Annotated in this window: 54 protein-coding genes, 1 tRNA gene, 1 other RNA gene, 2 pseudogenes and 1 riboswitch (1 of these 59 only partly in view); of the genes and pseudogenes, 18 read left to right on the top strand and 40 right to left on the bottom strand. The window is 53.1% G+C overall.

Translation table 11 applies throughout. The features are described from left to right. Window positions 1-76: 76 nt before the first annotated feature. The 3 genes from lpdA to VFT64_06165 form a co-directional block, all read right to left on the bottom strand. Window positions 77-1,480 (bottom strand): dihydrolipoyl dehydrogenase, encoded by a 1,404-nt coding sequence (lpdA, locus tag VFT64_06155; GenBank protein ID HEU5047413.1) that lies wholly within the window; start codon window positions 1,478-1,480, stop codon window positions 77-79. A gap of 199 nt (window positions 1,481-1,679) precedes the next feature. Then, the gene (locus tag VFT64_06160; protein ID HEU5047414.1) at window positions 1,680-2,111 is read right to left on the bottom strand and encodes a gamma-glutamylcyclotransferase family protein; all 432 of its coding nucleotides are present in this window, start codon (window positions 2,109-2,111) and stop codon (window positions 1,680-1,682) included. Between the two features lie 88 nt (window positions 2,112-2,199). Next, window positions 2,200-3,468, bottom strand: coding sequence for a hypothetical protein (locus tag VFT64_06165; GenBank protein ID HEU5047415.1), 1,269 nt, complete (start codon window positions 3,466-3,468; stop codon window positions 2,200-2,202). A 333-nt stretch (window positions 3,469-3,801) separates the two neighbouring features. Here VFT64_06165 and tolB point away from each other — a divergent pair, with 333 nt between their 5' ends. Then, entirely contained in the window at window positions 3,802-5,118 is a 1,317-nt protein-coding gene (gene tolB, locus VFT64_06170; protein HEU5047416.1) for a Tol-Pal system beta propeller repeat protein TolB, read from the top strand. A 218-nt stretch (window positions 5,119-5,336) separates the two neighbouring features. On the opposite strand, the gene VFT64_06175 is transcribed toward tolB, so the two are convergent. The 3 genes from VFT64_06175 to clpB form a co-directional block, all read right to left on the bottom strand. Then, complete coding sequence (locus VFT64_06175) at window positions 5,337-5,639, bottom strand: hypothetical protein (GenBank protein HEU5047417.1); 303 nt, start codon at window positions 5,637-5,639, stop codon at window positions 5,337-5,339. A gap of 219 nt (window positions 5,640-5,858) precedes the next feature. Beyond that, complete coding sequence (locus VFT64_06180) at window positions 5,859-6,272, bottom strand: hypothetical protein (protein HEU5047418.1); 414 nt, start codon at window positions 6,270-6,272, stop codon at window positions 5,859-5,861. A 227-nt stretch (window positions 6,273-6,499) separates the two neighbouring features. Next, window positions 6,500-9,097, bottom strand: coding sequence for an ATP-dependent chaperone ClpB (clpB, locus tag VFT64_06185; protein HEU5047419.1), 2,598 nt, complete (start codon window positions 9,095-9,097; stop codon window positions 6,500-6,502). A gap of 257 nt (window positions 9,098-9,354) precedes the next feature. Between clpB and VFT64_06190 the strand changes: the two genes are divergently transcribed. The 4 genes from VFT64_06190 to VFT64_06205 all read left to right on the top strand — a co-directional run bounded on the left by VFT64_06190 (window position 9,355) and on the right by VFT64_06205 (window position 14,575). After that, on the top strand, window positions 9,355-10,389 hold the full coding sequence (locus VFT64_06190) for an HlyD family secretion protein (GenBank protein ID HEU5047420.1): 1,035 nt from the start codon (window positions 9,355-9,357) through the stop codon (window positions 10,387-10,389). After that, the gene (locus VFT64_06195) at window positions 10,386-11,954 is read left to right on the top strand and encodes a DHA2 family efflux MFS transporter permease subunit (protein ID HEU5047421.1); all 1,569 of its coding nucleotides are present in this window, start codon (window positions 10,386-10,388) and stop codon (window positions 11,952-11,954) included. The genes VFT64_06190 and VFT64_06195 overlap by 4 nt, the downstream gene beginning before the upstream one ends. A gap of 14 nt (window positions 11,955-11,968) precedes the next feature. Beyond that, window positions 11,969-13,525, top strand: a complete 1,557-nt coding sequence (locus tag VFT64_06200) for an efflux transporter outer membrane subunit (protein ID HEU5047422.1) — start codon at window positions 11,969-11,971, stop codon at window positions 13,523-13,525. 84 nt (window positions 13,526-13,609) lie between these two features. Beyond that, entirely contained in the window at window positions 13,610-14,575 is a 966-nt protein-coding gene (locus VFT64_06205) for a hypothetical protein (protein ID HEU5047423.1), read from the top strand. Here the strand turns inward: VFT64_06205 and hflX are convergent. The 3 genes and pseudogenes from hflX to VFT64_06220 all read right to left on the bottom strand — a co-directional run bounded on the left by hflX (window position 14,572) and on the right by VFT64_06220 (window position 18,466). Beyond that, on the bottom strand, window positions 14,572-15,804 hold the full coding sequence (gene hflX, locus VFT64_06210) for a GTPase HflX (GenBank protein ID HEU5047424.1): 1,233 nt from the start codon (window positions 15,802-15,804) through the stop codon (window positions 14,572-14,574). The genes VFT64_06205 and hflX overlap by 4 nt on opposite strands. A gap of 147 nt (window positions 15,805-15,951) precedes the next feature. Continuing rightward, window positions 15,952-16,215 (bottom strand): annotated as a pseudogene (locus tag VFT64_06215) (hypothetical protein). A gap of 190 nt (window positions 16,216-16,405) precedes the next feature. Then, the gene (locus tag VFT64_06220) at window positions 16,406-18,466 is read right to left on the bottom strand and encodes a ComEC/Rec2 family competence protein (GenBank protein HEU5047425.1); all 2,061 of its coding nucleotides are present in this window, start codon (window positions 18,464-18,466) and stop codon (window positions 16,406-16,408) included. A 95-nt stretch (window positions 18,467-18,561) separates the two neighbouring features. Between VFT64_06220 and VFT64_06225 the strand changes: the two genes are divergently transcribed. Further along, the gene (locus VFT64_06225) at window positions 18,562-19,296 is read left to right on the top strand and encodes a DUF3298 and DUF4163 domain-containing protein (GenBank protein HEU5047426.1); all 735 of its coding nucleotides are present in this window, start codon (window positions 18,562-18,564) and stop codon (window positions 19,294-19,296) included. 6 nt (window positions 19,297-19,302) lie between these two features. On the opposite strand, the gene ruvA is transcribed toward VFT64_06225, so the two are convergent. After that, window positions 19,303-19,935, bottom strand: coding sequence for a Holliday junction branch migration protein RuvA (gene ruvA / locus VFT64_06230; protein ID HEU5047427.1), 633 nt, complete (start codon window positions 19,933-19,935; stop codon window positions 19,303-19,305). Window positions 19,936-20,013: 78 nt separating this feature from the next. Between ruvA and VFT64_06235 the strand changes: the two genes are divergently transcribed. The 4 genes from VFT64_06235 to VFT64_06250 all read left to right on the top strand — a co-directional run bounded on the left by VFT64_06235 (window position 20,014) and on the right by VFT64_06250 (window position 21,844). Then, on the top strand, window positions 20,014-20,472 hold the full coding sequence (locus tag VFT64_06235; protein ID HEU5047428.1) for a hypothetical protein: 459 nt from the start codon (window positions 20,014-20,016) through the stop codon (window positions 20,470-20,472). 54 nt (window positions 20,473-20,526) lie between these two features. Beyond that, window positions 20,527-20,686: non-coding RNA, 6S RNA (ssrS, locus tag VFT64_06240), on the top strand. Window positions 20,687-20,813: 127 nt separating this feature from the next. After that, window positions 20,814-21,362 carry a 5-formyltetrahydrofolate cyclo-ligase gene (locus tag VFT64_06245; protein HEU5047429.1) on the top strand — a complete coding sequence of 183 codons (549 nt, stop codon included), beginning with the start codon at window positions 20,814-20,816 and terminating at the stop codon, window positions 21,360-21,362. Next, window positions 21,359-21,844, top strand: coding sequence for a (deoxy)nucleoside triphosphate pyrophosphohydrolase (locus tag VFT64_06250; protein HEU5047430.1), 486 nt, complete (start codon window positions 21,359-21,361; stop codon window positions 21,842-21,844). The genes VFT64_06245 and VFT64_06250 overlap by 4 nt, the downstream gene beginning before the upstream one ends. On the opposite strand, the gene VFT64_06255 is transcribed toward VFT64_06250, so the two are convergent. Next, window positions 21,839-22,612, bottom strand: a complete 774-nt coding sequence (locus VFT64_06255; protein HEU5047431.1) for a helix-turn-helix transcriptional regulator — start codon at window positions 22,610-22,612, stop codon at window positions 21,839-21,841. The two genes, VFT64_06250 and VFT64_06255, sit on opposite strands and share 6 nt — an antisense overlap. A gap of 101 nt (window positions 22,613-22,713) precedes the next feature. Here VFT64_06255 and VFT64_06260 point away from each other — a divergent pair, with 101 nt between their 5' ends. Continuing rightward, a complete protein-coding gene (locus tag VFT64_06260) occupies window positions 22,714-23,484 on the top strand; it encodes a class I SAM-dependent methyltransferase (protein HEU5047432.1) in 771 nt (256 codons plus the stop codon). 3 nt (window positions 23,485-23,487) lie between these two features. Here VFT64_06260 and VFT64_06265 read toward each other — a convergent pair whose 3' ends face one another. The 14 genes from VFT64_06265 to VFT64_06330 form a co-directional block, all read right to left on the bottom strand. After that, on the bottom strand, window positions 23,488-25,074 hold the full coding sequence (locus tag VFT64_06265; protein ID HEU5047433.1) for an FAD-dependent oxidoreductase: 1,587 nt from the start codon (window positions 25,072-25,074) through the stop codon (window positions 23,488-23,490). Between the two features lie 88 nt (window positions 25,075-25,162). Then, window positions 25,163-26,263, bottom strand: a complete 1,101-nt coding sequence (locus tag VFT64_06270) for an Mrp/NBP35 family ATP-binding protein (protein ID HEU5047434.1) — start codon at window positions 26,261-26,263, stop codon at window positions 25,163-25,165. Between the two features lie 96 nt (window positions 26,264-26,359). After that, window positions 26,360-28,930 (bottom strand): TrbC/VirB2 family protein, encoded by a 2,571-nt coding sequence (locus VFT64_06275; protein ID HEU5047435.1) that lies wholly within the window; start codon window positions 28,928-28,930, stop codon window positions 26,360-26,362. Window positions 28,931-28,937: 7 nt separating this feature from the next. Beyond that, window positions 28,938-31,370 carry an ATP-binding protein gene (locus tag VFT64_06280; protein HEU5047436.1) on the bottom strand — a complete coding sequence of 811 codons (2,433 nt, stop codon included), beginning with the start codon at window positions 31,368-31,370 and terminating at the stop codon, window positions 28,938-28,940. Window positions 31,371-31,478: 108 nt separating this feature from the next. Further along, the gene (locus VFT64_06285) at window positions 31,479-31,841 is read right to left on the bottom strand and encodes a TrbC/VirB2 family protein (GenBank protein HEU5047437.1); all 363 of its coding nucleotides are present in this window, start codon (window positions 31,839-31,841) and stop codon (window positions 31,479-31,481) included. A gap of 391 nt (window positions 31,842-32,232) precedes the next feature. After that, window positions 32,233-32,802: a TraX family protein gene (locus VFT64_06290; protein HEU5047438.1), complete on the bottom strand. Its 570-nt coding sequence runs from the start codon at window positions 32,800-32,802 to the stop codon at window positions 32,233-32,235. An 11-nt stretch (window positions 32,803-32,813) separates the two neighbouring features. Next, window positions 32,814-34,415, bottom strand: coding sequence for a hypothetical protein (locus VFT64_06295; protein HEU5047439.1), 1,602 nt, complete (start codon window positions 34,413-34,415; stop codon window positions 32,814-32,816). Between the two features lie 14 nt (window positions 34,416-34,429). After that, window positions 34,430-34,861 (bottom strand): protoporphyrinogen oxidase HemJ, encoded by a 432-nt coding sequence (gene hemJ, locus VFT64_06300; GenBank protein HEU5047440.1) that lies wholly within the window; start codon window positions 34,859-34,861, stop codon window positions 34,430-34,432. A 17-nt stretch (window positions 34,862-34,878) separates the two neighbouring features. Further along, window positions 34,879-34,953: transfer RNA gene (locus tag VFT64_06305), tRNA-Thr, on the bottom strand. A gap of 75 nt (window positions 34,954-35,028) precedes the next feature. After that, on the bottom strand, window positions 35,029-36,009 hold the full coding sequence (gene virB11, locus VFT64_06310; GenBank protein ID HEU5047441.1) for a P-type DNA transfer ATPase VirB11: 981 nt from the start codon (window positions 36,007-36,009) through the stop codon (window positions 35,029-35,031). Next, entirely contained in the window at window positions 36,006-37,217 is a 1,212-nt protein-coding gene (locus tag VFT64_06315) for a TrbI/VirB10 family protein (GenBank protein ID HEU5047442.1), read from the bottom strand. The genes virB11 and VFT64_06315 overlap by 4 nt, the downstream gene beginning before the upstream one ends. Before the next feature lie 38 nt (window positions 37,218-37,255). Further along, entirely contained in the window at window positions 37,256-38,077 is an 822-nt protein-coding gene (locus VFT64_06320; GenBank protein HEU5047443.1) for a TrbG/VirB9 family P-type conjugative transfer protein, read from the bottom strand. 178 nt (window positions 38,078-38,255) lie between these two features. Then, window positions 38,256-38,963 carry a type IV secretion system protein gene (locus VFT64_06325; GenBank protein ID HEU5047444.1) on the bottom strand — a complete coding sequence of 236 codons (708 nt, stop codon included), beginning with the start codon at window positions 38,961-38,963 and terminating at the stop codon, window positions 38,256-38,258. Between the two features lie 81 nt (window positions 38,964-39,044). Next, window positions 39,045-39,383, bottom strand: coding sequence for a hypothetical protein (locus VFT64_06330; GenBank protein ID HEU5047445.1), 339 nt, complete (start codon window positions 39,381-39,383; stop codon window positions 39,045-39,047). A 214-nt stretch (window positions 39,384-39,597) separates the two neighbouring features. Between VFT64_06330 and VFT64_06335 the strand changes: the two genes are divergently transcribed. After that, on the top strand, window positions 39,598-39,795 hold the full coding sequence (locus tag VFT64_06335) for a hypothetical protein (protein ID HEU5047446.1): 198 nt from the start codon (window positions 39,598-39,600) through the stop codon (window positions 39,793-39,795). Window positions 39,796-39,802: 7 nt separating this feature from the next. On the opposite strand, the gene VFT64_06340 is transcribed toward VFT64_06335, so the two are convergent. Beyond that, window positions 39,803-40,303 carry a CinA family protein gene (locus tag VFT64_06340; GenBank protein HEU5047447.1) on the bottom strand — a complete coding sequence of 167 codons (501 nt, stop codon included), beginning with the start codon at window positions 40,301-40,303 and terminating at the stop codon, window positions 39,803-39,805. Window positions 40,304-40,342: 39 nt separating this feature from the next. Continuing rightward, the gene (locus tag VFT64_06345) at window positions 40,343-40,621 is read right to left on the bottom strand and encodes a DUF2671 domain-containing protein (GenBank protein ID HEU5047448.1); all 279 of its coding nucleotides are present in this window, start codon (window positions 40,619-40,621) and stop codon (window positions 40,343-40,345) included. On the opposite strand from VFT64_06345, the gene VFT64_06350 reads away from it, so the two are divergent. Further along, window positions 40,620-41,036 carry a hypothetical protein gene (locus VFT64_06350; GenBank protein ID HEU5047449.1) on the top strand — a complete coding sequence of 139 codons (417 nt, stop codon included), beginning with the start codon at window positions 40,620-40,622 and terminating at the stop codon, window positions 41,034-41,036. The two genes, VFT64_06345 and VFT64_06350, sit on opposite strands and share 2 nt — an antisense overlap. A 46-nt stretch (window positions 41,037-41,082) precedes the next feature. Here the strand turns inward: VFT64_06350 and VFT64_06355 are convergent, their stop codons facing one another. From VFT64_06355 to ubiG, 3 genes are read right to left on the bottom strand one after another with little or no spacing between them, the layout of a single operon-like run. After that, on the bottom strand, window positions 41,083-41,586 hold the full coding sequence (locus VFT64_06355; protein ID HEU5047450.1) for a gamma carbonic anhydrase family protein: 504 nt from the start codon (window positions 41,584-41,586) through the stop codon (window positions 41,083-41,085). A 16-nt stretch (window positions 41,587-41,602) separates the two neighbouring features. Further along, window positions 41,603-42,640, bottom strand: a complete 1,038-nt coding sequence (gene argC, locus VFT64_06360) for an N-acetyl-gamma-glutamyl-phosphate reductase (protein HEU5047451.1) — start codon at window positions 42,638-42,640, stop codon at window positions 41,603-41,605. A gap of 26 nt (window positions 42,641-42,666) precedes the next feature. Beyond that, on the bottom strand, window positions 42,667-43,407 hold the full coding sequence (ubiG, locus tag VFT64_06365) for a bifunctional 2-polyprenyl-6-hydroxyphenol methylase/3-demethylubiquinol 3-O-methyltransferase UbiG (GenBank protein HEU5047452.1): 741 nt from the start codon (window positions 43,405-43,407) through the stop codon (window positions 42,667-42,669). 48 nt (window positions 43,408-43,455) lie between these two features. Between ubiG and rimI the strand changes: the two genes are divergently transcribed. Beyond that, complete coding sequence (gene rimI / locus VFT64_06370) at window positions 43,456-43,905, top strand: ribosomal protein S18-alanine N-acetyltransferase (protein ID HEU5047453.1); 450 nt, start codon at window positions 43,456-43,458, stop codon at window positions 43,903-43,905. Between the two features lie 191 nt (window positions 43,906-44,096). Here the strand turns inward: rimI and VFT64_06375 are convergent, their stop codons facing one another. The 5 genes and pseudogenes from VFT64_06375 to VFT64_06395 all read right to left on the bottom strand — a co-directional run bounded on the left by VFT64_06375 (window position 44,097) and on the right by VFT64_06395 (window position 49,777). After that, complete coding sequence (locus VFT64_06375; protein HEU5047454.1) at window positions 44,097-44,600, bottom strand: Hsp20/alpha crystallin family protein; 504 nt, start codon at window positions 44,598-44,600, stop codon at window positions 44,097-44,099. Window positions 44,601-44,775: 175 nt separating this feature from the next. Further along, complete coding sequence (locus VFT64_06380) at window positions 44,776-45,246, bottom strand: ATP-binding protein (protein HEU5047455.1); 471 nt, start codon at window positions 45,244-45,246, stop codon at window positions 44,776-44,778. Between the two features lie 217 nt (window positions 45,247-45,463). Next, window positions 45,464-47,290: pseudogene (ftsH, locus tag VFT64_06385) on the bottom strand (ATP-dependent zinc metalloprotease FtsH). A gap of 85 nt (window positions 47,291-47,375) precedes the next feature. Continuing rightward, entirely contained in the window at window positions 47,376-48,938 is a 1,563-nt protein-coding gene (locus VFT64_06390) for an ATPase, T2SS/T4P/T4SS family (GenBank protein HEU5047456.1), read from the bottom strand. 143 nt (window positions 48,939-49,081) lie between these two features. Then, window positions 49,082-49,777: a YafY family protein gene (locus VFT64_06395; protein HEU5047457.1), complete on the bottom strand. Its 696-nt coding sequence runs from the start codon at window positions 49,775-49,777 to the stop codon at window positions 49,082-49,084. A gap of 129 nt (window positions 49,778-49,906) precedes the next feature. Here VFT64_06395 and VFT64_06400 point away from each other — a divergent pair, with 129 nt between their 5' ends. Next, window positions 49,907-50,359, top strand: coding sequence for a VOC family protein (locus tag VFT64_06400; GenBank protein HEU5047458.1), 453 nt, complete (start codon window positions 49,907-49,909; stop codon window positions 50,357-50,359). A gap of 42 nt (window positions 50,360-50,401) precedes the next feature. Here VFT64_06400 and gluQRS read toward each other — a convergent pair whose 3' ends face one another. Then, window positions 50,402-51,250, bottom strand: a complete 849-nt coding sequence (gene gluQRS, locus VFT64_06405) for a tRNA glutamyl-Q(34) synthetase GluQRS (GenBank protein ID HEU5047459.1) — start codon at window positions 51,248-51,250, stop codon at window positions 50,402-50,404. A 148-nt stretch (window positions 51,251-51,398) separates the two neighbouring features. Between gluQRS and VFT64_06410 the strand changes: the two genes are divergently transcribed. Together VFT64_06410 and VFT64_06415 are read left to right on the top strand one after the other, a co-directional pair. Beyond that, entirely contained in the window at window positions 51,399-52,616 is a 1,218-nt protein-coding gene (locus VFT64_06410; protein HEU5047460.1) for a PQQ-dependent sugar dehydrogenase, read from the top strand. Window positions 52,617-52,655: 39 nt separating this feature from the next. Then, the gene (locus tag VFT64_06415) at window positions 52,656-52,952 is read left to right on the top strand and encodes a hypothetical protein (protein HEU5047461.1); all 297 of its coding nucleotides are present in this window, start codon (window positions 52,656-52,658) and stop codon (window positions 52,950-52,952) included. A 22-nt stretch (window positions 52,953-52,974) separates the two neighbouring features. Here VFT64_06415 and VFT64_06420 read toward each other — a convergent pair whose 3' ends face one another. The 4 genes from VFT64_06420 to VFT64_06435 form a co-directional block, all read right to left on the bottom strand. Beyond that, a complete protein-coding gene (locus VFT64_06420) occupies window positions 52,975-53,544 on the bottom strand; it encodes a TMEM165/GDT1 family protein (protein HEU5047462.1) in 570 nt (189 codons plus the stop codon). 17 nt (window positions 53,545-53,561) lie between these two features. Continuing rightward, a riboswitch (yybP-ykoY riboswitch) is annotated at window positions 53,562-53,715 on the bottom strand. A 45-nt stretch (window positions 53,716-53,760) separates the two neighbouring features. Continuing rightward, a complete protein-coding gene (locus VFT64_06425; GenBank protein ID HEU5047463.1) occupies window positions 53,761-54,384 on the bottom strand; it encodes a hypothetical protein in 624 nt (207 codons plus the stop codon). Continuing rightward, window positions 54,374-56,182: a DUF6356 family protein gene (locus tag VFT64_06430; GenBank protein ID HEU5047464.1), complete on the bottom strand. Its 1,809-nt coding sequence runs from the start codon at window positions 56,180-56,182 to the stop codon at window positions 54,374-54,376. Before VFT64_06430 ends, VFT64_06425 begins: the two co-directional genes overlap by 11 nt. Before the next feature lie 38 nt (window positions 56,183-56,220). Beyond that, on the bottom strand, window positions 56,221-56,676 hold the full coding sequence (locus tag VFT64_06435) for an Rrf2 family transcriptional regulator (protein ID HEU5047465.1): 456 nt from the start codon (window positions 56,674-56,676) through the stop codon (window positions 56,221-56,223). Between the two features lie 230 nt (window positions 56,677-56,906). Here VFT64_06435 and VFT64_06440 point away from each other — a divergent pair, with 230 nt between their 5' ends. After that, a protein-coding gene (locus tag VFT64_06440) for an SLC13 family permease (protein HEU5047466.1) crosses the window boundary here: on the top strand, window positions 56,907-57,671 show its 5' portion. Its footprint extends 1,080 nt past the window's final position; the window shows 765 of its 1,845 coding nt (coding positions 1-765); the start codon lies at window positions 56,907-56,909; its stop codon lies beyond the right edge, outside the window.

Below are 57,671 nucleotides of genomic sequence, written 5' to 3' on the forward strand. Positions count from 1 at the left end.
CTGTGAATCAGATTCTACAATCCTAAACCTCCGCTGCGGCAGAGTGTAAAAACTCATGCCGCAGCGGGGACCGTAATTAGATATGGATCGCGCGCCCAAGCACGGCAAGCGCCGCTTCTTTCACGGCTTCGTTCAAATCCGGATGCGAATGGCAGGTGCGGGCGATATCTTCGGAGGAAGCACGGAATTCCATCGCAATCGCCGCTTCGGCAATGATGGTGCCAGCCTGCGGGCCGATGATATGCACGCCGTACACTTCATCCGTCTTGGCATCGGCCAGGATCTTCACAAACCCATCCGTATTGCCCACAGCGCGTGCGCGTGAGTTAGCGAGGAACGGGAACTTGCCGACCTTGTAATTCACGCCCGAGGCCTTGAGCTGTTCTTCGGTCTTGCCGACGCTCGCCACTTCCGGCATCGTGTAGATAACCGCCGGAACGAGATCGTAATTCACATGACCCTTCTGCCCCGCCATGCTTTCCACAGCCGCAACACCGTCTTCTTCCGCCTTATGCGCAAGCATCGGTCCGGCAATCGCATCGCCGATTGCGTAGATACCAGCAACGTTGGTCTGGAAATGACCGTCCACTTTCACGCGGCCGCGTTCATCCATCGCCACGCCGAGTTCAGTGAGGCCCAGCCCTTGCGTGTAAGCTCTGCGGCCGATGGAGACCAACACATAATCCGCGCTGATTTCTTCCGCCTTGCCACCTGCAACCGGCTCCGCCGTCACAACGGCTTTCTTCGCATCCGATTTCACGCCCGTAACCTTTGTGGCGAGTTTGAATGCAATGCCCTGCTTCTCGAGAATCTTCTGGAACTGCTTGCCCACTTCTGCATCAAGCCCCGGCGTAATACGGTCGAGGAATTCGACCACCGTAACTTCCGCACCGAGCCTGCGCCAGACCGAGCCCAACTCAAGCCCAATCACGCCCGCACCGATCACCACAAGCTTCTTCGGCACTTCCGGGAACGACAGCGCACCCGTGGAAGAAACCACGCGCTTTTCGTCAATCGTCACGCCCGGCAGCGGGGTGGTTTCAGAACCCGTCGCAATCAGGATGCGCTTGGTGTTCAGCAGCAGGGATTTCGCGTCCGGCGTGGTCACGCCGACCTTGCCTACGCCCGCGATCATGCCGGAACCGATAATGTAATCGACCTTATTTTTCTTGAACAACCCTTCAATGCCCTTGGTCAGGTTCTCGACCACGTCGTCCTTGCGGGCGAGCATCGCTTTCAGGTCGAGGCTGATCTTGCCGACGATACCGTGCTTAGCGCCATGAACGGCTTCTTCGAACAATTCGGAGGAATGCAGCAGCGCCTTGGAGGGAATACAGCCGACATTGAGGCAGGTGCCGCCGAGCTTGCCACGCTTTTCGACGCACGCCACTTTCATGCCGAGTTGCGCCGCACGAATGGCAGCCACATAGCCGCCCGGTCCACCGCCGATAACTACGAGATCGTATGTCGTTTCCGTCATGATAATATTCCTTAAGCGTTAAAGATTTGGGCCATTTATTATCGAAAATCGGCGCACGGCGCAATTATTAATTTTAAGGGTATAATATGGGGGGCACGCTGCCCCCATCCGAACTCTGTTCGGACTCCCCCGCGAGGTCGTCGGCTTCGCCTCCTCCGCGTCCCTTGCAACTACGGCGAAAAAGCCGCTCAAATACTGCTTAGGACACGGGTTTAGAAGTTTTCTTCTTTACCAGCACGATATCGTGGCTCTTGCCGTAAAAGCCCTTATAGGCATTCTTGGCCACGTCGAACTCGTATTTGCCTTTTTCCGTGACAGGAATCTTTTCGCAAGTGTGCTTAACATCAAACGCCGGATAATAAGTCATAAACTGCGATTTCAGCAGCTTTTTCAGCACATAACCCTCTTCGTACTTATCCAGCTTGCCCTTCAGCTTCTTATTGATTTTCCACAACTCGCCGACCACGACATCCTTCTTCTTGCCCGTAAAATACAGCAGCGGATAGGTCTCGTCCGGCGCAAGATACAGCACATAGCCCGTAATCGACTTTTTCTTGATGAACTTGGCGCCTTCCATGTGCTTATGCAGGATGCCGCCTTTTTTGAGCGTGCCGTAGACGAATATCTTCATGATCAACCTCTTGAAAGCCTTATATTGAGCCACTTACAGGCCGCAACCATAGCACGGAAGCCTTAAAAAGGGAATTGCTAAGTTGAAATTAATGGCCAAGAGCCGGACCGCTTCCGGTCTGGGCAGCAAAATCCTGCGGCGTTCTTGCTGTCTCAGGAATATGGCTCTGGGGTTGCTGCACACGATCCGTAAAGCGCATGGGAGCCTGTTCAGGCTGTGGCTGCTGTTCCATCGTCACAGTGCGTGCATTGCCCTGCGCATCCAGCACTACGCCATGTTCTGCAAAGGTGGCAATGGGGTCAGCCCCTTTCGCAATCGCAGCCGCGACCTGCTTGACTTCTTCCACCCCTTTCCCCTTACCGGCCAATTCTACGTAGGCCATGTTTTCAGGGAATTTATCCATCAACCCGTTGCCCAGGAGGAACAATACCTTACCCACAGTGAGATCCACATTTTCTTCCCGGGGTGTGTTACCGTAAGTCTGGTTCATCCGGTCCGCAATGAATGCCGCCACCCGTTGATTGTCATGCGCTGCCTGTGTCGCAGGAGCAGGCGGCTGGTAGGATTTATCCTGCCCGCGTCGGTAAATCAGCAACATGCTGCTGATATCCGAGGTCTGGATAATGTCGTACGGATTATTCGTATTATGCTGGATCTTGTCATCCACCAGATTCTGCAGCAGCTCGAACAGCGATTCCTTACGCGTGAAAGCATCCATAAACAGGTAAGACGCGATAACGCCAGTCCCCATGCGCGAGTTAGCCTGATAAGCATCCGCATCGCGTATTTTAGTGCCCGGTTCAGTAGGATGGCTCAGAACATGCCAGGGCAGGAACAAAGTGGCGTCCGCCGCAAACCGCATTGCCGTGCGGCGCGTAAGCGCTTTCATGGTTGTCTTCAGCAACGGATTCGTGCTTTGACGCATATCGTTAAAGGTAATTTCATTAGGCGCTTTATTAAGCTCGTAACCGGCCGCCTCGGCGAAGACGGTCTTAATATCCTGGTAGGTTTTCCGAGTGTAATAGCCGGTCACTGCCGTAGCGAGCGCACCCCATCCGAGCGCGAAGAAATTCTTCTGCCAGTACGCCTGCTGAGCCGGCTGGCCCTTTTTCAGCATGTTAAGTGGATTCAGTCTCTCCACACCTTCCACGAGGTAACGCGCAGTCAGCAGAGGCAATATCAGGCGTAAATAAGGTGCAATATAATTGGAGAACCGCCCCTGAATCGGCAGCGCCTGCTTCCCGGCATTAGCCGCATTCGTGGCGTCAGCATCCCCTGCCGTCTGTGGCGACGGTGTTTGCTGCCCCGTTTGCGCGGCAGGGGGAGCCATCGGTCGGTTCTGCGTTTCTACTGCCATAGGTTACTGTCGGATATACCTTTCCTTATGATATATTGCCCTTTTCAGCCAGTATATTACAGGAAAACTTTATGAAGTTTTTGTTACATATTGCGAAAAAAAGGCGGATTTCCGCCAACCGGCTGAGAAACTGGCGTTTTATAACCGGCTCATTCCTGCCTCTGCCTATGCGTTAACCAGCGTTGTTGCGTTAAAAATCATTAGTCCCGGAGCCGCCCCACTCTGAAACATGTTTTTATACATTGTTTATAGAATAAGGCTTTATTCCATGCTTGACCTGTTTAGCCGATGTACTAATACTGGCGCATGCAACAGACTTTTTCAGGGGTAATTATGAAAGCAAGACTTGCAGGTTTCCTGCTCACTATTTCCGCAATGCTGCTGGGTGCCGCACCGGTACAGGCCGCATTGCATATCGATATTACCAGCGGCAATATTCAGCCTGTTCCGATTGCCATTAACGATCTGATCGCCGCTGATCCGAGCGCAGCGCAGGTTGGCCGTGAGATTTCGGATGTGGTCGCCGCAGATCTTGAACGTTCCGGCTTGTTCCGCCCTATCGACAAGGGTGCCTTCATTGAACGCATCTCCTCCGGCAACGCGATTCCGCACTTCCCGGACTGGCGCCAGATCAACGCGCAGGGTCTCGTAACCGGCACGATCACCATGACATCGGACGGCAGGATGCGCGTCGGATTCCGCCTGTGGGACGTACTGGGCGAAACCCAGATCGCAGGCAAGGAATTCAACAGCGTTTCCACCAACTGGCGTCGCATCGCCCATCTGGTGGCAGACGAAATCTATAAGCGCATCACCGGCGAACAGGGTTATTTCGATTCCCGCATCGTTTATGTTGCGGAAAGCGGCTCGTTCCGTCGTCGCGTCAAACGCCTGGCGATCATGGATCAGGATAGCGCAAACCATAAATTCCTGACCGACGGCAGCCAGCTCGTGCTGACGCCGCGCTTCTCGCCCAATACGCAGGAAATCCTGTATATGTCCTATGCAGGAAGGCAGCCGCGCGTTTACCTGCGTGACCTGCAGACCGGGCAGGAAGAATCGCTCGGCCATTTCGAAGGTATGTCCTTCGCACCGCAGTTCGCCAATGACGGCCACCACGTGATCATGTCGATTGCACATGGCGGCAGCACGCAGATCTACACCATGGACCTGCGCAACCGTCATCTGCACAAGCTGACGGATACGGGTAACGCGATCAACACCTCGCCGTCCTATTCACCCGACGGCAGCAAGATCGTCTTCAACTCCGACCGCGGCGGCTCTCAACAGCTGTATACGATGAATGCTGACGGCAGCAACGTCACCCGCATCAGCTTCGGCGACGGTCGCTACGGCACACCGGTCTGGTCTCCGCGCGGTGACAAGATCGCCTTCACCAAGATGGCGGGCGGCGAGTTTTACATCGGCGTGATGAACGTGGATGGCAGCGGCGAAAGAGAGCTTGATCACAGCTACTTCGAGGAAGGCCCCACCTGGTCGCCCAACGGCCGCGTGATCATGTTCTACCGCCAGAGCCGCGGACATCACACGAGACTCTATTCGGTCGACCTGACCGGCCGCAACGTACGCGAAGTGCCCACACCGCTGGACGCTTCCGACCCGGCATGGTCGCCCAGACTCAGCAAGTAATTGCTGGAGTGCTGAACAAAGAAGGGGGCGAGCTTCTCGCTCCCTTTTTTATTGCCAGCTTTCACGCAATAGCAATCCCCCCACCGCAATAACTTACAGTGGCTTTGCTTGGAATAATATATACTGAAGAATCAAAAAGAGGGCGGCGGTCGCTCGTGGCACTCCGAAGAGCACAAAAGAAGGGATTTTATTTCCTCCTTCACGAACGACCACCCACGTCAAACGCTGATGGCAACGAGAACAAGCCATGCGCCGGAGCTCAGGCAGAGCGCCATCCAGCAGCCCCTTTCGAAGCGGTCACTTTGCAGATAACGCTTCCGCAAGTATGCCGCATAGGGCGTATGGATGACGGGAATGCCCAGCATCGCCAGAACGATGTAGACATTGCCCAAGGCCAACGCCGAGTTGATGCCACAAAAGAGCACCTTCACCCTGAACATAACGGCAAGGATATCTACCGCTATGACTCCCTCAACGATGCTCACCAAGACAATCTGGGTCTTGAGTGACACATACCGCACAAGGGAGGTGCTGGGCTTTCTGATGCCCTTTATACGCCGCCATACAAACGGAGCGGCGATGCTGGCACCTTGAAGAACGGTAAGGCACCATAGTCTCCAGGACAGCCGAACCACTTTACCCTTCTGTTTCCGGGTAGCCATAGCTACAGGGACAGGGGCGTGGCGGCCACCCGTGCTGCTCCGAACGAGCAAGAACACGGACGGCCGCCACCGGAATCCTCAGAACCAGCCGAGGAACCAAGCCAGAACGTAGCAGACCAGCGAGCTCACATAGGCACTGATCTCGCAGAAGCGACCGAACCGGTCATTCTGCAAGTAGCGCTGACGGAGCGCGCGCGTTGCCAGTCCCTTCCTGACGATCTCGAAATCTGCAAGCAGGCCGTAGATCACCAAACCTGCCATGACTGTGATAACGAAATCACGACTCCCCTGAGAAGCCAAAGTGGCCGCCACAGCAAACATGACAAAGCCCACCATGAGCTGGACGAGGGTCGTCTGCTGCTCTCGCGTCAACACCGAAGCGGCCACCTTCTGGGGGACCTTCTTCAGACGTCGACGTACGTCGGGAGCAAGGGCACAAGACCACCCAAAAACTCCGACGAACCAGAACGCATACAGCAATGCGTTCTCCACGTATACCACCTCTATGCCAAGCTAGGCCGAACTAGTATGAAGGGATCAGGTAAAACCCTACCCTCAGGGACGCAAACAATCGCTTGTCGCGCCGCAGGGTGAACCAGATGGCCACAAAACGCATGGTCATACAAGTCACACCAGATCGTTTTTATTTTAGCACAGGCACATAACCGCCACTAATGACAGTTATGTGACACCTGCAATCCAGCTGATTCAACAGGTTATCAAGCCGCTTCCTTCTTGCCGGTCTCCGTACGGATATCGAGGTCGCCATCCTTTTCCGAAACTACCAGCATGCTGCCCTCCGGCACTTTGCCTGCCAGCACGAGATTCGCGAGCGGGTTTTCCAGATGGCGCTGGATGATGCGTTTCAGCGGACGCGCGCCGTAAATCTGGTCGTAGCCGGTTTCAGCCAGCCAGTTGCGGGCGCTGTCTTCCAGACGCAGGCCGATATCGCGCTCGGCAAGGCGTTTGGCAAGCCGTCCGATCTGGATATCCACGATCGCATGCATATGCTTTTTGCCCAGCCGGTTGAAGATCAGGATCTCATCCAAACGGTTCAGGAATTCGGGACGGAAGGCCTTGCGCACGGCTCCCATCACCTGGTCGCGTGTATGGCCGGTGAGCTCTTCGTCGTCCTTATGCGCAATGAGGAATTCCGAACCGAGATTCGACGTGAGCACAATCAGCGTATTGCGGAAATCGACCGTGCGGCCCTGCCCGTCCGTGAGACGACCTTCATCCAGCACCTGCAGCAATACGTTGAATACATCCGGATGCGCCTTCTCAACTTCGTCGAACAGTATCACCTGATACGGGCGACGACGCACAGCTTCCGTGATCACACCGCCTTCATCGTAACCGACATAGCCCGGAGGTGCCCCGATCAGACGCGCGACCGCATGCTTCTCCATATATTCCGACATATCGACACGCAGCATTGCCGTGTCGTCATCGAACAGGAATCCGGCCAACGCCTTCGTAAGCTCCGTCTTGCCCACGCCCGTGGGGCCAAGGAAGAGGAACGAACCGATAGGACGCGCCGCATCGCCAAGCCCGGCTCGCGCGCGGCGTACAGCATTGGAAACCGCAACCACCGCCTCGTCCTGACCGACAACGCGTTTCTCCAGCGACGACTCCATATGCAGTAGTTTCTCGCGTTCGCCTTCGAGCATCTTGTCCACCGGAATACCGGTCCAGCGCGATACGACCGACGCAATATCCTCCTGCGATACCGTCTCAGCGAGCATCGCATTCTTGCTGACACCTTCCGCATCCTTCAATTGCTGCATGAGTTTGGGCAGCACGCCGTAAACGATCTCACCCGCTTTCGCCAGATCGCCCTGACGCTGCGCAATATCACGCTGGCGCTGTGCCTCTTCAATCTGCTCCTTCAGCTTCTGGACATTCTGCATCTGCACTTTTTCCGACTGCCATTTCGAGGTCAGATCGGCACTCTCTTTTTCCAGCTCGCCAAGCTCCGTCTGCAATCTCGTGAGACGCGCCTGCGACGCCGGATCGTTTTCCTTCTTCAGCGCCTCACGCTCGATCTTGAGCTGGATAATCTTACGGTCGAGTTCGTCGATCTCTTCCGGTTTGCTGTCCACTTCCATACGCAGACGGCTTGCGGCTTCATCCACAAGATCGATCGCCTTGTCCGGCAGGAAGCGATCCGTAATATAGCGATTGGCAAGTGTGGCCGCCGCCACAATCGCGTTATCCGTAATCCGCACACCGTGATGCAATTCGTACTTTTCTTTCAAGCCGCGTAAAATGGAAACCGTATCTTCCACGGTCGGTTCTGACACGAACACGGACTGGAAACGCCGTGCAAGCGCTGCGTCTTTTTCAATATACTTGCGGTATTCATCAAGCGTCGTCGCGCCTACGCAATGCAGTTCACCGCGTGCCAGCGCAGGCTTGAGCAGATTGGAGGCATCCATCGCGCCTTCCGTACGCCCCGCACCGATCAGCACATGCAGCTCGTCAATGAACAGAATAATTTCACCGCCCGCATGTCCGATTTCTGACAATACCGCTTTCAAACGTTCCTCGAATTCACCGCGATATTTCGCACCGGCAATGAGCGAGCCCATATCGAGCGACATGAGTCTTTTATGCTTGAGACTCTCCGGCACATCGCCCGCGATAATGCGCGAAGCCAGCCCTTCCACAATAGCGGTCTTACCCACACCCGGCTCGCCGATCAGTACAGGATTATTCTTCGTGCGCCGCGAGAGCACCTGCATCGTGCGGCGAATTTCTTCATCGCGCCCGATTACCGGATCGAGCTTGCCGTTCTTTGCAAGTTCCGTAAGGTCTTTCGTATATTTCTTGAGTGCGTCAAATCCTTCTTCCGCATTGGCCGAAGTAGCGGCACGCCCTTTACGCATATCTTCAATCGCTTTGTTGATCACCTGCGGATTCGCGCCCGCTTCGGACAGAATTTTGGCGGACGCCGAACTGCCCATGCTGATAGCCTGCAGCAGACGTTCCTGCGTGACGAATTCGTCCTTCGCCTTCTTTGCCAGCTGCTCTGCATTTTCAAAAATCTGCGCTGTTTCGGGAACCAGGCTCAGATGCCCTGCCCCGCTGCCCGCCACTTTAGGCAGCTTCGCCAATTCTTCACTCACGCGCGATGTAATTTGCCCCACATTGCCGCCTGCTGCCTGCAGGAGACGTAAAGCCACCCCGTCACGATCCTCCAGCATCGCCTGCAATATATGCTCAGGCATAAAACGCTGATGGCCGCGCGCGACGGCAAAGGTTTGCGCGCTCTGCAGCGTGGCACGGGCTTTATCGGTAAACTGTTCGAAATTCATGATGCTTCCTCCCGGTGTAACATACTATTTTATAAATATGGGGTTGATTATTTTGTTATACAAGGCTGCAAAGCTGCGCTCATTGATTTTCATCAAACCCGGTCAAAACCCAACCAAAGGGTTGAACGCTAATTATACCGGTCAGTCTGCAATAAATTACTGTAAAAAATCAATATATAGAATCGTGTTAAAAAAAATCGCTGCCTTGGCAATTAATTTATTTGCAAATGGGTTGGGAATGGATATAGAATCGCGTCATGGCAATTACTTCGAAACAAAGCAAGCTCCTGCTCATTGTAGCCGTCGTGCTGATTGCATTTGGCGGCTACCTTTTTCTGCATGCCGGTGAAGAATCTACCGACGATGCGACAATCGATGCCCATGTCGTTGCCATCAGCCCGAAAGTGGCGGGTTACGTTGTCAAATCATACCTCGAAGACAATAAAGTCGTAAAAGCAGGCGACCTGCTGCTGGAAATCGATCCACGTGACTATGTCATCAGACGTGACAGCGCCCGCGCCAAGCTAGGGGCTGCAGAATCGGCTTATGCCGCATCCGGCCATAACCTTGAGACAACGCGCGTCTCCGCACCTTCTAATCTGGAAGCGGCGCAGGCGCAGGTAGATGCCGCGCAGGCTACCTGGCAGAAAGCAAAAAATGATCTGCAACGCATGAAAAAGCTCAGCAACGAAGCACGCTCGCGCGAACAGCTGGATGCCGCCGTCGCTGCCGAAAAAACGTCGCGTTCCAATTACGAAGATGCAAAAGCAAGATTGCGCTCCGCCCAGACCGCACCTAAAGTTATTCTATCCGCGGAAGCCGGCCGTGCACAATTAGCCGCGCAGGTCACACAGGCCAAGGCGGATCTTGAGCAGGCCGAGAAAGACCTTGCGGACACCAAAATATACGCAGCGCAGGACGGCAGGATCACCCGCCGCGCTGTGGAGGAAGGCGATTACGTGCAGCAGGCTCAGCAGCTTGGTTTTATCGTAGGAAAACAGATGTGGGTTGTCGCCAACTTCAAGGAAACCCAGTTGAAGAATATGCATCCGGGCCAGCCTGCTTCCATTCATGTGGATGCATTCCCTTCGCTTGAAATAAAGGGCAAGGTAGACAGTATCCAGGCCGGAACGGGAGCGCGTTTCTCCGCTTTCCCGCCAGAAAATGCAACGGGGAATTTCGTCAAGATCGTCCAGCGCGTGCCGGTCAAGATCCTGTTTGATGCGCCGCCTTCTTCCGATATTTCGCTTGGCGTCGGCATGTCCGTCGAACCGACCGTATACACAAAATGACAGAAACATCCGAAGAGAATACATACAATCCATGGTTGATCGCCGTGGTGGTGAGTCTGGCCGCGTTCATGGAAGTGCTCGATACGACCATCACGAACGTGTCGCTGTCGCACATCGCCGGAACGCTGGGGGCAAGCCAGGATGAAAGTACTTGGGTCCTGACTTCATACCTCGTTGCAAACGGCATCGTATTGCCTTTGTCGGGCTGGCTTGCGGGTGTGATCGGGCGCAAACGGTTCTTCGTATTATGCATCGCCGCCTTCACAGCCACATCTTTTGCCTGCGGCATGTCCACATCGCTTGGCATGCTGATCTTCTTCCGCCTGCTCCAAGGCCTTTCCGGCGGCGGATTGCAGCCGATCCAGCAGGCGATCATCCTCGATGCATTCCCGCCGGAAAAACGCGGCGCAGCTTTCGGTATCACCGGCATCACCATGGTCGTGGCTCCTATTCTCGGTCCGACACTCGGCGGCTATATCACCGACAATTTTAGTTGGCAGTGGATCTTCTTCGCTAACGTGCCGGTCGGCATTATCGCTGTGCTGCTCGTGCAGCGCATGGTCCAGGATCCGCCGCACGCACGCGCCAACGGCCAGCGCACCATCGACTATATCGGCCTGGGCCTTGTCGCACTGGGACTCGGCGCATTGCAGGTCGTGCTCGATAAAGGCCAGCAGGACGACTGGTTCGCAAGCGACTTCATCATCACTTTCGCCTGCATCAGCTTTGTCTGCCTTGCAGCTTCCGTGTTCTGGCTGCTGAAGCAGAAAGATGCTGTCGTGGATATTCGTCTGTTTGCAAATCCAAGCTTCGGCATGGCTTCCCTGATGATGTTCTTCGTCGGGGCAAGTCTCTATGGCGGCAGCACGTTGCTTCCCCTGCTCGTCCAGTCCGAATATGGATATGATGCCACACTCGCAGGGTTGATTCTCTCTCCGGGCGGCATGTTCGTGATCTTTTTGATGCCGGTAGCTGGCAAGCTTGTGAGCAAGTTTCCGTCACGTTACCTTGTCGCAATCGGCATGGCATTATGCGGCACAGGTATGTTGCTTACAATGGGCATGTCGCCGCAAACCGACTATCCGCATTTTGTGATGATGCGTATCATGCAGGTATCCGGACTGCCATTCTTGTTCATTCCGCTGAGCACGCTGGCCTTCTCGCATATTCCAAAGGAAAAAAGCAACAAGGCTTCCGCCATTTTCGCCATGGCGCGCAATCTTGGCGGCAGCGTAGGCATTGCTGCGCTGACAAGCTTCGTTGCACGCACAGGCCAACGGCACCAGACCTTTCTCGCGAGCCATCTCTCACCTGCAGAACCCGGTTACAATATCGCCCTGCATCGCTTCACGCAGAACGCCATCGCGCATGGCTATTCCGCGACATCCGCGGCCAGCCAGGCCACCGGAAAAATCTATCAGCAGCTGCTGCATCAGTCGAATATCCTGTCCTTCAGTGAAGCATTCGGAGTGGTAGGGCTTGTCATGGGAGCACTAGCGCTGATAGCATTATTCATGCCTTATAACGACCCACACCATAAAGCCGCTCCCGGCGCAGCGCATTAATGGAGAACCGCAACATGCAACATCCGATTCGCAAAAAACGCTCTCTCTCGTTGCTGGCAACCAGCGCGCTCGCGCTCTGCCTGGCGCTTCCCGGCTGCAAGGTCGGCCCGGATTATCATAAACCCAATGACCCGCTGCCCATCGGTTGGAAACAACAGCTGGGCGACAGCAAGCCTGCAGCTGAACACAAGCAGGAACCGACACTGGACAAGCAGGCACTTGCACAGCTGCAATGGTGGAAGAAGTTCAATGACCCCGTGCTGGACGGCCTGATCGAAAAAGGGCTGCAGCAGAATCTGGATCTTCAAATCGCTAAAGCACGTATACAGGAAGCACGTGCCGCGCTGCGTTCCGCCAAGTCGGACCTCTTGCCCTCGGTGGATGCGATGGCAAGCGGCATGCGCGAAGGCAACCAGATCGCTTTCGGCAAAACCTCTTTCCCCAAACCGTTCAACATATTCCAGACCGGGTTTGACGCAAGCTGGGAGCTGGATCTGTTCGGCAAGAGCCGCCGCGCTATTGAATCCGCTTTTGCATTGTTCGGCGCCGAACATGCTTACAATGACGAAGTGCGCGTGAGCACACTGGCCGAGATTGCACGCACCTATATGGATATACGCCGTTATCAGGCGCAGGTTGCCATCGCTCAGCAGAGCGTGAAGGCACAGGAAGAAACGCTAAAAATCCAGAAAGACCTGTATGCAGCAGGCAGCATTCCGGAAACCGGCGTTATCCCGGCGCAGGCACGCCTGATGCAGCAACAATTCCAAGTGCTGTATTATCAGAACCTGCTGACCACGAGCGAATACGCGATGGACCTGTTGCTTGCTGAACAGCCCGGCACCGCGCATGGATTGGTAGCAGAAGTAAAACCGATTCCTGTGGCTGATAAAAACATCGTGCTGGCCGCACCAGCGGAAGTGATCGCCAACCGCCCTGACGTGCGCGAGGCAGAACGCAAATTCGCTTCCAGCGTCGCAGAAATCGGCGTAGCAAAGGCTCAGCTCTTTCCGAATATATCCATCTCGGGTTTCTTCGGTTTCTTAAGCACGACAACGGATAAACTTGTAAGTGCTCCCAACAAATCCTGGAATGTAGGTGGCAATCTCTTATGGCCGGTATTCAATTACGGCCATGTCGTCACCGGTATTGAAACCGCTAAGGCACAGAAGAACGAAGCGCTCGCAACCTATAAAAAATCCGTCATCGCCGCGCTGGTGGATGTGGAAAGCACGCTCTCGGCCTACACTAAGCAGGAAGCTAGCCGCGAGTATATGGACGGGATTGTGAAGCAGGATGCTCATGCGGCCGATATTGCGCAGGCAAAATACAAAGACGGCGTGACCTCCATGGCCGAGCCGCTGGAAGCGCAGCAGACCCTCTACAGTGCACAAAGCCAGCTCGCAGACGCAACGGCCAATAGCGCGCAGGATTTTATCGCTGTGTATAAGAGCCTGGGCGGCGGCTGGCAGGAACCGCCGAAAGAGCCTGCCAAACCGCAGGAATCTACTCAAAAACAGGAAAAACAGCCTGAAACTCTAAAAACGCCGGCTCCAGCACCGAAAAAATGACTTTTCGCCCGCAATATTCATAAAACTGTAACAAATCCATGTTATAGTTTTTGAAAAGAATCGAGTATTCCGCGGAGAATAGTTATGGCTTCTGCCCCTACCCAGACACCGCCTACAGTCAGCAGTGAAGAGCTTCAGAAAATGGTAGGCTTTTCCGATGAGGAAATGCAAGGGTTGTCATTCGACCAGAAATTGAAGCTACACGAAGTAAAAATGCAGCTGGAAGCCAAACTGCAGGCAGATGCCATGCAGCAGAAGCAGGCCGATGCTGAAGTCGCTAAAAAGATTCAGGATGAATTGAAAGCGCAAGAAGAAAAAGCCAAAACAGAAGCGGACAGGAAAGTTGCCGAGGAAAACAAAGCCAGAACAGATGGTTTAGTCCAGACAATCACAGACCTCAATCCGCAGCAAATTAAAAAGATTGCAGATCCCAATGTAAGAAGGGGTATCGTTGAGTTGCAGACAGCGCTTAAAGCCGGAAAGAGCGAGGCCAAGGATTTTGTAGCTGCTTTCGTGGAACATCCACAATACAAAAGCAGCGTAGAGGCCTTAAAATGGGATGAAGCAGCTATTACAAAAACATTTGTTGCCGATGATGCATTCGAGAAGGCACTGAATGTAATAGGTGAAAAAACAACATCACGTATGTTCTCAAACAAACCGCGCGGCCAGGCCATCGGGGAAACAATGACTGCTATTGAAGACATAGCAAGGGTTTCAGGCAATATGAACTCCCCTCTCTTCAAGCTGGCAGCCCATTACCGCAATACGAGCCGGATCGCCAAAACCATTGGCGCCATCAGCGGCAGAAATCTGGATATTGACGACATGATCGCACAGGTCTTAAGTCCTGCAACTCACGGACAAATTGGAGAGGCTCTCTCCAAAAAAGGTGAGGAATTGAAAACCATGCTGGGAGCGCTTCATCCTAAGCTTTCCGAAGGCTTAGATACGGTCACAAAGGTACTTGAACCCATACAGAAGCAACTGATGGATAAAGGGCAGCAGGTTATGAACGCTGTAAAACCAGGTGGCCCCTCCAGAGGTTAACTTCCCAGATTCTGCCATCTTGCCGCATTCTCATGCGTCATACGCGCAGTAATATGCATTATGCCATCCTGCTCCTCATGCGCCAATACCGTGGCATGGCGGTAAAGCCAGGCGAGTTTCTCCCCTTCCGCAGCCGGAATATCCAGCGTCAGCACCGTCATAAACAACGCGCTCAGCCGCTCATCCAACCGCTCCAGTAATTGGTCTACGCCTGCCCCTGTCAGCGCAGAAACAGCAATTCCAGCACCTTCAGGCGGTGTTTCCAGCAGGTCGATCTTATTCCAGACCTCCACCATATTGGAAGCCAGCGTTTCCTCATCCAGCAAACCACCCAGCACCTGCATGACGTCATCTTTTTGCTCGGTGCTGTCCGGATGCGAAATATCGCGCACATGCAGCAGAAGATCGGCCTCCCGCACCTCTTCCAGCGTCGCGCGGAATGCCGCCACCAGCTCATGCGGCAGGTCGGAAACGAACCCCACCGTATCTGAAAGCATGACTTCCAGCCCTGAAGGCAGCTTGATTTTACGCAAAGTGGGATCGAGCGTGGCAAACAGCTTGTTCATCGCCATCACATCCGCCCCCGTCAGCCGGTTAAACAGCGTGGACTTTCCGGCATTCGTATAGCCGACAATCGCCACCAGCGGATACGGCACATCGCGGCGGCGCTTGCGGTGAAGCTCGCGTGTCCGCACCACGCTTTCCAGCTCACGTTTGATCCTGGCAATGCGGTCACGGATCAAACGGCGGTCAATTTCGATCTGCGACTCACCCGGTCCGCCAAGGAAGCCGAAACCGCCGCGCTGGCGTTCAAGATGGGTCCAGGAACGCACAAGGCGGCTTTTCTGGTAATTAAGCGCCGCCAGCTCCACCTGCAACTTCCCCTCATGCGTACGGGCGCGAGCGCCGAAAATTTCAAGAATGAGTGCAGTGCGGTCGATTACCTTGCACTTCCATGCCTTCTCCAGGTTTCGCTGCTGTACGGGGCTTAATGCGCAATCCAGCACGGCAAGGCCGATCTCTTTCTCTTCAATGAGTGCCGCCAGTTCATCAATCTTCCCCTGCCCGAGATAACTCGCAGGCCGTATCGTCGCAAGCGTCACCAGTACGGCATCGACCACTTCCAGTGCAATCGCCTGTGTGAGGTTGACAGCCTCCTCCAGCCGCGCCTGCGGAAGGCGCGGAGTCGTGACACGTTTAAGAATAGGCGAAAGAACAAGCGTACGCATAGAGATATAAATTTGAATCAAACTGTAGCTAGCTGTGTACAGACAGCACTGAGGAAAGTAAATCCTGTTTACATAAACGTCTGAATTTCAGACATAAAAAAAGAGGGCAAGCAATAGCTTACCCTCTTCTCATAGTATTAAATACTATTACTTACGTACGGTCGGAACCTTACGAGCGGTAGCAGCTTTAGCTACAACGCTGATCGACGGCTTAGCCGACTTTTTGGTTACGAGTTTCTTGGTTGCGGATTTCTTCGCAACTACTTTCTTAGCTGCCGGTTTCTTAGCAGCGGTTTTCTTAGCAGCCGGCTTCTTAGCGGCTACTTTTTTAACTGCCGGCTTTTTAGCGGCGGTCTTTTTTGCAGCCGGTTTCTTGGCTGCTGCTTTTTTTACCATAGTCATGTTGTGAGTCTCCTTTTTGGTTAAACAACATTCCTATTAATACAGAAAAAAAGTTAAATTTCTATTAACATCAGCATGTTTTTCTACCGGACGTATTATTTGTGTTCATTATAGATATTTTTGCAACAGACGAACACCGCGCTCACACTCAGTTTCAGGCATAATAGCATACATCATCATCGCAAAAAACAACGCGCGATCAAAAAAGTGACCACGGCCGAACACCTTGCTGGCTGCGGCTTTCAGCGATTCTGATTTTTCCATTCTCAAAAAACACTGCGATGTTTCCGCTTCTCTCGAGCAGTGTTTTATCGACGATGAGTGAAGCACGGCATGTTGCATGATCAACGGCTGTTGCGATGATGATCACATCACTTTCTGCGCAATCATCTGCAAGGGCATCTGTATTTTTTAACACTGAAACCGTATGTCCGCGCATATGCAGAACACATCCTGCACGATCGCAGCGCACAGGCGCATCATCCTTCTCAACATACTCATGCTCAAGCGCCGCACGCGCCCAGGAAGCCGCGTTAAAGCCTGTATCTCTTCCGCGTACCATCACCATCTTTCCGCCGTCAAGTTTCGCCGCCACATGCTTTCCGTCACTGCTGATAAATAAATCAGGCGGCACATAGGCAAACGAAGTAGACATCCCCGTAATAACGGCAATCAGCCCGATCCAGCGCATCCGCGTCTTCCAGAAATACACCCAGATGCCGCCGAGCATCGCCAGTGCGAAACCTGCATCGGAAGGATTCGGAACAATGCACATCGCATGCGGCAGATGCGCCGTCCAATCTGCAATGCGCAGCAGCAAATCAATACCGTATTGCATAGGGGCAAATGCAATCCACGCCGCACCGAACGGCAAAAGCAGCACGCCCGCAATAACAAGTGGCATCAGAATAAACGACACAAGCGGATCAGCTACCGTATTGGCCAGCAAACTGTAACTCGAAAATTGATTGAAGTGATAAATGATGAGCGGCTCCGTGCCGAGCCATGCAACAAGTGATGTCATCATGACAGCAGCGAAATAAAATATGATGCGCCACAGGCTGAATCCCGCTTCCCTTCCGCGCTGTGCGAACCGCTCCACACCCCATTCATAAGAAGCAACCAAAGCTGCCGTCGCGCTGAAGGAAAGCTGGAAGCTTGCGCTCAGCACGGCTTCGGGTTCATACAGCATGATGCAGAACGCAGCGATGGCAATGGAACGCATCGGCATCGGATCGCGATCGAGCAGTATGGCGATAAAAATAAATGCGACCATGAAGAATGCACGCTCGGCTGAAACAGGCGCACCTGCCACGCGCAGATACAGATAGCTTGCAATCAGCGCCAGCAGCGCTGCCCACTTCTTGATAGGATAACGCAGCGCCAATGCAGGAATGCTGGCGAATAACAGGCGCAGCGAAAAGAACGCAAGTCCCGCCACCACGGAAAGATTCATGCCCGAAACCGCAAGCAGGTGATAGAGCCCTGCCGTTCGCATATCGTCATTGACGCTTTCAGGAATCTCACGCGTCTCGCCCGTAATGAATGCGGCCGCAACGGAACCGGCAGGCTCGCGGAAGTAGCTGCGGATAGATTCGGTAAGGCGATGACGAAACTCCGCAAACCAGATATCGAATCCGCTCGCACCAGATTCTTTCAGCGGCACCGCCTCCAACGGCGCGATGCCGTAACCGACTGCGCCGATCTCGCGAAAATAAAAATACCTGCTGAAATCGAACCCACCCGGAACATCCGGCTCAGGCGGTGGAAACAGCCCCGCACGTAAGTGCACAATTTGCCCCGTCACAAGATGCGGATCATAAATATGCAACGTGACACTTATATAATGCGGTGTGTGCTCAGCATCGATGCCTGTAATCGTGACATCTTTCAAAATTAGTTTGCTGCCCTTTGGCGTCGGTGCGATCTCGGCGATCTTGCCGCTCACCGGCACAGGTGGAAGCGTCGCCGTCAGATGCGGGGAATGAATATGATACGTGCGCCACTGCGCAAGCGTAACTCCGAATGCAGCAAATAAAATAGCGATACATATATAATAGAGTATCGCAGCACGTCTACGCGCAGCATACGCAATGAGTGCGGCAGCTATCATGCAGACACTGCCAAGCCAGAGCGGCGGCTCAGAGCGTAAATGAAAATACCATGCGATGCCGAATCCCATACAGACAGGAATCCAGAGAGCAAAACGTTCCTGTTCGGATTCAAGAGATGCGGCAAGCTTTCGGTATAACGCTTTCATGTATGCGAATCACGTTCTGAATAACTGGTTGTCTGCCACAAACGATAGTAGTAATTGTCAATATATAAAGAGTGTAAAACCATCGGGGTAGCAAAATGAACATCGTACTGAAATCATTATTATGCTTCACCCTGCTATGCGCGGCCGGGGCCGTACAGGCAGATGTCACCGTAAACAGCCAGGTCATGCAGAAAGGAATATTCTCTCCTCCCAAATGCGACGGCACTGGCGGTTGCCTCTGTGAATCCGACATCATCTACCCTTCGATCAGCGGCATGCGCAATGCCGACAAGCAAGCCGCCATCAACGATACGATCATGAAATCGGCAGAGCAGTTGAAATGCCAGGGCACGGCAGTTGACGCTAAAAGCAGCGCCGACAATTTTTCTGTCACGCATAATTATGAGGTAACCTTCAACTCACCGCATTTTCTGGGCTTACGCTTCACCGATTGGGCTTACGAAGGCGGCGCGCACGGTAACGGCACGGTGGAAGGAATGATAATCGACCTCGATTCCGGCAAAGTGCTTTCCCCGGCCGATATATTCGACAACAAGAGAATCGCCGACGTCAATAGGGTTATCTATAATGCGCTCGCGCCGAAAGCAGACGGCATATTCCGCGACGAAATCGAGAGCCGCAAAGATGCATTCATCAAAGATGGGAAATGCCAGGGCTGCACGCTGGTGCTGGATAAGAACGGGGTGGAAGTGGTTTTTCAGGCCTATGAAGTAGCCCCATTCGCAGATGGCAACCCTACTGTCACCATCCCTGCAAAAGATATTTCCTATCCTGCTCTCGCAGCATCCATTGGCACTAAGAAAAAGTAAATAGAACTACCGCACCAATGCGCGCAGACTTTCTTTGATCAGCACATCTACAGAGTGATCGCCCTGCCCGAGCTTTGAAACCGACATCGCTACGGCATTGTATGCATCCGAGCGGCTATAACCCAGATTCACGAGCGCCGAGATCGTATCTTCGCTGGCGCTCATGGGAGGCAGCGGCAATCCATTTCCTGCTCCGCCGGACTTAGCGGCAGTCGGTGTAAACGCGCCCGACGGCAATTTCGCAATCTTGTTTTTCAGCTCCGTCGTAAGACGCTCAGCCAGTTTCGGCCCCACACCGCTCACGCGGGTCAGCGACTTCGTATCCTTAGCGGCAATCGCCTGGGCAAGCTGCGCAGGCGTAAATACACCGAGAATAGCGAGCGCCATCTTTACCCCAACCCCCTGGACGCCAGTCAATGTGCGGAACCACTCACGTTCATACATGTCGGGGAAACCGAGCAGATGGATATGTTCCTCGCGCACATGGGTTTCAATCACAAGTTCCGCAGCTTCTCCCCGGCCCGGAAGCGCCGCCAGCGTCCGCGAAGAGCAGAAAACATGGTATCCGACCCCGCCAACATCAATGATTACCGAGTCTTCATCCGTATCGTCCACCCGGCCTTTAAGCTTTCCTATCATATTTTTCTCTACAACCTGTAATTGATCTTAAGCTTTTCTTAACCTCTCTAGGTTAGTATATCGTCATGGAGATCATATATGGCTAACAAATTATCTTACGTATCAACCACCTATACACCACCCTCACGGGCGTTGTCAGGGGAAAACAGCATTTTTGCCAAAGTTTTGTCTGTGCTCGCAGCCGTGGCGGATAGCAGGGTTGGAATCGGTGAGGTCATCCATGACTATGCCGTGCAGACGGGTGAACAGATCAAAACCCTGGCAAAAGCCCAGGAAAGCGTCGAAAAAGGTGTTGCAACCACTCAGGATAAGGAAACGCTTGAACAGGCCGGGGAGATCATAAAACGGCTGGAAAAACTGCTGGAGATCCTCCCTGGTGCCATGCGCAGGAATAATACTGAGACAATCGGTCGCAAGGAACGGATTACATTGCGGCAGATCGAAAGACTGGCAAACGATTTCGCCCGCTCACCCGAAGCGCATTATTTTCTCACACACTACCCGCAAACCGCGCTTTTGGAAGCTTCTGCCGTATAAAATCCGGCATACCCCATTGTGTAATCCCTTCAAATCCTATATAGTGGCTGCGATGGGGTTCTGCTGAGTGCGTCAGGATCTTAGTTCCTTGGGCCGATAATTTCGCATAGGGAGCTGTCCCTGATCTTAAAACAGAGTTTTTTGATTACATGGCACCCACCTTAACGTAAGGGCCGCATGCGACAAGTTATCCAACGGCTTGGGTGGTTCCCCATCACTTTGTTTCTTTCCATGCTCCCGCTACGGCCTACGCGGCCTGCGCGATGAGCCTGACGCCTTCGGCGACTGAAGACGCAGCCTGCTGCCTGCGTAGTCAGTCAGAATAACAGAAATCACCTCCCATGAACTCCATCCTCAAAGCCGCTATCCGCAAAGAGAAACTTGCCCAGCGGCAGGCGATGGCCCCGCACCTGCATGAAGCGCTCTCGCAGCGTATTGCAGAGCGTCTGGAACCCTATCTGGACGGGGGCATCATCGGCGCCTATTCCCCTGTTCGGGGTGAAGTGGACATTTCCCATATCATCAGGCGCAGCAATGCATCCCTCCCCCTTATGACGCCGGATTCGCTTGCCATGACATTTCACCGCTGCCACCACGGACTGGAGCTGAAAAAAAACCGCTATGGCATTCTTGAGCCCTCGCAGGATATGGAAGAATGCGAACCCGACATACTGATCGTGCCTGTGGTAGCATTCGACCGTCAGGGCTACCGCATCGGCTATGGCGGCGGCTATTATGACGTGACCCTCAAACATTTACGCGACCTGAAGCCTATCCAGGCCATCGGCGTGGCGTTCGCGTCGCAGGAAGTGACCAATGTTCCCCACGAAATATTTGACGCAAAGCTCGATAGGGTGATAACCGAGAAAGAAACTCTGGAATTTATATGAAGACCGTTCTCGTCGCCGCCGTTGCCCTGATTGATTCCGACAATCGCATTCTGTTAGCCCAGCGCCCGCAAGACAAAGCCATGGGCGGCATGTGGGAGTTTCCCGGCGGCAAGATCGAACAGGGTGAATTACCGGAAGCCGCTCTGATCCGCGAATTGGAAGAAGAACTTGGCATCACCGTCTGCGCTTCCTGTTTAAGCGCCGGTACCTTTGTTTCCTACAGCTATCTGAACGAGCCAAGACCCGACGAGCCCGGCTGCGGCTGTCCAGTGGATAACGCTCACTTCATTCCCGCGCATGCAATGGGCCTGAAAAGCGAATTCCACCTGCTTATGATGCTCTATATCTGCCGCAAATGGAAAGGCACGCCCACCCCACGCGAAGGACAGACACTTGCATGGCGCACATTGAGAGAGATGCACGCAATGCCTATGCCCCCTGCAGACCGCCCGCTCATTGAAGCACTAATGAATATTTTATAAGGGCACCAAGGCAATTAGTTTTAGTTCTGGAAAAGCAGCCGGCCGCAGCGTGAACTGCTCATAACGCAACGTGCCGCGCTTAGGGTGATTGAACTGCCGTATTCCACCTTCTCTTGCCAATACGAGCTGCGATTTCCATGCTTCCGCAAAAGCCGCGCTCTGTTCGCTGAGTTCCTCCACCATGGCACGGCGCACAGGGTCTTCACGCAACCCTGCCGTATCGGCTCTGTACTCCGCCACCAGCCTTTGCGAGCGTCCTCGCCAGTCTGCAATAAACTTGCGCGCATCCGTCGCAAGGAATACATAGCGCAGCAGATTGCGTTCGTTCTTCTTTCCAAGCCAGCCAGAAAATAGTGAAGCAGCAGCAGAGTTCCACACCACTGCATCCCAATAGCGGTCGAGTATATACACAGGATGCTTCATCGCCTGCACAAGCGGCAAAAGCTGATGCGGTGCTTTATCCGCCGCCGCAGGCCGTGCTGGTTCGGAACGCATTCCCAGCGTATAGAGATAAGCACGTTCCGCCTGTGACATGCGAAGACCGCGCGCGATTGCCTGCAAGGTGCCTTGCGAAACACCCGTCGTGCGTCCTTGCTCGATCCACGTAAACCATGTCGGACTGACACCGCATAACGATGCCGCCTCTTCACGCCGCAGTCCCGGCGCTCGCCGTCTCCCGCCTGCGGGCAAGCCGAAATCCTCAGGTTTCAGGCGCTCCCGCATTGCACGTAAAAACTGCCCGAGCGCATTCGTATTCTTCTTTCGCATGATTTTTTCTCTCTGATAACTGGTATTTATAATAGTATAATTACCAGTATTGTACCATGATAAAATATGGCTAAGCTCTGATATGAAACTCAGGAGCAACGATGAAAGACCATTCCCAGATTATTCACGATCAGTACGACTCGCAAGCAAACGCTTATCTTATCAGCGCCGTTCATGCAGCCGGTCCCGATCTGCAATACGCCATTACGCTGGTAGAGAAAACCATTCCGAAAGGCCGTGGAAATTTTCTGGATATGGGGTGCGGCGGCGGTCATCTTAGTTACGCGCTGGCACCGCATGCACATCATGTCACTGCCGCAGATCCCTCACCGCAAATGGTGGCAACAGTCGCAGCGGCGGCTCAGGAAAAAGGTCTCGGCAATATTGAAACCGTGCGGGCAAGCGCGAATGATATGACGTTCGCCACAGGCAGTTTCTGCATCGCAGCCTCACGTTATAGCGCGCATCACTGGCGCGACACCGAAGCCTGCATCGCGAATATGCGCCGCACTATCAAACCGGGAGGATATTTATTGATGATCGATGTGGTGGGACATGAAGATCCGCTCGTGGATACGCATCTGCAGGCAATGGAATTACTGCGTGACCGTTCGCATATCCGCAACCTGACGATCCCTCAATGGCGGCAGATTATAACGCTGTCCGGCTTCGAATTGCTGGAAGAAAAAACATGGCCGCTTCCAATTGCGTTCGCTCCTTGGATCTCGCGCATGAAAACATCGCCCGAGCGTGAAAAGATAATTCTGACACTCCAGGCAGAATCCCCAGCTGAAGCAAAACAGGCGCTTCAATTTGCGCCGGACGGTTCTTTCATGCTGCAGACAGGTTTATTCTGGGCTAAAGCAGTATAAGCATCATCTGCCGCGAGCGCCGGCACCAGCCAGCTGCGGAACCTGCTCCTGCGTGATACGCTCCACCCAGCCGCCCCGCGGCTGGTTGGCCATCTGCCACTCCCGGTCAATTGCGTCATTCCCACGTGCAACACCCTGCTCCTGAGCCACTTCCTGCGCAGCCATGAGCGCCACTGTGCGATAGGCGGATTCAACACCATGCCCCATGCGGTTGGCGGATTCAGACCTGTCCTCCATATGCATTTCACCCGGTACATAGGTTCCTGCTATGCCAAGGCCTTGCTGCGCCAACTGATCGAATGATTGCGCCAGATGGCGCAGTTTCAAATACTGTCCCTGCGAACACGAGCTATAGCAGACGTTTTTAGGGTCCGGGCCGCCATACGATACCATCTGAGTATCAAATTCCTTATCGACTGTGCTATTATGCGCACGCGCATAATCTTCCAGGACCAGCTTCATCAATTCTTTCGGCTTATATTTTTCCGAAAGATCCGAGCCGATCATGAACACCGATTCGCCGGGCGCGCGGTTCCATACTTCATACCCCAGATGAGAAATAAAAAATCCGTCATTTTCCACGGGTGTTTTACGGCCAATAGTAATCTTGGTGCCATTGGTATATTGCAGCCGTTGCAATGTATCGATATCGTCAGGTGGAAGAAATTCCTCAATACCTTTGATATTGGCAATCGGGTGGGCTTGCGTTGCCAGCACAACCTGGTCGAACACCTGCTTCTCATCCTGTTTATCAAACCTAAGTGAAAACTTGCCATTCTCCTTGCCGATTTCGGTCATTTGGGTACCCAGGTGGAAATGCGCACCGCTTGCCCGGAGCGACGCCTCCAGCGCATCCGTCAACCGCTGTGTTCCTCCCTCAATCCGGTATTGGCAATCGCTCGGAATGAGGTCACCCTCTTTATTGGCGGTTTCATGCATGAATTGTAAAGCCGACATTTGCGACGCCGGACGCATACGTTCAGCGGCAAGACCTTGAGCGGCCATTGTAAGAATATTGGGATCAACAGTGGGCTTAGGCCTGAAGGTCAGCTTTTGCAGCCAGGACCTGTCATCCTTGATATTGCCCGCCAGCTCTTTCAGATATTGCGTCACAGACATATTATCCAGTTGCTGCGCGCGTTTTCCCGCCGGATCGTTTTGAATAATCTGGCTGTCCTGATAGACCTGTTCTGAAATCAACCGATATCCTTTGTTAAACTCTTCATCGGAAATCAGCTTGCCATTAGGCGTGTAATAACGGCTGGCCATTGTTTTATTGGCCTCGATATACTTTACACCCAGTTCATCAGCCATCGCCAGAATGCGCTTCTGGTTGGAATCGATATATTCCCCGCCCTCATCTGCAAGATCGGTCTCTCTGGCACCCAGTTGCAGCGTATGAATTTTTCCGCCCGTGCGCGGTTTGGAATCGAATATATGGACTTCATATCCTTGCTTGGTCAATTCGTAGGCACTGGTCAGTCCGCTAAGACCAGCACCGATGACGGCAACAACGCGACGTCGGGGAGCAGTCCCTCCTGCATCCCCACTACTAATCGCTGAATTTTGTGTTCCGTCCGCGTCGGCCATAAGAATCCGCTATTGTAACAATCTTTTAATAATAGCAGATTATAGGCTGTATAATATGAAGATTTTATTAAGATTACCCGTTTTGGCACTAGGCAGAAGCGATGATTTTCCGGCTTATTTCATCGTAAAATCCATTACTTCCGGCATAATGCCTCCCCTCATCGGAAGCAGCCCGCAGTTCCATGTCAATCGGCACCTGCCCTAAAAGAGGGGCTTGAGCGGCGGCGGCCAGCCTTTCACCACCCCCAGTACCGAAAATCGCATGGGTCTGACCAGTGGCAGGGTCGGCAAACCCGCTCATATTCTCAATAACGCCAATAATCGGTATGCTTACCTTTTGAAACATATCGACCGATTTACGGGCATCCGCAACGGCCACTTCCTGCGGCGTCGTCACGATGACCGCACCGTCCACCGGCACCTGCTGCGCGAGGCTGAGATAGACATCTCCCGTTCCCGGCGGCATATCGATCAGCAGCACGTCCAGCGGATGTTCCTCATCCCCCCAGGCTACGTCACGAAGCATCTGGTGCAATGCTTTGGTGACCTGAGGCCCGCGCCAGATGACAGCTTGTTCCTCACCAATCAGCAACCCGATCGACATACAGGCGATCCCCTGCGATATGATCGGCATAATCCTGTTCTGAACGATCTCAGGCTTGCCCGAAATTCCCATCATACGCGGCAGCGACGGGCCGTAAATATCCGCGTCCAACAACCCGACACGCTTTCCCTGCCGTGTGAGCGCATGCGCGATATTAACCGAAGTCGTCGACTTGCCTACTCCTCCCTTACCGGATGCCACAGCAATCACGCGTTTCACATACGCCACCGGTGTAGTATTCCAGACCGCTTTCTTAGCAGGCCCTGCAGGCGCACTCGTCCCCCCTGTCGTTTCAGCCGTCATAACAACAGTAACGGAAGTCACTTCCGCTATCTTACGCACAGCCTTTTCGCACGCTGCCTGCAACGGACCTTCTCTGCCTGTCTGAGCGGGACCAAGCGTGATGACAAAACTTACTTTACCGTCTTCGCTTACACGAAGACCGGAGACAAGTCCTTTGCTCACGATATCGCCATCCTCGAGCCTGACGTTTCTGAGCGCGTCCATAATCGTTTCCAGCGTAAGCCCTGCCATATCATCTGTCCCGAATGAAAGAAATTTTTTTGCCACCTGCAATAGGCGCATAAGATAACCTGATATTCTGCTGAAACTGCTATAGACCTATAAACAACAGGAGGTCAGCGCAAGCAGAAAATTCGCAGATGCTTCATGCTCTGCCGCTCAAACATTAATGGAATTCAGTCCTGCTGCTATATGTTCAAGTTCACTTTCTGACGTCGCAAGCCCAACATGGGTTTTCGCTGAGTCCAGCATAGCCTGCAGGCGCATACGGTCGCCATCAGATAAATTAGCACTCTTGAGCCTTGCTTCCATCTGGCCGATTCGGCCATTTACAACTGCTTGCTGCATCTTCATGGTCTGGCGGTGAGCAGTGTCACGCTGGGCGATTTGTTCTATTTCCTGCGACGGCACAAACTTAATAAAGCCAAGACTCTTATTTTCCTCCACGGAACCGGAAATGCTCTTCTTCTTATGACGCGCCATCATTTTGTCATAAGCTTCCTTGGTCTGATCGCCCTGACTGTAGCGACCGGGATCCATGCTGCTTTCCTTAAATAACTTTCCGTCGCGCCTGTTCTCAAAGAAACCTGCACGTAGAGTCTCACCATGCGCACCAGGCATTGTCGCCATACTGTACTGATTATTCCTGAATCGAGCCACCTCCTTATACTCCTCGGCCTTCCTCCCTGCCCAATCAAGATTTTTATTTAATCGTTGCAAAGCCTTGCGCGCAGCTGCAATATCCTGCTCGCTGGCTCCTATCTGCCTCAACCGTTCCATTTCAGCCAAAGCCTGATCGCGCATGGCTTCCGCATCCTGAAGCACCTTATGGGCGCGGTCAGCATCAAGAGAAGCACGCTTCGCCCGCATCTCTGCGAGTGCTTTGGCATTCTTGGCCGCACGTCCCGCAATGCCTCTTTCATCCGCCCCGCCATGCTTCAGCGCTGCTATCATGCCGCCATGGCGCACCATTTCCCCTTCCTCATTCTCCTGCTCATAACCGAATATACCGTTGGCTAAGCGCTTCTTGAGATTGCGCCCCATATTGCGAGGATCGCGTATGGTGCTGATTAATCCCGCGCCTCCCTGCGGTCGTTTCAGCGCATTTTGCCGGAAGGCGGCATATCCTGCCTGAATGGATTCAATACCGGGGAGATTAAGCCCCTGCGGCGTTCCGCCCGCGCCCAGCGCAAGCCCCACTCCCTGACCGCTCAGTTCTTTAGCAAGATTGGGAGCTTTCTTGATAAAATCGCCCAGTACCTTGGAAATGATATAGATCGCGAGCGCCTGCGTAATGGCAAAAATCACAAAATCACTATGCTGCAGCAGGTTCAGCAGCGGAATAACATAGTAATTGTGATCGGTGCTGAGCATATATCCGGCATCTTCAGCCTGCTTCATCGTTGCAGCCTTGTGCAGCACACAGGCAATGCTCGCAGGCGTATTAAGTCCCGCAGGGGTAATGTTATACTCGCATACGGAACAGAAATGCACCGGCACTGTTAAAGGCGGAATACCGAGCGTACCCGTATATTCTTTCAGTACGCTGATCAGCTGGATAAAGAACTGGGCAATGGGAAGCATCGCAAGCACCGCCATGAAGCCGAACATCACCACCATCTGCAATGTGAACGACACCAGATGCTTCAGCCATGCCTGGAATAACGGCATGGTCGTGCGGAAAAGTGCGAAAGACATGAAGAACGGCGCGAACACGAACAGGAAGCTGATCAGCACGATCGCCGTCAGATAGTTCAGTAATGCGCGACAGAAGTTACCGATATAGCCGATAATCGCAATAATCACGAAGATTACCAGGAACGGCATGAAATAAAGCATCAGATACAGAAAAAGCGCCGCCCAGAAAATACAGACAGGAGGAACATTGGTAAGGGTAGCGCCCGTAGTCTGGGCCATATTGCCGGAAGACGCACCGGAAAACACGCTGAGGATGATATTATCGGGCTGCGTAAGGCTCGGCACCGCGCCACCGCTGGGAATGGCAGCCAGTACGATATTCGTCGCCTCTTCCGCAAAATTCATAAAGAATTTATAGGCAACGCCAATTCCCCAGTCTGCATTCATGGCAAAGGCCCAGATAAGCGCCACCTTGAACAGAACCACGCTGGCTTCTTTCATGGTGAGACGGGAAATACCGCCCATGATCATGGCACCAAACACCGTGATGAACAGCGTTACGGCAGCAGAAAGGGGGAGGCGCAATGCGTCGGCCATAGCGCAGTACATGGAGGACATGACCTGGCCTATCGTGCTTTTGAAGAAGAACAGAACATGTCCGAATACGGCGCCCACCGGATCGGTCGTCTGCTGGATCGTCTGATTCATCTCGAAAAGATTGCCTACCGGCGTCGCCCCGTTACAGGTAAAAGTAGGAGCGGCGCTTGCCGTGCAGGCATAATTATGCCCCAGCGCCTGCATGATGCTTGCCGCACCGAAAATCAGGGCGACACCGGCAGCAATGATAAAACCACTGCCCCACGACGCTCTGCCGAACATAAGCATAATACCAACGCCGATGATAGCGACCGAAGCAAGCGCCTTGCCCGTCGTCCCGTTCATTGCATTGGTGATAACGCAGATCGTATCCGATATTTCACCGGCCGCTGCATAACCCGGCAGCAGCAAGGCGGCAAGCATAACAGCACACATCACCTGCCAGCGCCGAATCCTGCCGCTGAGAAAGTGAAATATCGTTATGCGCCCGTTCATAAGAATTTTATATATTTCTAAGAAATACCGGCATCCATTGCACAGGTTCCGTTCCGTGCTGTTCCATCATTTTTTCCATAAGTTGCAACGCATCGGAATGTGCTGAAAGGACAGCAAGAATATCCCTCATCTCTCCGATGTTAAGCTCACATACGATAGTCTCGCGATCCCGCTTGACCATAAAATGACGGTCATCCGTGTTCATGGCCGCAAGATAGGCGATTTCATTGTCGGTCAGCCGGAATGCAGTCGCATAAGCATCGTCAGGTACGGGATCGGGCAGGTAAATCTGCGTTGCCGTTTTTTCCACCAGAAGCGCATTCAGTCCGCTGCCGAATGCATCCGAGATATGATCGGTCTCCATGATTACCATGGCGTTATGCGCCCGCAGATCGTCCAGGAGCTGGTCGAGCTGAGGATAAAAATAGGAATTGTCCAGCAGCGTCCAGGCTTCCCGCAACACAATAATCGTAGGCTTGCCATCCAGATGCTGGCACATGCGATATAATAAATAAGCCACAACAGGGATAAGCGGTTCGCCATGCTGCATCAGGGTGGTCATTTCCAGGCCGACGATCTTGGCGTCAAAGATCTTCGGCTCTGGACCGGAAGAAAATACACTCGCAAATTCCCCGCCTTCCATCCATGCGCGGAATGCCTCCGCAGCTTCCGCGTTATGCTGGCGCAGAAAACCGATACAGGTGGCAAGGTTGCGCTGTTCAGGCGGAAGCACAATCACATCGGCAACTGCCTGCTTACACAAGGCTGGCAAGTCTGCAATAGCGGCTCCGGCATTCCCTGCAAGCGTCGTAAGCCATCCGCCTAAAAATGCACGGTTCCGCGGCGTATCTTCCAGCATGAACGGGTTCATACTGGTATGGGCCTGCGGCCTGCTGTCATCTCCCGCAAACGTATTGTAATATTGGCCGCCAAGGCTTCTTAGAAAAATTTCTGCGCTGCGATCGACATCGAAATAGAACAGACGATTATCAAACTTGCGCGCTTCCGCCAGCAGGAAATTGAGCAGCACGCTCTGCCCTGCTCCCGGCTGTCCGACAATCAGTGTATGACCATTGTCGCCTTTGTGAAAGTTAAAGAAATAAGGCGTATGTGCCGCCGTATGGAATGTGGTAACTGCCGGTCCCCAGTGGTTGTTATGCCCATTACCGGCCGAGAGGTTGCTTAAGTTTGCAAAACCGCCAATACGGGCGGTGTTAATGGGGCGCATACGCTTGATAAATTCAAAATTGCCCGGTAGCTGCGCCCAGTAGCATTCTTCGGATTTGATATCCTCGCGCATAGGGGTCATGCCCAGCGCCGAGAGTGCTTTGGCCGCATTAGCCACCCCACTTTCCAGCGCCTTGATGGAATCCGCCAGCAGGAAGATATTGATCTGGTGCTGTCCGAAATCCGTCTTGTTACCCTTGTTGCTCTCGATAATATCTTTCAGCCCTATCCGGTCATAAAGCCTTTGGGACTTGCTCGTAACAAGCAGCTCCTTCTGGTATTCATAGCCCTGGACAGCAAGCTTGGCGGTAAGGAATTCAAAGCTCTGGCTGATAATAAATTCTGCGGGAATCTGCAGCAGCAGATCCAGTGCGCCGATCTCCAGTTCGCGGTATTCCCTGACGGTTAGGATAGCACCAAAGCGGCGCTTATTATCGGCGCGCATACGTACTTCCATGGCATTATAGCCGAACGTCACATCATAATCCGTAAGCGCGTGGGAGAGATTCACCTCTTTTAAGGGGAATTCGATATCCCGCAAGGTAGTGAGCTTACCCAGAAATTCGCATATATCAGAGTAATAGCGCCCGTCGCGCTTGCTCACCCCCAGCAGTTCGGCGCCAAAGCAATTGAGAATCGGCAGCATTTTCGCCGTCAGCGCATTGATCTCTTCGCAAGCCTTATCGATAGCGCTCTCGAAATAGCGGTTGAGCATCGTCGGCATCATGCAGCGCGTCATGATTTCCGATTCAAAAACCTTGGCGCCCTTGCCTTCGCGCACAACCGTAAGATAGACTTCATTGACGAACTTGTGTTCCCAGTCATTCTTATCGTTCCAGAAATGATCGAGATAGCCGGCGAAATCGCGCTGGTATTCGCCATCCGTCTTAAGGCTCTTGCGGCGGCGTATAGTGTGTATCCACACCGCGTATTTTGTGGAGTCGATGCACTCCTTCACAGCCTCGCGTATTTTATCGCGCAAGGTTATATCTTCATGGATATTCTCTGCCAGCTCGTGGACAAAGCCTGTAATTCTTATGGTCTGGAGGACTTCACCGTTCTTGGTGACGATGGTATGGGGGTCCCAGTGACAGGCATAGGGGACGAAATCCCCTTCAATGACATCATCCGTTATGTCACGGAACTCTTCAAGATTCTCAGCTGTCGCCTCCTCCTTCTTCTTCAAAAACGACGCTAAAATAGTGTTTTTCATGGCTCAAAAACCCAAGGTCAGGAAGCATCTTTCTATACTAACGAAAACTTCTAAGGCCCCTCCCCCGTAAAACGAGGAAGGGGCCCTTTGCGTAAAGTCCGCTGAAAACTAGCGGGTCGGAATCGCTGCGTAACCGGTGCAGTTACCCGTACCACCGAGGTTGTCTACGATCGTACCGGCACCGAAGATCAGTGCAACGCCGAGCGCTACGATGAGTGCCATACCCCAGGAGATCTTACCAAGCAGAGCGCCGATACCGACTGCGATGATTGCAACGGTTGCAATCGCCTTACCGGTAGGACCGTTCAACACGGCAACCACGTTACAGAACACCTGCTCGATAGCGTTGTTTGTCGTAGCATGCGCCGCATCCGGGAACATGCTGAAACAAATACCCACCGCCATAAGCAGAGTGAGGTTCCAGCACAAGTCAATCATGCCTTGTGCTGATTTTACCTGAACATTCGTCATAAAAAACCTTTCTCAATAGTGTGAATGAATAGACTGGGATACCCCAGATACCATCCGTTATAACATACAAAAGTTACAACTTAATGACACTACGTAGCATTCCATAACATTTAACACAATATTCACGATATTCATGCATTCAGAATTCCTGGAAGAAGGACATATATATCACTAACCTGCTGAATACCTTTTTAGAACCAGGAAAAATGCAACACCCTTCCCGGGAAAAATAGACGCTCGGCTGCCATCAGCAATATCAGGTGCAGCACGTACAATATTAGGGTATTGCGCGCAGCCCATTGCAAAGCCAGACGCAGCGGTACAGAAAGCTTCTCACTGGCAATATCATGCAAGGAAAAGCGCTGTATAATGCAAAGCACGCACAGTCCGATCACTCCCATGACCACAATATCGAATCCGCTATACTGCGGATTATATTGCAGCAGGAAATGAAACAGCACCGACACGGCAATAAACACTGCTGTCTCACGGCTTTCCGGCCTGTAACGCGCAGATAGCCGCAGAAAGCAAAAAGCACCGCCAGCGTGCTGTAATCCAGCCATAGAAAAAGTGGGTACCACACCACACTGACAATAAAAATCGCGCTGAGATAAGAGGGCGTCAGCTCCCGTTTTACCAGCTTCGGCATGACGAACCGCACCACTGCGATCGTAATCAGTATATTAAGGGGAAAGACAGGATGATGCGTAGCCACAGCGCACACAGCCACCGCAGCAGCCGACCATAGCAGATCCGCCCGCACCGCCCAGTTACCCGAATACCCCACCAGAAACAAAAAGAGCGGAAAAGCCATGCGGCCGATCACCCGCAGAAAATCCACATCGGGATAAAGATACGCTCCGACATGGTCGATAACCATAGTCGCAAGTGCAATCAGTTTCAGCGCATCGTAGCTGTTAAGGGCATTTCCGTAGGCCGTGGCTTTCTTGAAAAATCTCATGACCGTGACGCCTAATGAATCCGTTTATAGACGAAATAACCGTTATGCTGCTTGGCGTCGAACGCATAGAGCCCGTGTATCTTAGTCACATAACGATAGTGCGACCAGGCTTCTGCAAAACGCGGGGAAGCGCTGAAAAACGCCGCCATATCCACATAATGGCGGTACGTGTAAAAATCGTCCGTGTCGTCGACAAACATCAGCTCCGGCTTATAGCGTTCCATATCCTCGGCAAGGCTGTCTTCCACGTAATGCAATATCCATTGATGTTTCGCGGCGAATTCTGGCCCTGCTATCAGGAATTTAGGCAGCATCCATAAATGGTTGAAGCGCGTATCCCATTCGGCTCCCGTGGCGCGGTTCAGATACGACCAGACACCGAAATCCATGGAGATCGCACCGAAGCGCTCAAGCGGTTTACCGTCATTAGCCGTCCGCACTTGCTCCAGCATCACCTTTCCGGCCTTGCAGCTGGTAAAATAATGCCCGCAATTGTTGAAACCGTATCCGTAGCTGATCATGATGCTCAGTATCGCGTTGACCGCAAAATTGATCATGCACGCGCGCGCGCCGAACAGGAACGGCTTAAAGGGCTCGCCAAGCGCCTGTTTCTGGGCTTTCAGATACAGGCATTCCCACAGCACGAACCCGGTCAGGATCAGCAGCACCGAATCCAGCAGATCCCACGTATACCCCCAGCCATTATTGGCCGCCACATACAGCAGGAATGAAACACAGACGAGCAGCAGATAGTAAATATCGCGGCGAAACGGGGAATCGTAGCGCGGTCGGAAATCCGCGAACGTAACACAGAAGATCAGCAATGCCTTGATGCCGTAAAACACCGCCCGGGGCCCGGCACTAGCCGCTGAATAGGTGGCAAACACCATAGGCAGCACCACCGTGATATACTGCGGGAAGAACAGCCAGACCGAAAGCGCATAACCTCCCCCGATCAGGTAGATCAGGATATTTTCGATACTGAAGAGGATATCCGCACGGCGGCGAAACAGCATGGAAGCCAGGTTGATGCCCCCCAATACCGCAAGGCAATGCGGCTTAATGCTGAAACCGATCCCGGCCATAATGCCTATCATCATCCGCATCCACAACGGCAGGGGGGCACCGGCCGTGGAAGGCATCCAGCGCAATAAATAAGGGGTCGTCAGCACGAGGAAAATATGCTCGCGGTCTCCAAAATCCATGGGATGCTGGAAAATGACGAACACAAAACCGAGCAGCAGGCAGAATTCCAACTGGCGCTCTAGGTTTCCTGCAAATTGCGGGTGCCCGCGCATGATTTGTAAGCCAATCCATATGGACTTGCCGATCATCACCGCCATGAGCAATGTCAGGAAGTGATAATCCTGCATGACCGGCATATGCAAAGACAGGTAGACCGGCACGGAATACAGGAAATAGATCAGCGGGGGCTGGACAGTAAAGAGCTGCGTATAGAGCTGCTTTCCTTCCAGCCAGGCTTTCGCGGTATAGAAGGAAAGCTCCTTATCCGGGGTCGCATTGCCGGCAACGAAATGCACATAGAATGTAAAGCAGAACAGTAACGCGAAGACAATCAGCCCCGCTTTATGGATTCCGGTGGTATTCTTCAAAAAAGCGTTGCGCATCAAAAGGGTTGTACCACAACCAGAATGACAATGCCAATCATAAGCAGGGTGACTGATTCATTGAGGATACGGTAAAATTTCGGCGTCTTGGTGTTGTGGTCATTCGCAAAGTTACGGCGGCAGCGAGCTAACATCGCATGCACAAGCTGCATGAGGATGACTAGCATCAGTTTTGCATGGAGCCAGTGTGCGGTTTTAACGTAATCCCATCCTAGAATGGTAATCAGCCAGATACCGAATCCCCAGGTCGCAATCATCGCCGGATTGATGATATAACGCAGCAGCCTGCGCTCCATCACTTTCAGCAGTTCGGATGCCTCGCTGCCGGAGGTGAGACTCGCATGATAGACGTACAGCCTCGGCAGATACAGCATGCCGGCCATCCAGGAAATAACGGAAATGATATGCAGCGCCTTGACCCACAGATACATGAAGCCTCCAGCAGAAATGGTGCCGCTTATCCGATTTGAACGGATGACCTACCGCTTACAAGGCGGTTGCTCTACCCCTGAGCTAAAGCGGCGACACATGAAAAAGACGCTTCTGATGTATACAGTTACGCTGCCAGATGCAAGCGTAAACCCATCATTATAGGCAGTTAGCCGTGCTCTTTGAAATAGATCTCGGACACGAAGCGATGTCCCTTTTCGCCACGCTTAAGCTGGACGATAACGTTAATCACGGTTTCCACATATTCTTTCACCTGCTCGCGTGTTACGCCAAGCCCTGCCTGCATGATCATCAGGATGAGCTGCTCGATTGCAAGCGCAGGCGTATCCGCATGAAGCGTGGAGATGGAACCCGGATGGCCTGTGTTGACGGCGCGCAGATAACTGAAAGCTTCCTTACCGCGCAACTCACCTACCATGATACGGTCGGGGCGCAGACGCAGGCAAGCTTCAATAAGGTCTTGAGTGGTCACCTGAGCACGTCCCTGCCCGCCTTTGGAAGACATCAGATGCACATGGTTGGGAATGTGATTGATATTGATTTCGCGTGCGTCTTCGCAGGTGATAATGCGCTCCGTGGGCGGAATTGCCTTGAGCACCGCATTCATAAAAGTCGTTTTACCGGTGGAAGTACCGCCGCTGATGATAATGTTCTTTTTGCTGATTACGGCCAGCTTGATGAACTCCTTGATGCTGCCCTGGTCAAGCAGCTGGCGCAGTTCCTTATCTATCGGATTATCGGTTTTTTTAACCACGGTAGCCTTGAAGGCGCCGATGGCTTCATAAGCGTCCAGATCCATATCCATGATCGTCTGCTTACGGATGGAAAAAGCGACAGTGCCATTCTCACAGGCCGGTGGGAATACGATCTGGACACGATAACCGTCCGGCAGGTTCGCTGACAGAAGAGGATTTTCTTCGCTGACACGCTGCTCGGTGGATTGCGCCACCAGACGTGCAAGCCCTTTGAGATGCTCTAGGTTGAATTCCGGAACATCGTAGCGCTGCATTTCGCCATACACTTCGACCCAGACTTCATTGGGGCGGTTGATGGAAACTTCACTTACGCCCTGCTGGTCGAATATACCTTTGAGAGGCTTAAGGTATGTCTCAAGAGCAACAATACTCATGGGATGAAACCAGGCCCACCGGTAAGTTCAGGAGGGAATACGACATCCTTGTTAACAAAGATATTGATCACTTCGCCCTGATCCACATGGATCACAGGAGCAAGATTGACCGTGCTGTTAACAATGGTCTGACCGACCGTGCCGATATTCTGGACCGCCTGCTGCATCGCAGTAGAGGTTGGTGACGAGGTGGCAGTGGTGGAACCGCTGCTCGGACCGGTCGTCGTGACCTGCTGCTGGTCGCCGAAAAGCCCCTGACCGACAGCCGCTATACCCACGTCAAGCGTGCTGGCAAGAATTGCCGTAGAGAAAGCATCCAGGAAGCGTGAATCGACAATACCGCCCATACCTGCGCGCCCCAAAGCATCCACGCCCGGAGAGTTGATAGCGACATCGACACCGTCAGGACGGATGACACGGGTCCAGATAATAAATACTCGGGCCTGGCCGCGCTGAACGGAAGAATTATAAACCCCGACAATGCGCGACCCCTTCGGAATCAGCACTTCCCTGCCGGATTCGGCATAAACGTCATGGCTGACAATCGCACGCACATCTCCCGGCAGAGTGGAATCGATCGCGGTTTCCAGCACACCGGAAATCAGCTTGCCCTGCGCAAGGGTGATATTCATGTTCTTGATCTTCGTCGCCTCAATCGTTTCGGTCTGGCTCTGCGCCACATTGTCGGCAAATGCGGAATTCGGGTCGGAAGAAAGCGTCTTCTTCTTAGCCGCAGCCGTGTCGGAGGAGGAAGAACCGGACATGCCACCGGAAATGAGCATAGCGGAATGGATTCTCGTTTTAAGCTGCTCATTGGTCGGTCCGACCTGAACGTTCATATCGGGCGGAGGACCGGGCGGCAGCACCTGTGGAGGCGGGCTTGCTTCCTGAACGGGTGGCGGCGGTGTGATGGGCGGCAGATTCGTCGTAGGCGCTACGGGTAGCCCTTCGACTCCCCCACCGTTGGTGGGCATCGTAGGAGCGGCAATCTGCTGCGGATGGGTAGGCGGAACCGGCTTGGGAGCGGAACCGAAAAAGAGCGATTTAATAACGATAAAAACAAATACGCCCGCAGCCACTACAAAAATAAGCAGCTTTCCGGGAGCCGCCGCTACGGCAGGCTGTCCGCTATCTAGCTGTTCTTCCGCATGCGGGTGGTTCCCCTGTTCGCCGGGCGGGAATTCGTTATTCTCATGCTCGTCTGCCATTGATCCCTCTGTCCTAAAACAACCCTGTTTGCCGAACGTTAGTCGTGAATAAGCTTATCGTTATACACTACCACCGAATAATCGCCCTGCCTGACATTAAAACGCGGCGCCACCGTATTGACCGCAAGATAATCGCCCACGGCACGCGTCGGAGTAAGCACCTCCTTACCCGCCTGGTCGATTGCATAAATAACGGGAGCAGCCATTCCCTGTGCCTGGTGGAACTTGAAATAAGTTGTCCTGCCGTCGTCAAATACGCGCAGCGGTGCAGCTGCATCGCTGCCACTGAATGTGTATTTATAGTTATACGGACGGGCGGTTTCAGGAGCGCCGTCACCCATACCCATTTCCCCCATACCGGAGTAAGCAGCAGCGGCACGGTTTTTCTTGTCGCCAGGATAGAAGAAACGCACAACATAAACCAGTTCGTCATGCGGCATAACAGGAGCCGGCACGGAAGTCAGATCGAACTGGTAAGCATGCTTATCCGTGACGACGGTCATATTGGTGCGGGCATTAGCCAGCAACGTGCGAATGAAAAGACGGCGTCCGGCGGGAACAATCTGGAACGGCAGCTTATCACCGATCGAAATGGTTTCGACATGCTCATCCGGCCCGAATTCAACATTGGACTGATAACCATAATGCGTAACGATGTCGAACACATCGTTTTCGCTATAAACGAACGTTTTAATGCGGCTATCCGTAGCCACCGGAACGATGGGCGTATCCGCTGCGACAGCAGACTGGGAAGCGGCAGCAATGCCGAACGCAAGAAGAGCGGCGGATGCCATATGCCGCGGAAGAGAAGCGAGAAACATAGTACGCATCTGCTTGGAGATTCCCATATCTTTATCCATAAATAGTTCTACCGGAACACATTTAAATAACCGCACGAGTGGGTTGTTTAAATGTGTTCTCCGCACCTTCGGAAAAGACGCACCGACAGGAATACGGACACCTGAAAATAGACTTACCGACTAAATTCCTTTTTTGCAAATCCTGATTTCACATCCGTCCCGAATTCATACCGGCAGATTACGGGTTTAACGTGTCGTCATCCGCATGGTAGCTGATCACCTGGAACCCGAGCGGATTCAGGTAACGGTCTTCGGTTGTCAAATCAAGATCCGCATATCTGAATTCTATCAGGATCAGCTTATGCAGGACCCCAGACGCCTCGCCATTTTTGGATTCGGTAATCTGCGCACGCACAAGATAGCGCAGCGTGTCGAAACCTTCCGTAGTTTTATGCCTGTCGAGATATTTAATGCTGGCGATATGAATGGTACGCATGCCATTAGTCCCCAGGCGCGAGCCGGGGCTTTCGGGATTGCTCAGAATAATTTCATGCTGGAAGTCTTTGAAGGTCAGGCCGGTTGAGAGCACGCGCACGAGATTGTAATTATAGTAATTACGATCGGGCGAGCCGAGGAACGATTCACGCGCACGGCAGTACTGCACAATGAAATACTGATTGACCGCTTCGTTGCCGGTAAGTTCCGGCGACCTAACCGGATCGACCACCTGCGTCACACCGGTTTTCTGATCGACCTGAATGACGAAAGGCTCAACCGTTTTCAGCGGAGCAATTTGATAGAGTGCAAATGTGGAAATCAGGGAAAGCACCAACGAAAGCAACGTGACAATCGCAAAAAAATTGCGCTGTACAGACACAAACTCATAGCGATCACTATACCAGTTCTTCTTATCGCCTACCGCTATGTCTTTTTTGTTATTCAACACGTCTTGTCATCACCCAACTAGTTTTACAGTTACCGCTCTCGCAAAGAGGCAGTGAAACCCCTTGCCCAAAGCGGCCGGCCATTACTGACCTTCCGTCGAGCGCCTCAGATTCGTAGTGATTTCGTGAGCTTTTTCCGCGTTCGGAATATCCACCATGACCTGGTGATTGAAACCGTATTCCGTTTCCATTTTCTTACGGATTTCTTCGGTGGGCTCGCCTTCACCCGCTTCGATGATCACACCGAAGTCTTCCGGGTAGAAAGTACCGCTTTTTTGCGCCGCCATAAACGACTCAAGCTTATCCGCACGTACAGCCACATAAGCATAGATCGGATTGCCATCCGGATTCTCACCGCGCACCAAAAGAATGCATACGGTTTTTTCGGCAATGATCTGCTCGGAGATTGACAGCTTTTTCAAGGCAAAACCCCTTTATTTTTATTCTCAGGAGCTTAAGATAAGACAATGATTTATACCAGTCAAGAAAAACAAAATGTTCCGCCACTTGAAAACGCAATATCATCCGCCCTGCGTGCTATTAATGCTGCAACTTGCGTAACAGAAGACGGAAAACCGCCTCTTTAGTTAATTTTGCATTAAGGAATCATCGCTCGAAACTGCAACGGTCTGTCCCATGGAGAAACAAAACACACATCAATACCTGTTGGAGTTCGTAGCGCTGGAGGGAAGCGTAAAAGTGACCGCGCTTGAACCGGAAAGCGGGGTGGAGGCATCTGTTATCTGTCCGGCAACGGCAACTCGCAAGGACATGACGGATCTCGCCATCCGAAAACTGCACTATGTCTTGAAGAAAAAGAATACGTCGCAATAAGGGGAATTTAGGACTGTTTTCGCCCTGCAGCATCCATGAGCAAAGCAAGCGCTTCAGCCACCGTTGCCAACCTTACCTGCCGGCGATCGCCTTCAAACCGGAATTCCTTTACGAACATCCCGCCCTTCTGCATTCCGACGGCTATATAGACAAGCCCCACCGGTTTATCGGCGGTGCCGCCATCCGGTCCAGCAATTCCGGTAACCGAAACGCTTAAGCTGGCATGGCTGTTCGCGAGCGCCCCCTGCGCCATTGCCTGCGCGACCTGCGCACTCACAGCGCCATGCTCCGCCAGCAATGCCTCCGGTACCCCAAGCTGTGCAATTTTTGCTGCATTGGAATATGTGACGAATCCGCGCTCGAATACAGAAGAGGAACCGGGAATTTCAGTGAGCAGGGCCGCAATCAGCCCACCCGTACAGGATTCTGCCGTCACGAGCAGAAAGCCGTTTTTGCGGCACTGCGTCAGCAGCGCCTGCGCTTGCGTGATCAAAGAATCGGAAAACATTCCACCATTACCTGCAACAAGAGGAAAAGCGCTTGGCGGCTAGGCATCCTCCGGCTCCCTTTCCTTACTACGGCGGGAAGTAATTTCTGCCTTGCCTGCTTTCTTCGCATTCTTTTCCGGCTGTGCATTTTGTTTGGCTTTCACGAGCTTACCCTTATCATGGTCCCAAACATAACGCGTTACGACAACCTGAGTGCCGGTGGTCACAATATCGCCGTTAGCCATTTGCAATACGTCGAGCCCGTTTTTCAGCGCATCGTGAATCAACGTGGAGGACTGACGCAGGTACGTGGCGCTCGTCATGTCGTTAAGTGGCATGGAAGCAGCGGAGTCTTTCTTCCTTGATAAGGAATCTCCCTGCAGCCCAAGCTTCTTCAACAGATCGTTTTTATCTACCACTGATACCGCTCCAGAATATTTTCCAACAAAATCTCAATCGCAACTCTACTTCTTCTACCGTGAGTTCGACGCCTTTCCTCGCGAGCAGATTCAGGGCGCAACAAGCGCACGCAATCATGAAAAGCCAGTTTATTTACCTGTATCCGGCCGCGAATTCAACACCAAAAAGAGGCTTGCGCGAACAGATATTCCAAGCACACAACCTAAAATTGTTATTCTACCATCTGCATGCACGACTCTTTATCTGAAAATCGTCATAACATCGAATGGCATAGCTATTTTATGCCTTGCTTTCCCTCAACTGCTGGAGGATATAACGCCGCGCGCTATATAATATAGAACGCCCGGAATGTCAAACCCGGCACAAATCCTGGAGAAATCTACTTGTACTCCGCCGCCAGCTCGACGTAATTATTGCTGGAGACAGGGATAAAATCCGTTTCTTCCGGCTTCATATCGCGCATATAGCGGGCCGGGTTACCCGCCCAGACCTGCCCTTTAAGAATACGCTTGCCCGGAGTGACCAGCGCTCCCGCAGCAACCCATGCGCCGCTTTCCACCACCGCGCCATCCATGATCGTGGCATGCATACCGATGAAACAATCGTCTTCCAGCGTGCAGGCATGCAGCAGCACACTATGGCCGATCGTAACGCCGCTGCCGATGATCGTCGGCCCCGTCTTGCGCGTGACATGAATGACCGTGCCGTCCTGGATGTTGGTGCGCGCGCCGATACGGATATAATTGACATCGCCACGGATCACACAGCCGAACCACACACCGCTTTCCTCACCGATATGCACATCGCCGATCACGACCGCTCCCGGAGCAATGAAAGCGCTCGGCGCTATCGTCGGAGATATCTGTTTATAGGGCATGAGCATAGTGGCCTCCTTAAGGTTATGGGAACACTGCCGTATGATGAATCGAAAGCGTCTCAGGATATCCGCACATGAGGTTCATGTTCTGGATCGCCTGACCGGATGCACCCTTGACCAGGTTATCGATAACCGACACGATGATCGCCCTGCCCGGCAACCGGTCCTGGAATACGGCCATGAGACAGAAATTCGTGCCCCGCACCATATGTGTCGCTGGTGTAATACCCTTCGCCGCCACTTTTACAAAAGCTTCGCCTTCATAGGCCTTACGCAAAGCCGCATCGAGATCGGCCGCGCTCTTGCCAGCTGCAAGGGTGACATAGATGGTCGAAAGCATGCCACGGTTCATCGGGATCAGATGCGGCGTAAAGTTCACCAGCACCTGCTTTCCGCAAGCCTGCGAAAGCCCCTGCTCGATTTCCGGCGCATGGCGATGCGACGCAACGCCATATGCGTTCATGCCTTCATTGACCTCCGTGTACAGCATGGCCTGCTTCGCTGCCCTGCCTGCTCCGCTGACCCCAGATTTGGCATCGATGATGATACCGTCCGCCTCAATCAGCCCCGCTTTCAGCAGCGGCATAAGTGGCAGCAGCGATGACGTCGGATAGCAGCCGGGATTGGCAATCAGACGGGAAGCTTTAACCGCATCGCGCGCATGTTCCGTGAGGCCATAGACAGCTTCTTTTTGCAAATCCGGTGCCTGATGCGCGTGGCCGTACCACTGCGCATAGGTCTCAATATTTTCCAGCCGGAAATCCGCCGACAGGTCGATCACTTTCACCGAGCGCGGGATGGCTGCGATAACCTGCTGCGTCGTACCATGTGGCAGGCAGCAGAATACGATATCCACTTTCGCATAATCCACCTGCGACAGCGGAATAAGATCCGGCAGCCCGGCAAAATCCAGATGCGGATAAACCTCGCGCATCGGCTTGCCAGCCTGGCTGTCCGCCGTCAGATATGCAATCTCCACATGCGGGTGGTTAAGCAGGAACCTGAGCAGCTCCGCCCCGGTATAACCGCTGGCACCGATAATCGCTACGCGTTGTTTCATGTCGTTTCTTTCTGGAATCCTTTGCTTCAGGCAGGTATCGCCGCGAGCAGATAATTAACGTCTAAATCGCGCTCGTCAAGGCTCCAGCTGTTTTGCAGCGGATTGAAAGCCATGCCCGTCATATGCGTCACGCGCATATTCTGTCGGCGCAATCCCGAGCAAAGCTCGGCAGGTTTCAGGAATTTCTTCCATTGATGCGTGCCACGCGGTAGCCAGCGCAGCACATATTCCGCACCTGCAATCGCAAACGCATAGGATTTGATCGTGCGGTTCAGCGTAGACATAAACAGCATGCCTTCCGGCTTCACGAGCTTTGTGCAGGCATTCAGGAAAGCCGTTACATCCGCCACATGCTCCACCACTTCCAGCGCAAGCACGATATCATAGGCTTCCATGCCTTCTGCCACCAGCTGTTCGGGCGTGGTATTGCGGTAATCGATCGAAAGCCCCATTTTCTGCGCATGCAGCGATGCCACGCGGATATTCTTATCCGAAGCATCAATGGCCGTCACCGTAGCTCCAAGCCGCGTAAACGGTTCGGCCAGCAGCCCGCCGCCACAGCCCACATCCAGCAGCCTGAGCCCTGCAAGCGGCCTGATCTTCTGCGGATCGCGCCCGAAATGCGCACAGGCCTGGTCGCGGATATATTGCAGACGCACCGGGTTGATGCGGTGAAGCGGCCTGAATTTGCCGTTTTCATCCCACCATTCCTCGGCAATGCGCGAGAAACGCTCTACATCTTCCTGATCGACGGTATTGGCTTCCATTTTCCTGTTTCCTTTGTAACGAGACGGCGTATCATAGTCCCTCAGCGCATGACAATCAATATAGAGATCACCCGGCAGCCCGATACGGAAGCCCTTGCCGCCATCCACCGGAGCTGCTTCGAAACGCCCTGGGACGCACAGGCGATTGCGGAATTATTATATTACAGCGGCACACAAGCCCTTGTTGCACAAGATTATACCGGCTTTGCACTGACCAGGACTATTTACGACGAACTCGAAATCCTGACCCTTGCTGTGTCCCCCGAACATCGCAGACACGGCATAGGCAAAGCGCTTCTGGAAGCTATTTTGAACTGGGCAAGGGAAAAAGGGGTTAAAACCATATTCCTCGAAGTGCGCATAAGTAATGAAGCCGCACAAGAATTATATAAAAATGCAGGCTTCGAACTTCTCAATACCCGGAAAGATTACTACCGCAATGCGGACGGCACCCACGAAGACGCCGCCGTTATGCGCAAGAAGCTGGAATCAGAATAATTACTCCACCAATGCCAATAGCATAGTGAAGCCAGAAGGCTGAATTCATTCAAAAGTCAAGGCTTTTGCAGGAACAATTAAACACCCCTCGTGGGTACGCGGAGGAGCACTTGCGACGACCCCGCGCATAGCGCGAGGGGGTAAGCGTAAGCGAAGGGGGAATTCTTATTCCCCCTTCTAATATTAAAAGACTACGCAGCATGCTTGATTTCAATAGTCCGTTCTTTCGGCTTCGCCTCCGCTTTTTTGGGAATGGAAACCGTCAGTACGCCTTTATCCATCTTGGCATCAGCATTATCGAGATCGGCAATCTCAGGAAGAGCAACTACACGCTGGAATGCGCCGTAAGAACGTTCCTGACGGAAATAGCCTTCTTTCTCTTCCTTGGCCACAGCCTTTTTCTCACCCTTAATAACGAGATACCCTTCCGAAGCCGTAATCTGCACGTCCTTGACGTCCAGTCCCGGCAGTTCGGCAGCTATCTTATAGCCTTGCGGGGTCTCGCTGACATCGAGTGCCGGGCTGAGCACTGCATTCTGGGCAGTGGCAGGACGGCGCCATACGGAAACCGAAGGTTCGCCGAAGAATTCGCCAAACAGCCTGTTTACCTCATCCTGAAACGTCACGATAGGATTGCCGCCCCTTTCGACGGAAACCGGGGAGCGGCTGGTATTCAATAAATCGCGCATTGTCATAACAACCTCTTTTCAGATAATAAACTACGCCCGCAAAAGCGGGTAACTCTATGAACTGCATTATTAATTCGCGGTTCTAATAATAGATATAGTGCAACCCGGACGGCTTACAAGGGGACCAGAAAAATATTTGCAATATACAGAAAGCAACTGCCTGGGATTCCACCGATCAGGATTATTCACTCAATTCATCTGCATCTGGTGGCTGAAAACGCCCAAGCCATTCAACAAGCTGGCTTTCGGTGATATAAAAAATGCCTGGCTTTAGGTCATCATTGCGCTTTTTAAGCCGCAACAGAAGCTCTTCACGGGAAACGTCCATATAGTGCAGTTTTACATTGATACCACGCTCTCTTGCCTTGGTACGATACGTGTCTCGCTCTTCCCTGCCCCAGAAACCGTTATCCAAAATAGCGTTGATTCCCTGGCTTACAGCTCGCAAAGCAAAATCCAGCAGCATCGCTTCCATCTGCAGGCGTTGTTGGTTGTAAGCCTCTACATCTTTATCCCAGTCCCTCGCACCGATGAAAGGTTCCAGCCATTCATCCGGCGAAAAACGCAGGGCGGGAAGTTCCGCCTCAAGCTTCCTTGCCAGCGTTGTCTTGCCCGAACACGGCAGGCCGCAGATCATATGCAGTTTAGCCATCTAACTTTTTCCTTAATATCCTGCTCATAACATATTGCCAAGTGCGAGAGATATACCAAAAAGGGCCGCAAACAGTATTTGCAGCCCTTTTTTAAATAACTATTTTGAATTATCAGGCAGTGGCCGGTTTCTCTGTCAGCTCATCAGCCTTGGACGCACGGCTGGAAGGCACCGAAGTGCGCGCAGATGCCTTCACACCGCTATCTCCGCCATTGCGGTCCAGAGGCTCACCGTTGAGCAACGCCTTAATGTCATGGCCGCTGAGCGTTTCATATTCCAGCAGGTTTTGCGCAATCAGATGCAGTTCGTCGATATGCTCCGTCAGGATCTCCTTGGCCTTGGCATGCGCGCCTTCCACGATCTCACGCACTTCCTCGTCGATCAGTGCAGCCGTCTTGCCGGAAACTTTGCTGGCCTGACCCGCAGCATAAATATCCTGATTGTCGGAGCCGTAGAAGAGTGGCCCAAGCTTTTCGCTCATGCCCCACTCGGTTACCATCGCACGCGCAAGCGACGTCACATATTTAATATCCGACGATGCACCGCTGGAGACTTTATCATGGCCGAAGATCAATTCTTCCGCGGCGCGTCCGCCCATCGCAATCGCAAGGTCGGCATACATTTTTTCACGCAGGTAAGAAATCTTATCCGCTTCCGGCAGGCGCATCACCATACCGAGCGCACGCCCGCGCGGGATGATCGTCGCCTTGTGAATCTGGTCCGCCGAAGGCTGATAGACCGAGACCAGCGCATGGCCGCCTTCATGGTAAGCCGTCATCTTCTTTTCTTCTTCGCTGATGACCATGGATTTGCGTTCCGCGCCCATCATCACCTTGTCCTTGGCCGCCTCCAGCTCTTTCATCGTCACGACCTTCTTGCCGCTGCGTGCCGCCATGAGCGCCGCCTCATTCACAAGATTGGCAAGATCGGCACCCGAGAAGCCAGGTGTGCCGCGTGCGATGATACGCGCATTGACATCCGGAGCCTGCGGCACTTTACGCAAATGCACTTCAAGAATTTTCTCGCGTCCATTGATATCTGGGTTGGGAACATGTATCTGGCGGTCGAAACGGCCCGGACGCAGCAACGCTGGATCGAGCACGTCGGGACGGTTGGTGGCTGCCACAATGATCACGCCTTCATTCGCCTCGAACCCGTCCATCTCCACAAGCATCTGGTTCAGCGTCTGCTCGCGTTCGTCATTACCGCCGCCCATGCCGACACCGCGATGACGGCCAACTGCGTCGATTTCGTCGATAAAGATAATGCAAGGCGCATTCTTCTTGCCCTGCTCGAACATATCGCGCACACGGCTTGCACCCACGCCCACGAACATTTCCACAAAGTCCGAACCGGAAATGGTGAAGAACGGTACGCCCGCTTCGCCCGCAATCGCACGCGCAAGCAACGTTTTACCGGTACCCGGAGGACCTACCAGCAAACAGCCTTTCGGAATCTTTCCACCCAGCCGCTGGAATTTCTGCGGGTCTTTCAGGAAGTCCACAATTTCGGAAAGCTCTTCCTTCGCTTCGTCGATACCGGCCACATCGGTGAAAGTAACCTTACCCATTTTCTCCGTCAGCAGCCTCGCGCGTGACTTTCCGAACCCGAGCGCACCGCCGCGACCGCCATCCTTGCCCTGCATCTGGCGCAGGATAAAAACATACACGCCGATGAACAGCAGCAGCGGCGACCAGTACAGGAAGAAACTCCATAGCGCATCCGTGCCGGACGTATCAGGCGGAGCCGAAACCTTCACCTTTTTCTGCAGCAACATCGAGACAAGGCTAGGATCTTCCGGCGCATAGGTAACAAAGCGCTCACCATTGCTGTAATGTCCCGTAATGGAGGTGCTGAGCGCCTCCGGCACTTTTTTGATCAGGACATCAGAAATCTCACCGTTATTGACCTTGGTCACGAACTCGGAGAAAGCCAGCCGGTCGCGGGTGTTGTTTTCCGCATTCCCCAGGAAGACATTGACGGCTACGAGAAGCAAAAGGCCGACCACCACCCAGATGGCGATATTACGCGTGAATTTAGGCATAAGGTTCCTGTTAAAAACGCAAGGATAAAGATTATTACCCTATAATATAGGGATCAAAAAGCAGTTTGTCACTAGGTTCCGCCAATTAACTGCCCTTGCCGAGCTGCATCGCTTTGGGGAACTTCACGCCAAGCGCCGCTTCCAGACGCGGCAGCTCGCCGTAATATTCGATACGCCGCACGAAACGCGGCATAATACCCGACCACTTGAACTTGCCGACAATCCTGCCATTCGCATCTTCGCCTTCCTGCTTGAAATTAAATAGGTCATGCATCGTGATCGTATCGCCTTCCATGCCTACCACTTCGGAAATATAGGTAATACGGCGCTGGCCGTCACGCATGCGGCTGATCTGCACAATCAGATGCAGCGCCGCCGCAATCTGGTAACGCAGCGATTTGACAGGGATCTGCAGGTCGGCCATGCTGATCATATTCTCTAAGCGCGAAAGCGCATCGCGCGGATGGTTCGCGTGAACTGTGGTAAGCGATCCTTCATGGCCGGTATTCATAGCCTGTAACATGTCGAATGCTTCCGAGCCGCGCACTTCGCCCACGATAATGCGGTCTGGGCGCATACGCAGCGCGTTCTTCACGAGATCGCGGATGGTAACGTCTTCCCCTTCTTTCATACCCACGTGATGCGGACGCGTTTCAAGGCGCACAACGTGCGGCTGCTGCAGCTTAAGTTCGGCCGCGTCTTCAATGGTAACGATACGCTCTTTGTTTTCGATATGCTGCGAGATCGCATTGAGCAGCGTCGTCTTACCGGAGCCGGTACCGCCGGAGATCACAATATTCAGGCGGCATTTACCCACCACCTTGAGAAACTCGCAGATTTCCTTGTTGACGTTATTGCTCTCAAGCATCGAATCCAGCGTGATATTCCTCTTGGAGAATTTACGGATCGAGATGCTTGTGCCGTCCACCGCGAGCGGCGGCGCAATGATATTAACGCGGCTGCCGTCCAGCAGACGGGCATCGACCAGCGGCCTTTTCAAATCGACCTGGCGGCCGATATCATGCACAATATTCTTGGCCAGATCGAACACTTCCTTGTCATTCTTGAAGGTAATATCCGTCTTCTCGAGCTTACCGTGGCGCTCGACATAAATATTCTCCGGGCCGTTGATGAGAATATCGTTGATCGCATCATCCTCGATCAGCGGAGCGATCGGCCCCATATGAGACTGCACATTGGCCAGCACAACCTCACGGTCGTAATTATGTTCGGGATTATCGATACTGTTGTCCTGTCCGGGCATTGCACCGGCAATGGCATCGCCGCACTTGGCCAGCATTCCCGCAACCCGCTCCATGCTCTCGGCAATCTTCGCCATTCCGTCCAGCGCTGGCTGCGCGGCAGGCGCCGCAACAGGCAGCTGCATCGGAGGAAGCGAAGCACCGCTTAACAGCGCCTCCACCTGCTCCAGCGACAGTAATTCAATCTCGAGCGCCGTGCGCGCCAGCACGGTCTCCCGGTAAGGCTCGCCGCGAATCAGGCTTACGCCACCAAAAATCTCTCCCGGCACGGCTGAACGCGTGTCCCCGTCGCGAATAACATCGGCAGCACCGGCAATAATCATGAACGCATGTGCGCACGCATCTCCTTCACGGCAAATAATATCACCTTCGGCAAAAGAATACATAACCGGGAACCGTTCTATATGTGGATAAAGTTTATCATACTGCGAATTTAGCAGGAATATATTAAGCTTTTATTAAAAAAGGACAGTTTCCGGCAAACGTGGCATTATTCCAACAGTAAAGACACAATAATCGTTAGTTATTACTACATTCCCTTCATGGAATATCCCTTCTGCTGGCAGTAATCATACAGGCGCTTGCCGATTTCCTCTTTGAACAACTCCCCCATAACCGTCAACTCCCGAATCCTGTCGAGCCGGAAATTACGGAAATCATTACGTTTTTCACACCACGCAAGTAGCAGCCACGCAGGGCTGAAAAACACAAGGCATAACGGCCGCACGCATCTCTGACTCACCTTTCCTTCCTCATTCTCATACGAGAAATAAAGTTTATTCCTGGTGCGTATGGCCCTGCGCAACGCCGTGAAATCGACATTGATCTGCAATTTCGCTTTGGATGCCATGGAAAACAGGAAGGAATTGGAGATTTCCTGCTGTAGGTTTTCCGGCAGAACGCTCTTTAATTTGTCTATGGCCTGGCTTGCCGACCTCGCCAGCTCTTTATCCCCCCAGCTTTTCACCATCTGGGCTCCGAGCATAAGCGCGTCGAGTTCTTCAAGACCGAACATCAGCGGCTTCACCACATGGTCGCGGTGCAATATATAGCCGATACCGGCTTCTCCCAGAATAGGCACACCGGATGCGCCGAGATCGGCTATATCCCTGTAAATAGTCCGTGTGCTCACTTCCAGAACCTCCGCCAGTTTTTCAGCGGTCACTACCTGCCTGCGTGCTTTTAAATACTCCACAATACGGAATAAACGGTCTGCCCTGCGCATAATCCCTCCTGTTTCTGGGTTCGCTCGTAACATACTGCCACACTACTGACAATATGTTGTCAGTAGTGTTGTGTAAGATGCAGGAATCGGCCGGCAATGAAGCCGGTTGGTTTTAACAGGAGAATGAAGATGAGCAAAATACCTGAAGGCTATACCTCTGTAACCCCGTACCTGACCTTTGACGATACGGCAGCAGCTCTGGAATTTTATAAACAGGCATTCGGTGCCGAAGTGACCTTAAGTCTCCCGACACCCGACGGTAAAATCGCTCATGCTGAAATCCAGATCGGCAATGCCCGCGTGATGATGGGAGCGCCCTGCCCAGAAAAAGGCAATAAATCCGCTAAAACCCTGGGTGGTTCCCCGGTGGGGTTCTGCATCTATGTGCCCGATGTCGAAGTCGCATTTAAAAAAGCGAAAAACGCAGGCATGACCGAGAAGAAACCGATTGAAGACATGTTCTGGGGAGACCGTATGGGAAGCTTAAAAGACCCGTTCGGCTTCGAATGGTCGATCGCTGAACGCGTCCGCGAAGTTGCTCCGGCGGAAATACAGGAAGCCATGAAGAAGATGGCATCTTAATGACGAAGTGCATGCGGCTGGCGAGCGCTGGCCGCATTTGCATTAAGAGAATCCCAAATCCCGCCGCACCTGCTGTGCTGTAACACCCCGCGCACGTAAATCCGCCAGCGACTCGCTGCCTTTGCTTTTAGAGAGTTTATCTCCTGTAGGCAATGTCAGCAGCGCATGGTGGTGATAAAACGGCGTAGACAGCCCCAGTAGCACCTGCAGCAAGACATGCAGATCGGTCGCCGCCTCTAAATCCGCCCCGCGCACGACATGCGTTATGCCTTGAAGCGCATCATCCACCACCACGGAAAGATGATAACTCGTCATAATGCCTTTACGGGCAATCACCGCATCCCCCCAGCGTGCAGGCTGCGCGACCACCTCCTGCACCGAATCCTGTCGCGGAGTAAAGCGCTGGTATGCATGCACTCCCGGAGCAGCCTGCAACGCTTTTTCCATATTCAGCCGCCAGCAATGCGGGATGCCTTCCGCCATGCGAGCCTGTACCTCTTCCACGCGCAAATGAGCACAAATACGCGGGTAAAGCGGTGCTCCATCAGGATCGCTCCCCGTGCTCGCCTTTGCGATTTCGCTGCGTGTGCAGAAACACGGATACACAACACCCTTTTCCTGCAGCACGGCCAGCACCCTGGCATAATCCTCCCCATGCCGCGACTGCACCCGCACAGGCTCCTCCCATCGCAACCCGAGCCAGGCAAGATCGGCAAGGCAATACTGTGCAAGCTCCACCGTACAGCGCTCCGTATCGATATCTTCCAGCCGCACAAGGAAGCGCCCCTTCATCTGCGCCGCCAGCTCGGCATTGAGCAGCGCTGAATAGGCATGCCCCAGATGCAGCCGACCGTTAGGACTGGGAGCAAAACGCAAAACTGGTATGGACATAAGCGGACGGACATGCATAGTGGGACAGTATCATAACCGCTTCCATCACCCATTCAACGGATTTACTCAGGAATGCGAAGACTCTCAGGCTTCAAAGCGTATGATTATGGGGAGCCGCGGTAAATATGAATATCAAAAAGGGATGAAGATGCGACCATGGTTACTGGCGCTCGTTGCATTGCTCCTTGGGAGCATGAGCGCTTCAAGTTGGGCACAGGATACAGGGCCGTACGTCACGAACGGCGAATGCGACGGTTTTCCGAAAGTTAATCTGACGACCGCGTCCGGTCTTTGTGCCGGGCTTGTCGGAAGTCATCTGGGCTTTGTGCGCGGTATTGCCGCCCTCGGCACGGACCTCTACGTCACCGATATGGGCGGCTGGGGTGGCATCGGGCGTGGTAAGATCCTGCGCCTGCGCGATAACGGCCATGGCAAACCCGAAACCGTGCTCGCAAACCTTGACCAGCCAAGCTCCATCGCCCCTGCCCCCGGAAACATGCTCTATATCGGCGTGCTCGGCAAGATCATTCGCTATAACCCCGCAACGCAAGCTGTGAATGACATCATCGTCCATTTGCCTGTCGACGGTCAGCATCCGTTATCGGCATTCGCAGTGGCGCCGGACGGTTCGCTGTTCGTCAATGTCGGAAGTGGAACCGATCACTGTGAAAAAGAAGGTGGCAGTGCACCCGATCCTGCTGCTCCCTGCCCGGAAGCCTCTTCTCACCTGCTGCCCAGGGGGGCCATAGTCCATATTATGCCGCAGGCAACTCCCATCGATGCCCAGACCCTCACCGCTTACGCAACGGGCCTGCGCAACAGTATCGCTCTGACCGTATTGCCTTCCGGGCAGCTTTATGCGGGCGTCAACTCCCGCGATATTATCGATCAGGCAGATCCGTCGCTCTCTGATGAAGATCTGCCCCACGACACGCTCAACCTTGTCCGAGAGGGACAGGAATATGGCTGGCCCTATTGCTACGACAACAACATCCCTAACCCGGAATACCCGCATTACGACTGCAGCAAAAAGCAGCTGCCGACCCTGCTGCTGCCCCCGCATGCGGCTCCTCTGGGGATGCTGCTATATAAGGGCAACTTATTGCCCGGCCTCAAGGATAAACTGATCATCGGTTATCATGGCTACCGCGCCAAAGGCCACCGCATTGTTGCACTCGCACTGGATAAAAAACAAATGCCCAAAGGCACACCTGTGGACATCATTAGTGGCTGGGATGCAAAGCCCGGCGACCATCCGATGGGAGCACCGGTGGGACTGCTGGAACTGGAAGATGGCAGCATCATCGTCGCGGAAGACCGCAACGGTACGCTCCTCAGGATTGCGCGAACGCCGCAGAAGCAGTAAGTTCAGGCAGGAAGAACGTAAATAACGAAAGAAACCGCAATGAGAATAATCCTTGCCCTGATGCTGCTCCTGATGCCCTCCATTGCCTGGTGTAAGACCGAAAGCGTGATCATCACCCAGGTACTGACTGATGACGACAAAGGCGTCATCGCACGCAAGAACGGTGACGAATACCAGATTGAAAAAGGCGCTGGCTGCCCTTCCTTCAAGCAATATGCCGGTAAATCCGCCACCATCAGGTCAGAAGGTAATATCTTCTGCGGCCTGAAATGCGAGCTCGTACTGGAAGATAAAGGCGAAACCTGCCGCATCTGGAACAGCAAACAGATGAAGTAAGCACTGCTTAAGATGCAATATCCTAATGGGTAAGCATTTTGCTGATCTCAAACAATCCAAGACCGGCAAAAAATAATCCCGACACCATTCGGACGATGTTGAGCGGTATCTTTTTCATAATCATGCGGCTGCATAAAACCGCAGGGATATTCGCCGCCATCATGCCAAGCGTAGTTCCGACGATCACCGCAACAAGCGGCTGGAACTGAGCCGCGAGCGTCGCTGTCGCCAACTGTGTCTTATCCCCTATTTCCGCAACAAAGAAAGTGATGGCAGTGGTAATGAAGATGCTATGGCTGCTGAAGGCCTTTGTGCAGTCTTCATCCAGTTTGTCAGGAATAAAAGCCCACCAGGCCGCCGCAAAAAAGGAAAGCGCAAGCAGGATATGGAGTACATTCCCGCTTAGCAGGCTGCCGAGCCATTGCCCTATCAATCCCGTCACAGCATGATTGGCAAGCGTTGCGCACAAGATACCCAGGATAATAGGCACGGGCTTATGAAACCGCGAGGCAAGACACAGCGCGATAAGCTGGGTTTTATCGCCTATTTCAGCAGCGGCAATCGCAAGAAAGGAAATCAGGAGGGCTTCCATAAGACTCTTCGGGGCCAGGCAACTTATACACCAATGACATCGCAGCCCCTGCCCGACCAAGACAGACCGCCGATGCCAAAGGTCTCGCCAAGCAACTGCCGGATCCGCCATGGCCTAAGCCAAGTATGTTGACGAATCCTTCTCTTACTGAGAAAGGCTACTCCCCTAAGGACACTCCATTTATCGCACGCAATCGCATAGAATGCAAGCACTGCCTCAGGGAGAGCGGTCTTTAACCGGCTCACGCTCTGCCTGTTCGCTAAGCGTTGTGGGAGAGACTGCCCCCCGCTTTAACCCGTCATGCGCAAAATTTTTCTGCCCTGCTTCATCCTGCTGAGCATCTGCCCCATGTTGCTCCTTGGGGCCGGACTGCTTGCTGAAAGGGTCCACGCCGGTTTCCTCAATGGCTTTCCAGCGGTCTTTCGCCATCTCAAGGCTACCCTGCAAGCCCGCCCTGTAACGCGGCAGCAGGCGGAAGGCTTCAACCATCTGATTGGCAATAATGGTCAGCGAGGAAACCCAGCCCACCATTTTCAGGGTTTTATTCTTCACCGATTCCGCAGCCGCTGCTATGGCAAGCGCCGCAGCCGTCTTCACGCCGATCCATATCGCAGGCTCCGCCACATCCTGCGTAAGCCCGGCCCCATCGCCGCGGCGCCGGACTTCAAATTCGATCATGCTGGCGTAATGCGGATTATCCTTCGCGTATTTATCGACGGATTTATCGACAAAATCTTCCGTAACCTTGTGCAAACGGGGTTTAACAAGATCCGTCGTAGCGCCGACCGCTCTTTCATATAAGCCGGTATGGTGCGGTTTATCGTTATCATTATCCGGCATGGTGATATTCCTTTTCCCTGCCCGCTATTATAGCAGCAGGAGCAAATTTGTCTGCCAGTATCTGAGCAATCTCTGCCGCCCGCTGCCGCAATTCAGGCACGGCCGTACATTCCAGAAGCTCTCCCACCAGCAATGATCCGATAGGGAAAACCGCCTGCCCGGCCAGCCCCGCTGCGCCGCCAGTACTATTGATTTCAATCCCGCAACGTAAGGGCCCAACCGTCACAAGCCCCCGATCGCGCATATTTTTCAGAAGCGTATGCCCGCTGGCAGCAATATCATATTGCGGGCCGCTGCAATTAATCACCAGCGCCGCCCGGATAGTTTCGACCCGGTTAGCTCCACGCTTACGGTAAGCTACGGTAACTCCCATTTCGTCCGTGCCGATATAATAAATATGGCCGGAAACTATCTTAAGCGTACCGCTGGCGAGCATGGCTTTGATATCCGCATAAATCTGCGGTGCAACGCGGTGACGATGCGTGTTCCACAATGTCAGCAGATGCCGGACACATTTGCGTTTTTCGCCCGTGGCAAGCCTTCTCCATAAATGCGCCGTCACCGGGCGCAATGAATCCACCACGCTGCGCCAGTCATACCCTTCCGCTTCCGCCTTCCGCAACTGCTGCCGGAATGCACGCAACAGCCCCAGCGCAGTCTGCGGAGCCTCGTCCGGCGTCTGTGTCCACTCCCACGCCGGATAAGGGCTGACATGCGCATCATCAGTGTGCGCCTGCGGCAGCTTTCCATGCCGTGAAATCGCCGTTACCGTTCCCTTGAATCCACGTGCACGCAACGTCTGTACTGTATCGATCATTGTCAGCCCGGTGCCTACAATCACAACTTCGCTATCGGCACTAAGCTGGTTTACATTGCGGGGAAATATACTATCCGCGCTGGGTCTCCATACATCGTCTACACATCTTGCCACATCGATCTGGTTACCGAAACTGCGCGGCGGCAGATTACCGGTGGCCAGCACAAGCGCATCCACCAGCGTTTCACGCATGATGCCGCCTTTGGAGGAGCACAGCAGAAGCTGCTGCGTCTGCGGATCATACAGACGCACATCCATGACCTGAGCCTGCACGACCCGGATATCGATTCCCTTGTTCCGGGCAAGACGGAATGCCTCTTCCGTGAGGAATTTGAGATAAGCACCGTAGAGCGCACGCGGTACGAAACTATGCGGGGTCCACTCTTTCCCCGGACACAGCTCGGCGCTACATTTCTTTCCTTCAGCTGTATGCAGCCATTGATAAAACCCATCGGGCGCTTCCGGAAAAGCCCCCATGCGGTTCGCACGCACATTCAGAAGATGCACTGCATCTTCCGTACCGTACGCAACACCGCAGGCAAGCGTGTTTCCCTCATCAAACCACTCAATGACCATAGGAGAATGCGCGCGGCGCACGAGATTAGCAATCGCGAGGGCTCCGCTGAAACCGCCCCCCACCACACCTACCCGCGCAATACCATCGGCGGCAGACGGTTTCCTGAAAGGCAGAATATTATTCGGCAGCATTTTCTCAAGCATGCCGCTTCGCGCCGACCGCTCCTGCATCGCACCGTAGATACGCTTCACTTTCGTGCTGGCCGTACGCGGAAACAGGAATGGGAAGAACGCATGCGTCATTAGGGCGCAACCCGCTCCTATCAGATCCAGGGAAGTTTCGGCCGCAAAGGCGAAATGCTGAAGATAGCCTTCACCCAAATCGGCAGGATGTTTTACGAAAGCTTTCTTGACGGCACCCGCAAACAGGAGCGCTTTTCGGGAGTATACTATGGGTTGCCTCATATGTTCCCCTTTGGTGGAATGTGCAGATAGCACTTGTATTACGGCTCGAGAATATCGTGATCCAGGAGAGTAGCCGCCCCTTTGGGAAGACTCAGCATATCCTTGATCGTGCGTTGATCCAGTACGCCGGAAATCGCAATCCTGACATCCTTCATGACACTGCGGATAGCGCACTTGGCGACATCGGGACAGTCATCGCAAGGCTGGTAAGCCGTGACGCTTGCACAACGAATAGGAGCCAGAGGCCCATCCATGATGCGGATGACATCGCCGATGGTAATCACGTCCGCAGGTTTGGAGAGATTATATCCTCCCATGATGCCGCGCTTGCTTTCCACAAGCCCATGATTCCTGAGGTCGGATAATATGACTTCAAGAAACTTGTGCGGCACGTCCGCTTCCTGTGCAATCGTTTTTGTCTGCATCAGCCTCTTCTCATTCCTTGCCAGAACCATCATTGCCCGCAATGCATATTTGGCTTTCATCGAGAGCATGATTAATTCCTACTAACTTTATAGGGATTAGGGAAGCGAATGTCAATCTTCATGAGAAGTTTCCAGCCAACTAATTGATACTACAGCATAAAAACAACTATTTTTACCTTTCGCTTCCTGAGAAAATCGAATTGTATTTGCATCTTTACGCATTATAATCCTATTAATCTAGTAGAGAATATAACTTCTATCAACAGGAACTCTCAAGCATAAGAAAGAGGGGTGTGCGAGTGCCTTTTCCCATCGTAATAACTTTTTTAGTGCTGGCCGGGGTGCTTTATGCATTCATACGTGAAAAAATTCCTGCCCATCTTGCCGCGATCGGCGCAATGGCACTGCTGCTTGCAACAGGTATGATTAATACGGACCAGGCCCTTGCGGTATTCTCCAATCCAGCTCCTGTGACCATCATCGCCATGTTTGTCATTGCGGCTTCTCTTGAACGCACTGGAGTGATGGATTCCATCGCCTCTGCAGCGCTTCGGCTTGCCGACAAAAACCGTTACGTCGCATTGGGTACATTGCTATGCGGCGTAATAGCCGGTTCGGCTTTTATGAATAACACACCGGTAGTGATGTTGATGATCCCGGTGATTATTACCGTTGCGCGCCGCCTGAAGGAATTCCCCTCCCATTACCTCATACCGCTGTCTTACGCCGCGATTCTGGGCGGCACCTGCACATTGATCGGCACCTCCACCAATATTCTGGTAGACGGTGTAGCCCATACGATGGGCCAGCCCTCCTTCACTATGTTCGAAATCACCAAAGCAGGGATGATTCTGGCAATCGCCGGAGCGGCTTTCCTTTTCCTGTTTGCAAGAAAACTGCTGCCGGGACGGGCGTTGTCAGATACTGGGCATATAAATACAAACGACAAGCACTATATAGCGGAGGCTTTGATTCCCCATGATTCCCCGCTTATCGGCAAAACCCTGAACGATCTGCAATTCAGCTCAAGCGGCGGATACGAAATCCTCGATCTCATCCGCGAG

This window comes from Rickettsiales bacterium, assembly GCA_035765535.1.
Classification (GTDB): Bacteria; Pseudomonadota; Alphaproteobacteria; order Rickettsiales; family JABCZZ01; genus JABCZZ01.

Excerpts from the sequence above, each read along its gene's own strand:
- lpdA (HEU5047413.1), bottom strand. The coding sequence starts at position 1,480 with ATGACGGAAACGACATACGATCTCGTAGTTATCGGCGGTGGACCGGGC.
- VFT64_06160 (HEU5047414.1), bottom strand. The coding sequence starts at position 2,111 with ATGAAGATATTCGTCTACGGCACGCTCAAAAAAGGCGGCATCCTGCAT.
- VFT64_06165 (HEU5047415.1), bottom strand. The coding sequence starts at position 3,468 with ATGGCAGTAGAAACGCAGAACCGACCGATGGCTCCCCCTGCCGCGCAA.
- tolB (HEU5047416.1), top strand. The coding sequence starts at position 3,802 with ATGAAAGCAAGACTTGCAGGTTTCCTGCTCACTATTTCCGCAATGCTG.
- clpB (HEU5047419.1), bottom strand. The coding sequence starts at position 9,097 with ATGAATTTCGAACAGTTTACCGATAAAGCCCGTGCCACGCTGCAGAGC.
- VFT64_06190 (HEU5047420.1), top strand. The coding sequence starts at position 9,355 with ATGGCAATTACTTCGAAACAAAGCAAGCTCCTGCTCATTGTAGCCGTC.
- VFT64_06195 (HEU5047421.1), top strand. The coding sequence starts at position 10,386 with ATGACAGAAACATCCGAAGAGAATACATACAATCCATGGTTGATCGCC.
- VFT64_06200 (HEU5047422.1), top strand. The coding sequence starts at position 11,969 with ATGCAACATCCGATTCGCAAAAAACGCTCTCTCTCGTTGCTGGCAACC.
- VFT64_06205 (HEU5047423.1), top strand. The coding sequence starts at position 13,610 with ATGGCTTCTGCCCCTACCCAGACACCGCCTACAGTCAGCAGTGAAGAG.
- hflX (HEU5047424.1), bottom strand. The coding sequence starts at position 15,804 with ATGCGTACGCTTGTTCTTTCGCCTATTCTTAAACGTGTCACGACTCCG.
- VFT64_06220 (HEU5047425.1), bottom strand. The coding sequence starts at position 18,466 with ATGAAAGCGTTATACCGAAAGCTTGCCGCATCTCTTGAATCCGAACAG.
- VFT64_06225 (HEU5047426.1), top strand. The coding sequence starts at position 18,562 with ATGAACATCGTACTGAAATCATTATTATGCTTCACCCTGCTATGCGCG.
- ruvA (HEU5047427.1), bottom strand. The coding sequence starts at position 19,935 with ATGATAGGAAAGCTTAAAGGCCGGGTGGACGATACGGATGAAGACTCG.
- VFT64_06235 (HEU5047428.1), top strand. The coding sequence starts at position 20,014 with ATGGCTAACAAATTATCTTACGTATCAACCACCTATACACCACCCTCA.
- VFT64_06245 (HEU5047429.1), top strand. The coding sequence starts at position 20,814 with ATGAACTCCATCCTCAAAGCCGCTATCCGCAAAGAGAAACTTGCCCAG.
- VFT64_06250 (HEU5047430.1), top strand. The coding sequence starts at position 21,359 with ATGAAGACCGTTCTCGTCGCCGCCGTTGCCCTGATTGATTCCGACAAT.
- VFT64_06255 (HEU5047431.1), bottom strand. The coding sequence starts at position 22,612 with ATGCGAAAGAAGAATACGAATGCGCTCGGGCAGTTTTTACGTGCAATG.
- VFT64_06260 (HEU5047432.1), top strand. The coding sequence starts at position 22,714 with ATGAAAGACCATTCCCAGATTATTCACGATCAGTACGACTCGCAAGCA.
- VFT64_06265 (HEU5047433.1), bottom strand. The coding sequence starts at position 25,074 with ATGGCCGACGCGGACGGAACACAAAATTCAGCGATTAGTAGTGGGGAT.
- VFT64_06270 (HEU5047434.1), bottom strand. The coding sequence starts at position 26,263 with ATGCGCCTATTGCAGGTGGCAAAAAAATTTCTTTCATTCGGGACAGAT.
- VFT64_06275 (HEU5047435.1), bottom strand. The coding sequence starts at position 28,930 with ATGAACGGGCGCATAACGATATTTCACTTTCTCAGCGGCAGGATTCGG.
- VFT64_06280 (HEU5047436.1), bottom strand. The coding sequence starts at position 31,370 with ATGAAAAACACTATTTTAGCGTCGTTTTTGAAGAAGAAGGAGGAGGCG.
- VFT64_06285 (HEU5047437.1), bottom strand. The coding sequence starts at position 31,841 with ATGACGAATGTTCAGGTAAAATCAGCACAAGGCATGATTGACTTGTGC.
- VFT64_06290 (HEU5047438.1), bottom strand. The coding sequence starts at position 32,802 with ATGAGATTTTTCAAGAAAGCCACGGCCTACGGAAATGCCCTTAACAGC.
- hemJ (HEU5047440.1), bottom strand. The coding sequence starts at position 34,861 with ATGTATCTGTGGGTCAAGGCGCTGCATATCATTTCCGTTATTTCCTGG.
- virB11 (HEU5047441.1), bottom strand. The coding sequence starts at position 36,009 with ATGAGTATTGTTGCTCTTGAGACATACCTTAAGCCTCTCAAAGGTATA.
- VFT64_06315 (HEU5047442.1), bottom strand. The coding sequence starts at position 37,217 with ATGGCAGACGAGCATGAGAATAACGAATTCCCGCCCGGCGAACAGGGG.
- VFT64_06320 (HEU5047443.1), bottom strand. The coding sequence starts at position 38,077 with ATGGATAAAGATATGGGAATCTCCAAGCAGATGCGTACTATGTTTCTC.
- VFT64_06335 (HEU5047446.1), top strand. The coding sequence starts at position 39,598 with ATGGAGAAACAAAACACACATCAATACCTGTTGGAGTTCGTAGCGCTG.
- VFT64_06340 (HEU5047447.1), bottom strand. The coding sequence starts at position 40,303 with ATGTTTTCCGATTCTTTGATCACGCAAGCGCAGGCGCTGCTGACGCAG.
- VFT64_06350 (HEU5047449.1), top strand. The coding sequence starts at position 40,620 with ATGGAAGCAGCGGAGTCTTTCTTCCTTGATAAGGAATCTCCCTGCAGC.
- VFT64_06345 (HEU5047448.1), bottom strand. The coding sequence starts at position 40,621 with ATGCCACTTAACGACATGACGAGCGCCACGTACCTGCGTCAGTCCTCC.
- VFT64_06355 (HEU5047450.1), bottom strand. The coding sequence starts at position 41,586 with ATGCTCATGCCCTATAAACAGATATCTCCGACGATAGCGCCGAGCGCT.
- argC (HEU5047451.1), bottom strand. The coding sequence starts at position 42,640 with ATGAAACAACGCGTAGCGATTATCGGTGCCAGCGGTTATACCGGGGCG.
- ubiG (HEU5047452.1), bottom strand. The coding sequence starts at position 43,407 with ATGGAAGCCAATACCGTCGATCAGGAAGATGTAGAGCGTTTCTCGCGC.
- rimI (HEU5047453.1), top strand. The coding sequence starts at position 43,456 with ATGACAATCAATATAGAGATCACCCGGCAGCCCGATACGGAAGCCCTT.
- VFT64_06375 (HEU5047454.1), bottom strand. The coding sequence starts at position 44,600 with ATGACAATGCGCGATTTATTGAATACCAGCCGCTCCCCGGTTTCCGTC.
- VFT64_06380 (HEU5047455.1), bottom strand. The coding sequence starts at position 45,246 with ATGGCTAAACTGCATATGATCTGCGGCCTGCCGTGTTCGGGCAAGACA.
- VFT64_06390 (HEU5047456.1), bottom strand. The coding sequence starts at position 48,938 with ATGTATTCTTTTGCCGAAGGTGATATTATTTGCCGTGAAGGAGATGCG.
- VFT64_06395 (HEU5047457.1), bottom strand. The coding sequence starts at position 49,777 with ATGCGCAGGGCAGACCGTTTATTCCGTATTGTGGAGTATTTAAAAGCA.
- VFT64_06400 (HEU5047458.1), top strand. The coding sequence starts at position 49,907 with ATGAGCAAAATACCTGAAGGCTATACCTCTGTAACCCCGTACCTGACC.
- gluQRS (HEU5047459.1), bottom strand. The coding sequence starts at position 51,250 with ATGTCCATACCAGTTTTGCGTTTTGCTCCCAGTCCTAACGGTCGGCTG.
- VFT64_06410 (HEU5047460.1), top strand. The coding sequence starts at position 51,399 with ATGCGACCATGGTTACTGGCGCTCGTTGCATTGCTCCTTGGGAGCATG.
- VFT64_06415 (HEU5047461.1), top strand. The coding sequence starts at position 52,656 with ATGAGAATAATCCTTGCCCTGATGCTGCTCCTGATGCCCTCCATTGCC.
- VFT64_06420 (HEU5047462.1), bottom strand. The coding sequence starts at position 53,544 with ATGGAAGCCCTCCTGATTTCCTTTCTTGCGATTGCCGCTGCTGAAATA.
- VFT64_06425 (HEU5047463.1), bottom strand. The coding sequence starts at position 54,384 with ATGCCGGATAATGATAACGATAAACCGCACCATACCGGCTTATATGAA.
- VFT64_06430 (HEU5047464.1), bottom strand. The coding sequence starts at position 56,182 with ATGAGGCAACCCATAGTATACTCCCGAAAAGCGCTCCTGTTTGCGGGT.
- VFT64_06435 (HEU5047465.1), bottom strand. The coding sequence starts at position 56,676 with ATGCTCTCGATGAAAGCCAAATATGCATTGCGGGCAATGATGGTTCTG.